Below are 56494 nucleotides of genomic sequence, written 5' to 3' on the forward strand. Positions count from 1 at the left end.
GCGGCCAGGACGCCCTGATCGTGTACGACGACCTTTCCAAGCAAGCTGTGGCCTACCGCCAAGTGTCGCTGCTGCTGCGTCGCCCACCAGGCCGCGAAGCCTACCCTGGCGACGTGTTCTATCTCCACAGCCGCCTGCTCGAACGCGCAGCCCGCGTGAACGCCGACTACGTCGAAGCCTTCACTAAGGGTGAAGTCAAGGGCAAGACCGGTTCGCTGACCGCACTGCCGATCATCGAAACGCAAGCTGGCGACGTGTCCGCCTTCGTGCCTACCAACGTGATCTCGATCACCGACGGCCAGATCTTCTTGGAAACCAGCCTGTTCAACGCCGGCATCCGCCCTGCCATCAACGCGGGTATCTCGGTGTCGCGCGTCGGTGGTGCTGCCCAGACCAAGCTGGTGAAGAACCTGTCCGGTGGTATCCGTACCGACCTGGCCCAGTACCGTGAGCTGGCTGCGTTCGCTCAGTTCGCTTCCGATCTGGACGAAGCCACCCGCAAGCAACTGGACCGCGGTGCCCGCGTGACCGAGCTGCTCAAGCAGGCACAGTACAGCCCGCTGTCCATCTCGCTGATGGCTGCCACGCTGTTCGCTGTGAACAAGGGCTTCATGGACGACATCGAAGTTAAGAAGGTGCTCGACTTCGAACACGGCCTGCACCAGTTCCTGAAGACCAGCCACGCAGCTCTGCTCGCCAAGCTGGAACAGGCCAAGGCCATGGACAAGGATGCAGAAGCCGAATTGACCGCAGCGATCGCCGCGTTCAAGAAGTCGTTCGCTTAAACCGGACGAGGAGCCATCATGGCAGCAGGCAAGGAAATACGCGGCAAGATCAAATCGGTGGAAAACACCAAGAAGATCACCAAAGCCATGGAAATGGTGGCCGCATCCAAAATGCGCAAGGCGCAGGACCGGATGCGGGCTGCCCGCCCATACAGCGAGAAGATCCGCAACATTGCAGCCAACCTCGGCAAGGCCAACCCGGAGTACGTGCACCCGTTCATGAAAGTGAACGATGCCAAGACCGCTGGCGTGATCGTGATCACCACGGACAAGGGCCTGTGCGGCGGCATGAACACCAACGTGTTGCGTGCTGTGACGACCAAGCTGCGTGAGCTGCAGGGTGCTGGCGTCTCGACCGAAGCCGTGGCGATTGGCAACAAGGGCCTGGGTTTCCTGAACCGTGTGGGCGCCAAGGTGGTTTCGCACGTGACGGGCCTGGGCGATACCCCTCATCTGGACAAGCTGATTGGCCCGGTGAAGGTGCTGCTCGATGCATACGCAGAAGGCAAGATCAACGCGGTGTACCTGAGCTACACCAAGTTCATCAACACCATGAAGCAGGAATCGGTGGTGGAGCAGCTGCTCCCCCTGTCCTCCGAGCAGATGCAGGCTGAGAAGACGGAACACGGCTGGGACTACATCTATGAGCCCGATGCGCAAAGCGTCATCGACGAGCTGCTGGTCCGTTATGTCGAGTCCCTGATTTACCAGGCGGTTGCGGAAAACATGGCGTCCGAGCAGTCGGCACGCATGGTGGCCATGAAGGCCGCCACCGACAACGCCGGCAGCGTCATTGGCGAGTTGAAGCTGGTCTACAACAAGACGCGCCAGGCAGCGATCACGAAAGAACTTTCGGAAATCGTGGCTGGCGCCGCTGCTGTGTAAGCAGCTCAACAAACTACTTTATTGGAGCGAAAAATGGCTCAAGTGCAAGGCAAGATTGTTCAATGTATCGGCGCTGTGGTGGACGTTGAGTTCCCGCGCGACCAGATGCCCAAGGTTTACGACGCCCTGAAGCTCGAAGGTTCGGCCCTGACGCTGGAAGTGCAGCAGCAGCTGGGCGACGGCGTGGTGCGTACCATCGCGCTGGGTTCGTCCGACGGCCTGCGCCGCGGCATCATGGTGACCAACACCGGCAACCCCATCACCGTGCCCGTGGGCAAGGCTACTCTGGGCCGCATCATGGACGTGCTGGGCACGCCCATTGATGAGCGCGGCCCAGTGGGTCAGGAACTGACGGCTTCTATCCACCGCAAGGCGCCTGCGTACGACGAGCTGTCGCCCTCGCAGGAGCTGCTGGAAACCGGTATCAAGGTGATTGACCTGGTATGCCCGTTCGCCAAGGGCGGTAAGGTGGGCCTGTTCGGCGGCGCCGGTGTGGGCAAGACCGTGAACATGATGGAACTCATCAACAACATCGCCAAGGCCCACTCGGGTCTGTCGGTGTTCGCTGGTGTGGGTGAGCGTACCCGCGAAGGGAACGACTTCTATCACGAAATGGCCGATTCCGGCGTGGTCAACCTGGAGAAGCTCGAAGAGTCCAAGGTGGCCATGGTGTACGGCCAGATGAACGAGCCCCCAGGCAACCGCCTGCGCGTGGCGCTGACCGGCCTGACCATCGCCGAGTCGTTCCGTGACGAAGGCCGTGACGTGCTGTTCTTCGTGGACAACATCTACCGCTACACGCTGGCCGGTACCGAAGTGTCCGCTCTGCTGGGCCGCATGCCTTCCGCCGTGGGCTACCAGCCTACGCTGGCCGAAGAAATGGGCCGTCTGCAAGAGCGTATTACGTCCACCAAGGTGGGCTCGATCACCTCGATCCAGGCCGTGTATGTGCCAGCGGATGACTTGACCGACCCATCGCCCGCCACGACCTTTGCCCACTTGGACTCCACCGTGGTGCTCTCGCGTGACATCGCTTCGCTGGGTATCTACCCTGCCGTGGATCCTCTGGACTCCACCAGCCGTCAGCTGGACCCGAATGTGGTGGGCGAAGACCACTACACCACGGCTCGCGCAGTGCAGGGTACGCTGCAGCGATACAAGGAACTGCGCGACATCATCGCCATTCTGGGCATGGACGAACTGGCTCCTGAAGACAAGCTGGCCGTGGCCCGCGCTCGCAAGATCCAGCGTTTCCTGTCGCAGCCTTTCCACGTGGCCGAAGTGTTCACGGGCTCCCCAGGCAAGTATGTGCCGCTGGCCGAAACGATCCGTGGTTTCAAGATGATCGTGAACGGCGAGTGCGACCACCTGCCAGAACAAGCGTTCTACATGGTCGGCACCATCGACGAAGCCTTCGAAAAGGCCAAGAAGGTGGCCTGATTGCCCGGCGGTTGAGCCGCAGCGGTCCCTCGCGGCAGCGGCTCAACCTTCAGCGATCGAGCAACCCACCTTTTCTTAGGAGCAATGATGAACACCATCCACGTTGATGTGGTCAGTGCCGAAGAGTCCATCTTCTCCGGTGAAGCGCGTTTTGTAGCGCTGCCTGGTGAAGCGGGCGAGTTGGGCATCTACCCCCGTCACACCCCGCTGATCACCCGCATCAAGCCGGGCTCGGTGCGCATCGAGATGGCCAACGGTGACGAAGAGTTTGTTTTCGTGGCCGGTGGCATTCTGGAAGTGCAGCCCAACTGCGTGACTGTGCTGTCCGACACCGCGATCCGCGGCAAGGATCTGGACGACGAAAAGGCCAATGCGGCCAAGGCATCGGCCGAAGAAGCGCTCAAGAACGCCAAGAGCGAGTTGGACCTGGCCAAGGCCCAGTCCGAGCTGGCTGTGATGGCTGCCCAGATTGCGGCGCTGCGCAAATACCGTCAGAAGAAGTGATCTGGAACCCGGTTTCGGTGAACGATAAAAACCCGGCCCTGCCGGGTTTTTTTACGCCTGCGCGCAAGACGTGGGCGGAGGATGGACGTAAAGCGTTTACCGAGGCGCGAGCAGCGCGTGGCTTGCGGAACTAGTCCACCGAATCCGACAAATCGGCGATGCGCCGAGGCTGCGGTGGGTGCGCGGCAAGGCGTCTGGCGCAGCCAAGGCTTGGCTGCCTTGGCAAGACAGGCAACACCGCCGGGCGCCCGCCGCCTAGATTGCGGCATTGCCAGACCCTCACGCACCGCCGATTTGTCGGATTCGGCGGACTCGAGGCATGTTTCTAAGCACTGAAGCCATTGGCGCTGGCATCGAGCGTCCACCCGGCCGGCGCGCTGGTCAAGACGCTGCTCGTTCCGCGTGGCACGGTCCTCGGGGCACTGACCCAAAGAAGCCCTACCCAACATATCTTGCAGGCCAATAAAAATAAGAAAGGCCGAGATCGCAACGACCTCGGCCTTCTTTGAAGAGATGCTGCGCTGGCGCAGCCCATCCATAAGATTTACATCGAACCGATTTCGCCCGAAGAGATCTGGCCTGTGCGCAGCGCGTCGGCTGCCTGGGCACGTACGGCGGCGCGGTCGGCGGTGGACTTGTAGGTCACGACGCGCGAACCAGCGGGCTCGATGCTGCGTGTTTGGGCCACGGTGGCGGCCTCGGCCTGCACTTCCGCACGGGTGCGGTTCGTCTCGAACTTCGTCGCGTACTGCGAAGCGTCGGCTTCATCAGCCTGAGCGCCAAAAGAAGCGAAAGCAGCCACAGCGGCGAGGGACAGGAAACGTGCGGTCTTGTTCATGGTGAAACTCCTGGAGAGATGATCAGAAAACGGAGAAAAAGAAAAGAAGCTTTAGGGAAGGGCGTGATGCTGGATTACATCGAGCCCAGTTCGCCGTGGGGGATCTGGCCGGTGCGCACGGCGTCGGCAGCCTGGGCGCTCACGGCAGCGCGGTCGGCGGTGCTCTTGTAGGTCACCACACGCGAACCGGCGGGTTCCTGGCTGCGGGCCTGGGCCACGGTGGAGGCTTCGGCTTGCACTTCGGCGCGGGTGCGGTTGGTTTCAAACTTAGTTGCGAACTGCGAAGCATCGGCTTCGTCAGCGTGGGCGCCAAAAGATGCGAAAGCGGCAACAGCGGCGATGGAGAGGAAGCGGGCAGTGGTGTTCATGATGATGAAGTCCTTCAGTTAAAAAAAGCGTCTCAAAAAAGCCGGGAAGAAGCAGTCAAGGCACGGGCGAAAAACTGGCTGCAACCCGGGTTCGGTGAGTCGCCTTGCGGGTTCGGCTCATCGATGGGATGAACTGTACGCCGCAGGTGTTCAGAGAAAAACTACCGAGTCGCAAACTAACTGTTCCGGTATTGGAAACAATAGGCGGAATCGGTGCGGCGGTGCGTAGTTGCCGCGGGATGAAACGGTCGCTCACCGGCAGGAACCGCCGATGACCCATCTAACGGGGGGGCACGTTGCGGCAGGCCGTCGCCACAGCGCGGCTGTGTACCGGCTCCACACGAACGGAAGAGAAAAAGGGCCGCTGCGGGTAAGCGCACGGCCCTTGGATGAATGTGGCGAGCACTGCTCCGAACAGCGCTCTGGCACTTAAAAATGATAGCTACCAGCGCTTGCTGTACGAGCGCTAGTGGCCAAAAACATCAAAAAATGTTGGGGAAAGCTGCCGGCGCTTTTTCTAGACCTTGGCCAGCCCCTCGTCCAGCGTGCCCGTAATGGCAAACAGGCTGAGGAAGCCGCTCATGTCGAACACCTCGCGCACCATGGTCTGCAAACCCACCAGCACCAGCCTGCCCTTGCTTGCACGCATCTTCTTGCCGGCCAGCAGCACCACGCGCAGGCCAGCCGAGCTGATGTAGTCGAGCTGGGACAGATCGAACACCAGCCGCTGCGTGCCGGCGTCCAGCTGTTCCGTGACAACGCGCTCCAGTTCGGGCGAACTGCTGCTGTCCAGGCGGCCACAAGGGCGCAGGATGAGGATGTCGCCGCGGTGCTCCTGTTCGAGATTCATGGGACGCGTTCCTTGGATGGGATGGGGGAGTCAGAGAAGGGGCGAAAAAGAAGGGCGCATTGTAAGAGCCGTGCGGATGCCTCCGGTGCGCACTACGCATTACTTGGCGGCTTGGTTCTCCACGTTGATGACTTCGGCCACGTTCAACAGCAGCATGGGCGGGTACAGGCCCAGCGCCTGCACGGTGCGCATGTTGATGAGCAACGAGAAGCGTTGCAGGGTGGAGGCCGGGATGTCCTGCGGGCGCTTCTTCTCCACCAGAATCTGGCGCGCCATGGAGGCGGCGTACCGGCCGATGTTGGACCCGTTGGAGAACAGGCCGAACATGCAGCCGGACTGGCGAACAATGCTTTCGGTGGCGCAGAAGGTGGGCAGCTTGTTGTCCAGGGCCGCCGAGGTGACCGCGTCGCGATGGGTGTAGGCCAGAAAGGTAATGGGCCCCACGTACAGCAGGTCGGCGCCCTGCTGGGCAATGCTCTGGATCTGGGGCGCGATCTGTGCCGGGTCGGGCGCGCCGCCCGCCAGAAGGGGCAGGCTGGCCTCCACGACTTCGAAGCTCTGGGCCCGCGCCAGTTCCTTGAGCCGGTCGCGGATCAGCGCCGAGTTCGGCTCCGCAGGGTTGTGCAAAAAGCCCAGCTTGGAGAACGGCCGGTAGGCGCGGATCGCGTTCAGCTGCACTGGCAAAGGCGCGACGTGGCTCACCCCGGTCACGTTGCGGTTGGGCTGCTCCAGCGTGGGAATCAGCCCGGCGCCGACGGGATCCGTCACCTCGGTGAACACGATGGGGATATCGCGGATCGAGGTACCTGCGGGTTGGTCGTGCCGCCCGGCAAGCGCGAGAGAGGTCGGCGTGCCCCACACGTAGATGAGATCGGGGTTGGCGGCACGCACGCGGCTGCGCAGGTCCTGTATGTCGTCGGCCTTGCCTGAGAAGCGGATATTCACGTAGCGCACCGGAACGTCCTGCCGCTGCAGATAGCTGGTGAAGCCGGCCTCGATGTTCTGGTCGTCGCGCACCAGCACCATGGCCACGGTGTAGCGCGCGGTGGCGGCCGAGGCAGCGGCCGCGGCGCCTGCGGCACTTCCCGCTGCACTGGCAGGCGCCTGCTGGGCGTGGCCAGCGCCTGCGGCCAGCACCATCAGGGCTGCGGCGCCGGCACGCAGCCAGACGGTTGGCGTGGTGAAAGACATCGGGAGGTGCATGGAGGTCTCCTGGTCGCGTGTTGGGGCGCTGGGCAGGGTGATCAAGGGAGTGTGATGCATCGGGCTGGCCTTTAGGCGGGCGTGGCGCTGCTTGCGCGCTGCACGCGCAGACCGGCCACCAAGCCCAAAGTGGCAAGCGTCAGCAGTGCGCCTACAGCCACCACAGCCCCCGCATATCCGAAGGCTGTGACGGCCACGGCAGTGACAAACGGCGCGACGATGCTGCCGCCGCGCTCAATGAGGCGGAAGGCTGCGAGGGCTTGCTCGGGTGTGGCCGCCGCTGCGCGGTCTGGCTGGTGCTCGAAGAATTCGGTGGTCAGGGCGATCTGCGGCGACGACTGCAGCGCCTGCCCAAAACCCAGCAGCGCACAGCACGCGGCCATGCCCCACACACCGCCCAGCAGTGGCAGCGACAGGCAGGCCGCCACACTCAGCACCCCGCCAAGCACGATGAACGGCTTGCGCTGCCCCAGCAAGTCCGACCAGTGCGCCACCAGGGTGGCGGTGGACGCAAAACACAGGAAGTACAACAGCAGCACGCGCCCTGCCACGGCCGGTTGCTGCTGCAGTTCATTCATGTACAGCGGCACTACCACCGACAGCACGGTGACGGCCACCAGCCGTGCCGGGAGGGCCGAACCGAGGATCACCCACACTGCGCGCGGCTCGCGCAGCACGGCCACGTAGCCGCGCCAGCCGCCGGTAGTGGCCAGGCCGCGCTGGGCCGCGGGGCCGGCGGGCATGGCCCGGTCCAGCGACAACCGCATGGCCACCACCAGCGCGGCCGCCATGCACAAGGCGCAGGCCACGAAGCCCGTCACATCGCCCGCGCGCGCGGCGATCATGCCGCCAAAGGGCGGGCCCACAATGCCCGCCGCCACAATGGCTGCGGCCACCTCCGCCAGGCCCCGCGCACGCTGCTTGGGTGGGGTGATGCGGACGATGGCGGTCTGCACCAGGATGAGGGCGAGGCCGTAGGCCGCGCCGCCCGTGGCACGCAGCACGATGAGCGTCCAAGCGTCCTTGGCCATTGACGTGGCCGCCAGCGCAAACATGCCCACGAGCGCGGCAAACACCAGGCTCCAGCGCAGGTCGAAACGCTTCGCCAATGCCGGGCCCAGCGGCTGTGCCAGCGCCAGGGTGGTCATGAAAGCCGCCACCGGCAGGCCGGCCATCATGGCGGGCGACAGCACCATGTCGAAGGGGCGCACCTCGCTGGCAAACACCGTGAAGAAGGGGCGCAATAGCTCTTCGGACAAGGCCACCAGAAACACCGTGAGCCGCAGCAAGGTGAGCTGCGAAGCCACGGCCGAGGGGACCACGGCCGATTCCTCCGGGGCGCTGTGGCGTTGGCCCACCGCTTCCAGCAGCTGGGCGCGGCACTCGGCGGCGTCGCGGTCGTGTGCGGCGGCCACGTCCTGGGCCACTACGTGGCGGCGCTGCCAGCGGCGCTGCACGTGCTGCCACGCCCGGGCCTGCGCATAGGCAGACAGCGGATACAGCAGCGACTTGCGCCACAGGCCGCGCGAGAGCTCGCGCACCAGCACCGCAGCAATCACCAGGGCCAGCACCAGGTCCAGCAGCATGCCGGCGAGCTGGCGGTTGACGTAGTCGGCTGGGTAGCCCACCACGACGGTGCCGCCCGCGTCTGTGACCGCCACCGCGCGGCGGTACACGTCGTCGCTATCGCTGCCGCCCGCACCATCGCCTGCGCTAACAGTCGCAGCGGGCATGGACTCACGCTGCGACGCGGCGGCTTGCGTCCCCCAGGTGGCGTGGGTGGCCGGCGCATCGCCCTTTCGCAGCGCCAGATAGCTCAGCTCCGGGGCTTCGGCCAGCTGCTTCTTGAACAGTTCGTCCACACCGCTCAGACCCTCCCAGGGCACACCAGCGGCCATGGCCCGCGCCACCTGTCCGGCCAGGGCTCGGCCCACGGCATCCGCGTTGCTCTGGATCTGCTGAGTGACGAAGGGGCGTGCCGCCTCGCGCGCAATCCACACCATGCTGAACGGCGCTGCCACCAGCGCCAGGGCCAGTGCCACCCACAGCGCCTTGCCGTATCCAGTGGGGCGCAGGCCGCTGCGGTCGGGCTGCACTGATCCCATGACCCGCGTGCTCCACCGCAGCAGCGCCCACCAAGTAAGGAACAGGGTAAAGGCGATCAGCGGCAGGGCCTTCAGCACCATGCTCAGCGCCGCATCGTGCGCCTGCTTGCGCACCTCCCCGGGGTCCATGGCCGCCCACAATGTCGCTGCGGGCACGCCGGTGGAATCAAACATGGCGGTGCCCACGTACACCGCCCGCGCCGTGGTGCGCACGCTGGGCGGGTGGTCGGGGCCGTTGCCCAGGAGGGGCGCGTTCCAGCGCAGGTCGATGCCGGTGCGCAGCGCTTCGTCACCGGCGCTCGCGATCACCTCGCCCCGGTCGGTGTCCACAAACACGGCGCGCACGGCCTTGTCTTCGGACTGCAGGCGCTGCAGCCGCTCGACCAGCGAGGTCTGGTCGGCCACTGCCACGCCAAACTGCATGCCGCGCTCGGCCTCGTCCGCCACTTGGTGCATCAGGCGCACCACACGGTCCTGCGACAGCTGTGTGAGCAACTGCTCAGTGCGCCATGCGATGAGGACCAGCGACAGACCAAACAGCGCCAGCGAGAAGATCGCCGCAAAAATCAGCGACTCGCGCCGCAGCCGGGGTTGCAGGGCTGCAAGGTCGGTGCGCGGGGGGACGAGGTCGGTTGCGGGAGCCTCGACCGGGCTGGGGGTGGGAGTGTCAGTCATGGTGGGGTCCCTCTGGCAAGCCGGCCTGTGCAACGCCGGTCGCTGCGTGTTTGTATTTCTTTGCAACATCAGCGACGTAGTGCACACTCGCACGTCCGCTGCTGGAGTCCCTGGTTTGCTGTCGCTGATCCACCATGCCCGCCCTTTTTTGCCACCGGATGTCGTGTTTCGGCAGCACCCGGAGCTGCGCGCGCGCCTGCTGCTGCCGGGCGATTTCGGTGCCTGGTTGGCATTGCGCGACACAGTAATCGCTGGCCTGCCTGACCCTGATCTCTATGTGCGCGAGGACGATGAGCGCGCTTTTTTCGATGCCCACACGGAACCCGCTGGCGAAACCATTGGCGTGTTCGCCCACGGCGAGCTGGTGGCCTATGCGATGGTGGGTTTTCCGGCTTGTGGGGGCGCGGCGCTGAATCTGGGCAGCACCATCGGCCTGTCGGCAGCGCAACAAGGCCGCGTCACGCATCTGTCGAGTTGCATGGTGGTTCCCGCATGGCGCGGCCACGGCCTGCAACGGGTGCTGCTGGCGGCGCGCCTGTCGCTGGCGCACGCCCGGGGCCGCCCTGTGTGCCTCGCCATGGTGTCCCTGCACAACCACTCCAGCCGCCACAACCTGCTGCGCCAGGGACTGCACATCGCGTGGACCGGCGCCATCGATGGGCTGCAGCGCCATGTCGCCATGATCGACCTGGAGCATGGCCTGCATTTCGACATGGCCGATGAAATACTGTTGCCCAGCAACGACTTCGGGGCGCTGCGCGATGCGGCGTCGTCGGGCTACGCCTGTATCGGCGAGGTGCGCGACGCATCGGGCGTGCGCTTGCGCTATGTGCGGCACCTGCATCACGACCGCGCTCCCTGGTAGGTGATTGCCACCACGGTGATGTCGTCGGCCTGCGCCGCACCGGCTTCGAAGGCACGCACCGCCTGCACCACCCGTTGCGGCACGCCGCCCGCGTGGCCCTTGTGCACCGGGTCGGCGGCCACTGCCTCCATGGCGGCCAGCAGCGCGGGCTCGCCAAACAGCGTGCCCTCCTGGTTATTGGCTTCGGTCACGCCATCGGTGTACAGCAGCAGCGTTTCACCGGGCGACAACACGATCTCGCCTTCGATGTAGTCCTGCCCTTCCATCACCGCCAGCGCCATGTTGGCGCCGCGCTCGAAGTATCGGGCCTTGCCGCCCTGCAGCCATACGGGAGGGTTGTGGCCCGCATTGACGTACGTGAGCCGGCCGCTGCGCAGGTGCAGAACGCCGTAGAACACGGTCACGAACATCATCTGGTCGTTTTCCGCGCAGAGCTGGTCGTTCAGCGCGGCAATGGTCGCGCCCGGCACGCGCAGGAAGAGTGCGTTGCTCTTGAGCAGAGTGCGAGAAATAGCCATGAAGAACGCCGCCGGCACGCCCTTGCCGGACACGTCGGCCACAACCACGGCCAGGTGCTCGTCGTCGATGGGGAAGTAGTCGTAGAAGTCGCCCCCCACTTCCTTGGCGGGAATCATGGTGGCGGCGATGTCCACCTCGCCCACGTCGGGCGCCGAGCGCGGCAGGATGGACAGTTGCATCTGGCGCGCAATCTCCAGCTCCTGCTGCAGGCTGGCCAGCATGGCCTGGGTCTGTACCGCGGCCTGCAGCTCGCGCAGCAGCTTGAGCAAACGGCTCTGCTGGGTGCTGACCAGCCCCGACATGCGGCCCAGGATACCGGCCAGCTCCGCCAACTGGTTGGGCGAGCTGTGGGGCAGAGTGTCTGCACTGGCCGATGACTGCGCCGGCGGCGTTGCCTGGGCCGCAGGGGCTTCGCCGCGACTGCCCAGCGCCGCCAGTATCTCGTCGCGCGAGGTCGGATCCAGGCTCTCGGCCAGAGACCGCAGCTGGTCGCGGATGAGGCGCTCCTGCTGGTGCCGTGTGCGAATGCGCTCCTGGCGCAGTGTCTCCAGGTTGAGCAGTTCGGAGCGGATGGCCACCACGCCCCGCGCAATGGCGCCGGATTCGTCCTCGGCCTCTTCTTCGCCGTCGTCGAGCGAGGCATCCGTGGCACCGCTGGCCAGGGCCTTGAGCACGCCCACCGAGCGCGTGAGCGGCTCCATTGCATGCTGCATGTAGGCCGCCAAGCCCATAACGATGAGCACCGCAAACAGCAGGGCTCCGCCAGCTGCTGCAATGTTGAAGAACTGGTCCGAGCGGTGCTGCGCGCTCACGTCCTGCATCCACACCAGCGCGCCCACCACGCGGTTGTCGGGGTTGAGCACAGGCTGGCTGATGAGCTGCAGGGCCGCCTTGCCGGCGCCATTGCCGTCACCCTGTGTGGGTGTCGACAGGATGATGGCCTGCGGCGACCGCACCGGCACCACGGCACCGGTGGCGGACAGCGCCCCGGGCTGGGTGCCCAGCGTCTCCTTGCCACGCATGTTCACCAAAAACATCTCTCCGCCCAGGTACGCGGCCAGCTCGGGCAGCCGCCGCGACACGTCCTGCCCCACAGCCAGGGCGCCGCCTTCAAAACCGTGCACCACCACCCATGCGTATTCGCGCGGCGCCACCTGGCTCAGCCCGCGCACGCCTCCGGCGGCCGTGCTCATGGCGGCCTTGACCCAGCCGTATTCAGCCAGGGGCTGCGGATCGAAGCCCGGCTCGGTGGTGGACACCAGGCCACCGCCCGGCGCCACGATGTCGATGCGCAGCCCGGGAGCCTGCCGCACGGCATTCGCCAGCAGGGTGTCGATGCGCTGGGCGGCACCTGGCGCCTGCGGGTTGCGAAACGCGGGGTCTTCCAGCAGCCGACGGGCCAGGGCGTCCTGCCGCTCCAGGCTTTCGTTCTGCAGCTTGTCCCAGGCAATGCGCTGTCCCTGCAACAATGCCTCGTTGTAGCGCTGCTCCCAACGCTGCTCCCCCAGCCAGCCCATGGTGCCAAGCGCTGCCACCAGCAAGGCCATGGCCAGCAGCAGAATGAGCATGATCCGACTTCTAAGCTGCATCACGGCCCCTTGGTAAGCCCTGGGGCGGCGCGCTCCGATGGCGCCACACGCTCCAGGCAAGGGCCCCGGTGGCCGCCAGGCTGGCACCGGCCGGAGTCCAGCCCACAGCCAGCAGCGCCCCGGCCAGCGCGGCGCCTGCGGCAGCGCCCAGCAGCCACAGCGCAGGCGGGCGGGACTCCATGCGCTGCACCGCGGCCAGGGTGTGGCCTAGCAGGGCGGCGGTGCACAGTCCCGCCGCGCCCAGCAGGGCCGGGTGCGCAACCCAGCTGGCTGGCACGGCCCAGGCCAGGCCGTTCAGTACGGCAGCCATCAGCAGCAGGACCCCGCCGCGGCCGCGCCGCACGCGCGCGGGCGCCAGCAGACCTGCCACCAGCCCCAGGCCCAACGCACAAGCCAGTACGGGGTTGTCCAGATGATTCGCAGGCGCGGTGGAGGCCGCCAGACCAAGCGCCGCCACCAGCCCGGAGGCCAGGGACACGCCCAGGCCGATGCCCCTGGGCTGTGCGCGAACCGTGGCGACAGCCTCCACCAGGCCGGCATGCGGGTCGCGCACGCGGTTGCGCCAGGGGCTGCGGGGTTCGTTCCAGCGCAGAAGCAGGAAGCCCGCGCACACCACGGGCAGCATGACGGCCAGCACACCGTACAGCGCGCCCAGGGCCGCCATTGCCACCGCGCCCAGCGCGGGCCCCAGCCAGACGGCGGCGCTCAGCCACGCGCCCAGCGCCGCGGCCGGCCACCGCGGCATGGCGTGCGCGTGGCCGTGCCGATAGGCGGACCGCTCCACAGCCGAGCAGGCGGCCAGCACCGCCCCGGCAGACAGCCCGCACCACGCGGCCGTGCCGTACAGGACGTCGTGTTCGCCCAGGTTGGCGAGGACCCCCGTGGCCAAGACCCCCGCCATGGCGACCAGCGCGGCGCAGGCCGAGAACAGCACCGACAGCGCAGGCCAGCGGCGCTGTTGTGTCACCCCGCCTGCCAGCGCGGCGGCGCCCAGCCAGGTGCTTGCTACGCCGGCTGCGTGCAATGCAACGCTGCCTGCCGACAGGGCCTGCGCCAGCAGCAGGCCGGGGAGGGCGGCGGCGCCCATGGCAAGCAGCAGGCTGGCCCAGAACGTCTGCGCCTCGGCCGCCACCACGCGGATCTGCACCAGGCCGTGCTCGGCAAAGCGGTTGTGGCCCTCGGCGTCGGCCAGCAGCTTGTCCAGGTAGTCGCGCCGGTGGGCCTGGGGTTCGGTCTGGCGCAGCGATGCGATCAGCCGCCGCACCCGCACCAGAGTCTCGTGCACGCCGCGCACTGCGTGGCTGAGCTGCTGGGCGCGCAGGTCAAAACCGCGCCGGTTGGGCAGTACCACCGACCGGTCGTAGCGCCCGCCCGCAATGGCCCGGGTGGCCAGTCGCACGGCATGGTTGCGCAGCAGGGGACCGTGGGCTTCCGAGAAGCGGGCCGCCAGAAAGGCCAGCGTGGCCAGCAGCAGGACGGTGGGGATCAGCAGTGCCGCAGCGCTGCGGGCAAAGGCGCCCGCACCCGTCTCCTGCAGCACAAGGCGCACCGTGCCCTGGGTGATGCCGCCCACCACCACCGGCGCATCGGCCACGGTGCCGGCGTTGGCACGGGCGGCGCGGTCCCGCTCCACGCGGTGCAAAACCTGGCCTGCGACCTTGAGCAGGGCGATGGAATGGATGTCGGCGTGGGCCACCAGGCGCTGGTTGAACAGCGCATCTACCCCCACCAGCGCGTCCATGGGGATGCCGATCTCCAGCGCATGCGCGATGCGCTGGCTCAGCGACTCGGCCATCAGCTGGGCGCGGGTGCGTTCGCTGTCCTGGCGCATGTCCCGGAGCTGGTGGTGGGTGAGCCCGGCCAGCAGGGCCGCAGCCAGCACCAGCAGCACCAGAGCCGCTGCACCCAGCCGCAGGGCCGACCCGGTGCGCGCGGCGCCTGCAGCGGCGGATGGTTTGTGGGGGGCGGCGTTGCCGGTCATTCCTGGCGCTCGCTTTCGTCCAGCCGGGCCAGGCACAGGTCCATGCGCTGGCGCACGGCCGCTGACTGGGCGAGCGCCCGGGCCAGCGGGCCTGCGCGCTCCTGCGCCAGGTGCCGGTAATGCGCCGCCAGCGCCCAGCGTGCCGCCAGGCCGCCCAGCAGAACCACCGCCACCAGCAGGCCGCAGGTGGCCAGCAGCAGCGGGCTCAGCAGTGTGTCGCGCAGCGGTTTGCCATTGGCCCACTGCAGCGCGGGGGCCGGGGCGGCATAGCTGGTTGTGATGTGACCGACCACCTCACCGAAGGCGTTGTGCAGGGGCAAGCCGGTGATGGCTTCGGTACCGATCTGCGCGGTCCAGGCACGGTCGGTGCGGTCGCCGGTTTCGGCCGCCGCTGCGGCGCGCGGATGCAGCGGCTCGCCCACGGCGCCGCGGTCGGTGCTGAACAGGGCCACGCCTGCGCGATCCACCACGTCGATGGCGTGCAGTTGCCGGTCGGCCGAAAGGGCTTTTTCCAGGCGGGGCTGCACGGCGCGGTGGTCCGGCAGGTCCAGGCCCAGGGCCAGGTCGCCCTCGATGGATTCCTGCAGCGCCGCGAGCGTGAGCGACAGCCGTGCGCGCTGAATGTTCTGCTCTTCGTGCGTGCGGACGTTGAGCAGCAAAAAGGCGATCAGCAGCACGCCCGCCAGCACGATGAGCAGCCACAGCCCGGCCACTTCCCACAGCGCAGCAAAGCCGGGCGAGGCCGCAGGCGCGCGGGCGCTGAGGCCGTCCGCGCCCGGCTGCACGGCTCTTTCAGCAGGAGAAACCGCCGCCCGGCTCATGCCACAATGCGCCGACGATTGCGCTGGCCCACCCGGGTGGGGAGGCGCGGATCAATGTCCATGGCCCCTTCCAGCGCTTGCTGCCTATGAACCACCCGGCTGAACTGCAATGCACCCTGTCCGGAACCGTCGCGGAGCTTCCAGCGTTCTTCGAGCGTCTGGAGGGCTGGGCTGAGGAACATGGCGTGCCCGTGCCGCTGGCATCGTCGTTCGGTCTCATGCTGGATGAGCTGCTGACCAATGTGGCCACCCACGGCTATGCCGGCCAGGGAGGCCCGGTGTCGGTGAAGGTGGTGTTTGACGAGCCTGCCACGCTGAGCGCCGTGCTGCGCGATCAGGCACCGCCGTTTGATCCCACCACGCTGGTGGCTGCCGATGTCGAGGCAGCGCTCGAAGACAGGCATGTCGGTGGACTGGGTGTGCATTTCGTCAAGAAGTTGGCGGAACGTTTTGTTTACCGCCGGGACGGCGCAGTGAACGAGGTCTCGATCTCCCGCACCTGGGCAACGCCCTGAGCGAGGCGGCCCTCTCTCGCGGAGGGCTGGCTCATCGACTGTTGCAAAGTGTACAGGTGCCACACGGCCCGTGACCAGCGGAATGGCGACAGGCGTTGCCGCCGCGCCGCGCTCTGCGGCTTGCCGCCCAGGGGTGCTCAGCCCGCGCGGCCGATGGTGGGATGGTCGGGCAGTTCGTTGGGGTGCGGCTCGCTGGCTGCAGTGCCCGCGTCTGCTGGGAAGTGCCGCACCAGCAGCGCCGACACTTCGGCCAGCGCAGCGGTCAGCCCTTCTTCATGGCGCCCCGCGCGAAAGGCCTCGCCCATCTGCGCCACCATGGCCTGCCAAGTGCCCGCCGGCACATGGCGCGCCAGCCCGCGGTCGGCCACGATCTCGATGGCGTGGTCGGCCTCCAGCAGGTAGATCAGCACGCCGTTGTTGGCTTCGGTGTCCCACACGCGCTGCTTGCCAAACAGGGTGAGTGCACGCTCCCGCGCGTTGGCGCCGCGCCACAGGTACGACAGGGGCAACCCGCCTTCCACGCAGATGCGGATCTGCCCCGTGTGCCGGCGTTCGCTGGCAGCCACGCGCTGCGCCAGACGCTCTACCATGTCGGGCGGAAAACTCCGGCGCAGCGCGCCTTCGGCCCAGCGGTGCCGCACCAGGCGAGCGATGCGTTGAAAGAGCCCGGTGGGCGCAGTGGAAGAGGGCGCTTGTGTCGCTGCCATGTGGTTCACCAATCTCCCGAGGCGCCACCGCCGCCAAAATCGCCGCCGCCGCCCGAGCTGAATCCGCCCCCGCTGCTGCTGCCGCCGCCGCCGCCGCCGCTCCAGCCTCCACCACCGCCCCAGCTGCCGTGGCTGTGATCGCCTCCACCATGGATCACGGGCCCGCCGCTGCGGCCGCTGAAGAACCAGGTGTAGACCAGGGCGAGAAGCCCCGCGCCCACTGCCACCGCCAGACTGGACGTGAGCCAGAACGCCACCGCGCCCACGCCGCCGCCCATGAGCAGACCGCCCGGCGCGCCCCCAAACAGGCTGCGCAGCAGCGGGCCCAGCACGATGACGCCGAAGAACAGGAAGAGCGCCAGGTCTGTCCAGTCAAAACCGCTGTCGCCCGCGCCGCTGCCAGCCTGGGCAGGCTCGGACTCGGGCGCGGGCAGGTTTTCGCCGGCAATGCGGGCGTCCAGTTGCGCGATGGCGGCGCGCAGGCCGCCCGCGTAGTCGTTCTGCTGAAAACGCGGCTTCATGGCCGTGTCGATGATGCGGGCGGCCGCGATGTCGGGGATGGCGCCTTCCAGCGCCTTGGCCACCTCGATGCGCATGCGCCGGTCGCCCTTGGCCACCACCACCAGCACGCCGTCGCCCACGCCGCGGCGCCCCACTTTCCACGCGTTGCCCACGCGGTTGGCAAAGGCGGCAATGTCCTCGGGCGCCGTGCTGTTCACCATCAGCACCACCACCTGCGAGCCGCGCGATTGCGCCAGCGCCTCTAGCTGCACCTGCAGCGCCTGCAGTTCGGCGGCGCTCAGGGTGCCCGTCTGGTCGATGACGGGGCTGGTGAGGGCGGGCACGGGTACCAGCGCCGCATCCGCCCGCGCCCACGGCAATGCAAAAACTATCAAAAAGATAGCTGCCAGCGCTTGATGGATAAGCGCTAGAGGCACTTTTGGCTCATATTTTGATGGAGCGCGGACCCGATGGGCGCTCAGGGCTTTGGCCGCGAGGCCGAGAAGTCCACCGTGGGCGGCGCAGTAATCTGCGCCTCGTTGGCCACCGTGAAGCTGGGCTTGGGTGCGTAACTGAACACCATGGCCGTGAGGTTGCTGGGGAAGCTGCGGGCCAGCACGTTGTACTCCTGCACGCTCTGGATGTAGCGGTTGCGCGCCACGGTGATGCGGTTCTCTGTCCCTTCCAGCGTCACCCGCAGGTCCCGAAAACCCTGGTTGGCCTGCAGCGTGGGGTAGCGCTCGGACACCGCCATCAGCCGCGACAGCGCGCCCGACAGTTCGCCCTGGGCCTGCTGGAAGCGGTTGAACGCCTCGGGGTTGTTCAGCGTCTCGGGCGTGACCTGGATGGCCGTGGCCTTGGCGCGCGCCTCGATCACGCGGGTGAGCGTCTCCTGCTCGAAGTCGGCCTCGCCCTTGACCGTGGCCACGATGTTGGGCACCAGGTCGGCACGGCGCTGGTACTGGTTGAGCACCTCGCTCCAGGCGGCCTTGGACTGCTCGTCCAACCGCTGAAAATCGTTGTAGCCGCACCCGCCGAGCGCCAGGGTGGCGGTCAGCAGGGCGATGAGGGCAAGAAGGCGTCGTGTCATGGCGGATGGCCGGCACGCGGGCCGGGGTGGCAGAAAACGCAGACTGTGCCAGAAACACCGGGCCGCCGAAAAGACCGGCGGCTGCGGGGCCCGGCGCTGTGACCGCACAATATCGGCAGTTTGCCTGCTTCCTCCTTTTTTCTTCCGAACCCCGCTTCACCATGCCCCGTTCCACGTCCCAAGCAGCCACGCTGGGCGGATCTTCTGACGAGACCGAATCCGCCTTTTACGAAGCCCTGCAGCGCGGCGACATCGAGTTGCTGATGTCGTGCTGGGCGGAAGATGACGACATCGTCTGCGTGCACCCCGGCGGGCCCCGGCTGCTGGGGCCGGGGGCCATCCGCGCCGCCTTCGAGGGCATGTTTGCCAACGGCACCGTGCGCGCGCGTCCCGTGCAGGTGCACCGCGTGGTGGCACTCACCGCCGCCGTGCACAGCGTGGCCGAGCAGGTGGAGGTGATGCTGCCGGACGGCCTGCACCAGGCCGTGGTGCTGGCGACCAACGTCTATCACAAGACCCCCGAAGGCTGGCGCATGGTGGCCCACCACGCCAGCCCCGGCACCGAGCCCGACGCCCAGGTCGTGCAGGCCCAGCGGCCGGTACTGCACTGATGTGCGATCTTCGAAGGCACGCCGTGTACGCCATGGATTCCCCACACGTTCAGTTTTTTAGCGTTTTTGCCACCCAGCGCTTGCTGGATAAGCGCTGAAAGCTATGAAATACGTAGCGCCTCGGTGGCTCCCTGGCGGGCAGTTGCAGACCATCTGGCCGGCCCTCGCGTCGCGCAGGGTGTTTGGCGCGCGGCCTGTGTACCGCCGCGAGCGCTGGGACACGCCTGACGGTGACTTTGTGGACGTCGATTTCCTGGACGACGGCGCGCAGCCGTCTGCCCGCGCCGAACCGCTGACACAGGCCGCGCGCCCCCTGTTGGTGGTGTTCCATGGCCTCGAAGGTTCATCACGCAGCCATTACTGCGAAGCCTTTGCCGACCTGGCGCGCGAGCAGGGCTGGGCCTGCGCCTTGCCCCATTTCCGCGGCTGCAGCGGCGAGATCAACCGCGCGCCGCGCGCCTACCATTCCGGCGACTACGCCGAAATCGGCTGGATGCTGCAGCGCCTGCGCGCCGCACACACCGGCCCGCTGATGGCGGTGGGCGTGTCGCTGGGGGGCAACGCCCTGCTGCGCTGGGCGGCCGAAGTAGGCTCTGACGCTGCGCGCAGCGCAGATGCTGTGGCCGCAGTCTGCTCCCCCATCGACCTGGCTGCGGGCGGGCATGCCATCGGTCGGGGGTTCAACCGGCAGATCTACACACGCATGTTCATGCGCACCCTGGTGCCCAAGGCGCTGGCCAAACTGGCGCAGCACCCCGGGTTGTTCGACCGCGATGCGCTGCTGTCCGCGCGCGACCTGTACGCGTTTGACAACGTCTTCACCGCACCGCTGCACGGCTACCGCAACACCGAGGACTATTGGCAGCGCGCCTCCGCCAAGCCGCTGCTGCGCAATATCCGCATCCCGGCGCTGGTGGTGAATGCCCGCAACGACCCGTTCGTGCCCGCCAGCAGCCTGCCCGGCGTGCATGAGGTGGGGCCCTGCGTCACCCTGTGGCAGCCCGCGCACGGCGGGCACGTGGGTTTTGCGCAGGGCCGGTTGCCCGGGCATGTGCGTGCCATGCCCGACGCGGTGGGCGCCTGGCTCGCGGCGCAGACTGACACCGCAGGCATGCCCGCGCCCGCACAATCGCGCCATGGATGACATCGTCAAACAGGCCATCGCCAAGTGGCCCCGCGTGCCGGCCGTCCACGGCTGGTTGGGCCTGGACATGCGGGGGCGCTGGTATCTGCGCGACGACGCCACGCAGGCCCAGGGGCCGTTTCCCCGGGCGCGGGGCTCGCTGCTGGAGCACGAGAAGCTGCTCGAATTCATCGCCCGCAACTACGAGGCCGACGCGCAAGGACGGTGGTTCTTCCAGAACGGCCCCCAGCGCGTGTTCGTCGAGCTGGAACTCACCCCCTGGATCTGGCGCGTGCAGCCGGATTTTTCGGTGATATCGCACACCGGGCTCGGCGCCACGGTGGAAGACTGTCTGCTGGACGAAGCGGGTCGCGTGTACCTGTCCACTCCCGTGGGGCTGGGCCTGGTCCACACGCAGGATGTGCCCCTTGCGGCCGAAGCCATCGACGCAGGACAGTGGGTGCCCGAGGACGTGCAAGCCGCCGACCTGCCCGCGCGCTACGGCTTTGTGGTCAGCCCCCACGCGGACGTGCTGGCCAGCAACTCGGCAACTGGCCGCCCATAAAAAAACCGGCAGCTTAATTGCGTGCCGGTTTTTTAACGCGCGCCCCTGCGGGCGGCGCTCATTACGCCTATTGCTTACTTGACGCTGGCCGTCATGTATTCCACTGCGGCGCGCAGGTCGGCATCCGAGGCCTGTGCGGCACCGCCGCGGGGCGGCATGGCGCCCTTGCCCTTGATCACGCTGGCGTGCAGGGCATCCAGCCCGGCAGGCAGCCGGGCCGACCAAGCGGCCTTGTCGCCCAGCTTGGGAGCGCCTGCCACGCCTGCGGCGTGACACACCTGGCAGGCCTGCTTGTACAGGGCTTCGCCGTTCGCCGCCGCTGCAGCCACGGGGGCTGCAGCCGTCGCCGCGGCCGGTGCGGTTTCTGCGGCAGGCGCTGGAGCAGCCGGCGCGGCCGCGGTGGTTGCAGCTTCGGCTGCCGCCGCAGGGGCGGCAGCGTCTGCCGTGGCGCCTGCAGCTGCGGCGGGGGCCGCAGGCTCGGCAAACTTGCCCCCGGCGGAATTGGCCAGGTAGGCCACGGCGCGGGCAATTTCGGTGTCGCTGAAGTCACCACCACCTTGGGGGGCCATCGCGCCCTTGCCCTTGAGTGCGGAAGTCACCAGGGCCTCAAAGCCGTTCTTCAGGCGCGCGGCCCAGGCATCGGCGTCGGCAAACTTGGGTGCCCCCGCCGCACCGGTGGCGTGGCAGGCGGCGCACTGCGCCTTGTAGACGGTTTCGCCATTGGCCAGGGGGCGGTTGGCGTCGCGGATTTCCACCATGCCGACCTTCTGGATACGCTCTGCAATTGCCTTTTCAGGGTTGGTGGAGCCAGGAGCGGACTTGTCTGCCGACGTGACATACAGGACCAGGCCAATGATGGCGAAGATCGGAACTACAAACGAGGCGAGTACCGCGACCAGCAGCTGTTTGGGGTTCTTGATCGGTCCGGTATGGGCTTCTTCGTGGTGGTTGTCGCTCATGTCGTCCTCAGTTTGTATCGGGGGGCTTTGATGATGAAATCAACCCTCAATTATATGTGCGGGCCCAGCACGCCCCAGGCGGGCGCACTGCGGGCCCGGCGCCCCGCAATTCAGGAGGACGGCCCGCTGGCTGGCACCGCGTCTGCCGGCACGCCCCCGCCCAGCGCCCGGTACAGCGCCACCTGGTTCTGCAGCTGCGCCAGCCGCACCTGCACCACGGCCTGCTGGGTGGCAAAGAGGGAGCGCTGCGCGTCCAGCAGGTCCAGGTAGCTGGCGACGCCGTTGCGGTAGCGCAGATCTGCCAGCTGCAGGCGAGCAGCCTCGGCCTCGGCCTGCAGTTGCTGGGCCTGCGCCTGCTCCTGCAGTGTGGCCTGGCCCGCCAGGGCGTCCGACACTTCGCGGAAGGCGGTCTGGATGGCCTTTTCGTACTGGGCCACGGCAATGGACCGGCCCGCTTGGGCGCTGTCCAGGTTGGCTTGGTTGCGACCCGCATCAAAGATCGGCAGCAGCAGCGACGGAGCGATGGTGAAGCCCCAAGAGCCACTCTTGAACAGGCCGGAGAGCTCGCCGCTGGCCGTGCCGGCCTGGGCGGTGAGCGCAATGCGCGGGAAGAACGCGGCGCGTGCCGCGCCGATGTTGGCGTTAGCGCCGATCAGCTGCTGCTCTGCCTGGCGGATGTCGGGGCGCCGGGTGAGCAGCTCGGAGGGCAGGCCCGCGGGCAGCGTCGCCATGGCCGGAGCGTCTGCCAGCCTGCTGCCAGCCAGGCTAGCGCGCACGCCGTCGGGCAGGGGCTGGCCGAGCAGCAGGGCCAAGGCGTTTTCATCCAGTGCGCGTTGGCGCTGTTGCTGCGCCAGCGTGGCGCGGGCCGCCTGCGTCAGCGATTGGGCCTGGCGATAGTCCAGCTCAGAAGCCACGCCCGAATCCAGGCGCAGCTTGGTCAGGCGCACGGATTCCTCGCGCGACGCCAGGGTCTGGCGTGACAGCTCCAGCAGCTCTTCGTCGGCGAGCAGGTTCAGCCAGCCATTGGCCACAGACGCGACCAGGCTTACCTGGGCGGCGTTGCGGCCTTCTTCGGTGGCCAGGTACTGCGCCAGCGCCTGCTCCTTGAGGCTGGCAATGCGGCCGAAGAAGTCGATCTCCCACGCCGAGACGGCCAGCCCCACGCTGAAGGAGTTGGTCAGGTCGCCCGTGCCCGCCGCCGGTGCGCGGCTGGCGTTGGCGGAAAGGCCCACGCCAGGGTACAGGTCTGCACGCCGCACCTGGAACGTGGCGCGCGCCTGCTCGATGTTGAGCACAGCGATGCGCAAGTCGCGGTTGTTGGCGAGCGCGATCTCGATCAGCTGGCGCAGCCGGGGCTCGGCAAAGTAGTCCTGCCACGCGGCGGGTGCGGTGGATTCCTGCGCGGCGCCGGTGGCGTAGGTATAGGGCACTGGCGCGGCAGGGCGCTCGTAGGTGGGGATGAACGAGCAGCCTGCCAGCAGCGCGCCGGCCGCCAGGGCCACAAGGGTGCTGCGGTGATTAGTCATGGATTCCAACTCCTGCTTCTTCGGCATGGCGCCGGTTCATTTCCTGCTGGCGGGCGCTGCCCTTGAACAGGGAGCGCACCACCACAAAGAACACGGGCACAAAGAACACGGCCAGCGCGGTTCCGGTGACCATGCCGCCCAGCACGCCGGTGCCGATGGCCCGCTGGCTGGCTGAGCCCGCTCCCGAAGCAATGGCCAGCGGCACCACCCCCAGGCCGAAGGCCATGGAAGTCATGATGATGGGGCGAAAGCGCAGGTGCGCTGCCTCCAGCGCCGACTGCACCACGCTGCGGCCCTGGGCCTGCAAGTCCTTGGCGAACTCGATGATCAGAATCGCGTTTTTGGCCGACAGGCCGATGATCGTGATCAGCCCCACCTGGAAGTACACGTCGTTGGCATAGCCGCGCAGCAGCGTGGCCAGCAGCACGCCCAGCACACCCAAGGGCACCACCAGGATCACCGCGAGCGGAATCGACCAGCTTTCATACAGCGCGGCAAGGCACAAAAACACTGCCAGGATGGCGAAGCTGTAGAGGATGAGCGACTGGGCGCCCGCGAGCTTTTCTTCGCGCGACTGGCCTGTCCATTCGTAGCCGAAACCCGCGGGCAGCTGGGCGGCCAGCTTCTCCATCTCGGCCATGGCGGCCCCCGTGCTCTGCCCCGGCGCAGGCGCGCCCGAGATGCGGATGGCGGGGTAGCCGTTGTAGCGCACCGTCTGCTGCGCGCCATTCACCCAGCGGGTGGTGGCGAAAGCGGACAGGGGCACGGGCTTGCCCTGGCTGTTGCTGGCGTTGATTTTGAGCAAGTCGTCTGGCTGCATGCGGGCGGGCGCATCAGCTTGCACCACCACGCGCTGCAGACGGCCCTGATTGGGAAAGTCGTTCACGTAGGTGGAGCCCAGTGCGGTGGACAGCGCGGAGTTGATCGCGTCGAACGGTACGCCCAAGGCGTTCGCTTTGTCCCGGTCGATGTCGATCTGCAACTGGGGCGCATCTTCCAAGCCGTCCGGGCGCACCTGGGCCAGCACCTTGCTCTGAGAGGCCATGCCCAGCAGCTGGTTGCGCGCGTTGATCAGGGCCTCGTGGCCTGCGCCGCTGCGGTCCTGCAGGCGGAAGGTGAAGCCGCTGGCGTTGCCCAGTTCAGGGATGGGCGGCGGGCTCAGCGGGAAGATGAAGGCATCGCGGATGCCCATCAGCCCGCCAAAGGCCCGGTTCGCCACGTCCTGCGCGGACTGGCCGGGGCCGTGGCGCTCACTCCAGTCTTTCAAGGTCACGAACGCGAGCGCTGCGTTCTGGCCCTGGCCCGAGAAGCTGAAGCCCAGCACGCCGACCATGCTCTGCACTTCGGGCTGCTTGAGGATGAAGTCTTCCACTTGCTGCATCACAGCCAGCGTGCGCTCCTGCGTTGCACCTGGCGGCAGCTGCACGTTCACGATGATGTTGCCTTGGTCTTCGCCGGGCAGGAACGAGGTGGGCAGTCGCATGTAGACCACCACCACCGCGCCGATGATGGCGGCGTAGATGATCAGGTAGCGTGCCGCACGCTTGAGCATGCGCGCCACCACGCCTTCGTAGCCCTTGGCCGTGCGCGTGAAACCGCGGTTGAACCAGCCAAAGAAGCCGGACTTTTCATGGTGGTGGCCCGCCGCGACCGGTTTGAGCAGCGTGGCGCACAGCGCAGGCGTGAGCGACAGCGCCATGAAGGCCGAGAAGCCGATGGAGGCCACCATCACCGCCGAAAACTGGCGGTAGATGTTGCCGGTGGAGCCCGCGAAGAACGCTAGGGGCACGAACACCGAGATCAGCACCACCGTCACGCCGATGATGGCGCCCGAGATCTGGCGCATGGCCTTGCGCGTGGCCTCCAGCGGGGGCAAGCCTTCCTCGCTCATGATGCGCTCGACGTTCTCCACCACAACGATGGCGTCGTCCACCACGATGCCGATGACCAGGACCATGCCGAACATTGTCAGCACGTTGATCGAGAACCCGAGCGCCAGCAGCGTGGCGAACGTGCCCAGCAGGGCGATGGGCACCACGATGGTGGGGATGATGGTGTAGCGCCAGTTCTGCAGGAACAGGAACATCACCAGGAACACCAGGGCCACTGCCTCCAGCAGCGTGATGGCCACTTGCGTGATGGAGATCTGCACGAAGCGTGAGCTGTCATAGGGGATGCTCCAGCTCGTCGCTTCGGGGAAATAACGCGACAGCTCGTCCATCTTGGCGCGCACGGCCTTCGCGGCCTCCAGCGCATTGCCGCTGGGCGACAACTGCACACCAATGCCCACCGCAGGCTTGCCGTTCAGGCGGGCCGAGGTGGCATAAGCCTGCCCGCCCAATTCCACACGCGCCACGTCCTTGATGCGCACCGTGGAGCCGTCCGTGTTTGCGCGCAGCACCACGTTGCCGAACTGCTCCACGCTGGAGAGTTGCCCGTTGACCACCACGGTCGCGGCAATGCCTTGCCCCGCCACATTGGGCAGGTCCCCGATGGTGCCACTGGCCACCTGCGCGTTCTGGGCGCGGATGGCGGCGGTGATCTCGGCGGACGAAAGGTTGAAGCTGACCATCTTCGCCGGATCAATCCAGATGCGCATGGCGCGTTCGGTGCCGAACAGCTGCGCCTGGCCGATGCCGGGAACACGCTGCAGCTCGGGCACGATGTTGCGCGATGCGTAGTCGCCCAGGGCGACCGTGTCCATCTTCGGGTTCTCCGAAGAGAGCATCGTGAACAGCAGGAAGTTGGAGCGCGACTTGTCCACGCGCACCCCTTGCTGGGTCACGGCTGAGGGCAGGCGGGGCGAGGCGCGCGACAGCCGGTTCTGCACGTCCACCTGGGCCAGTTCGGCGTTCGTGCCGGGCTGAAAGCTCAGCGTGATGCTGCCGGAGCCATCCGCTTGCGCCACCGACTCCATATAGATAAGGCCCGGTGAGCCATTCATCTCACGTTCGATGACGGACAGCACACTGTCCTCCAGCGTCTGCGCGGAAGCGCCGGGGTACGCTGCGTTGATGACGATGGCGGGCGGCGCCACCGGCGGGTATTGCGCGATGGGCAGCTGCGTGATTGCCACGCCGCCCATCACCATGATGAACAGGGCGATGACCCACGCAAAGATGGGTCGATCAATGAAAAATTTGGCCATCTGTGGTGCCCCTTATGGCTTGGACGCCGCGGCTGCGGGAGCTGTGGCGGCGGGGGCTTCGGCGGCCGGCGCAGCTGCTGCGCTTGGCGTGCCGGGGGCTTGCCAGGGAACTGGCTTCACCGGAGTGCCGGGGGGCAGCATCTGCAATTTCTGGAAGCCGTCCACCATCACCTTTTCTCCGGCCTTCAGTCCGTCCAGCACCACCCATCGGTTGTTCTGCGCGGCGCTGATCTTCACGGACCGCTGCGAGACCTTGCCGTCCTCGCCCACCACGCTCACGGTGTCGCCCTGCTGGGTGCGGGTCACAGCCTGCTGCGGCAGCGTGATGGCATTGCTCGCCTGCACCTGCTCGATGCGCACGCGCAGGTACAGGCCGGGGAGGAGTTCGCCCTTGGGATTGGGCACTTCGGCGCGCAGCGTCACCTGGCCCGTGGTGGAGTCCACCGAGAGGTCGGTGAACAGCAGCTTGCCTGGCAGGCCGTATTCAGATCCGTCGCCGAGGACCAGCCTGACGCTGGCTGCATCGCCGCTGGGGGCGCGCTTGAACTGGCCGCTTTCCATGGCACGCCGCAACTGGAACACGTCCGTGGCCGACTGGGTGAAGTTCACATACACCGGATCAATCTGCTGTACCACTGCCAGCGGCGTGGCTTCGCCCTGGCCGACCAGAGCGCCTTCGGTGACCAGCGCGCGGCCTATGCGCCCGGAAATGGGGGATGTCACGCTGGCATAGCCCAGGTTGATATCGGCCGTGCGCAGGGCGGCCTTGGCGGCTGCCACGTCGGCTTGCGCCTGCTTCTCTGCGGCTTCGGCATTGACGAAATCCTGCTTGCTGATCGCGTTGGCGCTCACGAGGGGGCGGTAGCGCTCCACCAGCGCGCTGGCTTGCGCCAGATTGGCCTGGGCTTTGGCGAGACTTGCGCGGGCACTTTCGGACGCGGCTGCGTAGGGCGCGGAATCGATGCGGAACAGAGCTTGTCCGGCCTTGACGTCACTCCCTTCCTTGAACAGGCGCTGTTGCAGGATGCCTGCGGCCCGTGCGCGCACCTGCGCCACTCGGGAGGCTTCCACACGCCCAGGAAGTTCAGTGACCAGCCCTACGTCGCCGGGTGTAGCTGTGACGACACCCACCTCCACAGGGGGCATTTGCGGGCCTCCACCCCCAGCGCCTGCCGGGGCGTCGGTTTTGCCACAGGCTGTCAGGAGCATGGCGGCTGTGACGAGGGTTGCCAGGGCGAGCGTTCGCGACGCGGTCGCAGCATGAATGGGCGGAACGGCGGAGGTTTCACGCAGTTGGGGCATGAGAGTCCTTTTGATGGGCATCAAGGAATGGGGTTGTAGGGGATGGGCGAAGGGCAAAAACAGCCTCTGGCCAGAGCCCGACTGGGGAAGCGGGTAATTATACATACAAGCATGAATGTATAATTATGAGATCGCCGTTCTGCATATGTTTTGGATGGTGGGCATTTCCGGCGTTTGAGGATGGAGGCACACGACATGGCGCGCAAGACAAAAGAAGATGCAATTGCCACACGCAACGGACTGATTGACGCGGCAGAAAAGGTGTTTTTGGAAAAAGGGGTGTCGCGGGCTTCGCTGAGCGATATTGCCCAGGCTGCAGGTGCTACCCGCGGTGCCATCTACTGGCACTTCAAGGACAAGGTGGATCTGTTCAACGCCATGATGGAACGTGCCTGCCTGCCGCTTGAGCAGGGGGCCAGTGCATTTGAGTCCAGCACCTGTCCTGATCCAGTGCAGCGCCTGCGGGCCGTGATGGCGCTGGTGTTGCAGATGGTGTCGTCGGATGAGCGCACACGGCGGGTTTTTGAGATTGCGCTTTACCGCGTGGAATATGTGACCGAGCTTGCTGGTGTTCGGGAGCGGCACATTGCGGCCTCGGACGCCTTCACTCGCCAGTTGGCGCGCGACTTCGAGGTGGCGGCGCAGAAGCAGGGCATTGCATTGCCGATGACTCCTATGGAGGCAGCGATGGGTCTGCATGCCTTGTTCGATGGGTTGATGCAGAACTGGATATTGAACGACGGCGGTTTCGATCTGCCGCGGGTGGGGCGCGTGAGCACGGATGCCTACCTTTCAGGCCTCGGGCTCGCTTTGCCCGCCGAGTCGATTGAGTTGCGCACGCTCCGCTGATCGTTTGGGCGGGCGTGCGATAATGCGCAGCTGTGCCGAAGCACGTGTGCGGCTGTAGCTCAGTGGATAGAGTATTGGCCTCCGAAGCCAAGGGTCGTGGGTTCGATCCCCGCCAGCCGCGCCACGTTGAATCAAGCAACTTTTCTTGCCCTGGCAAAAACGGTGCTATAATTCGAAATTCTCCGGAGGGGTGCCCGAGTGGCTAAAGGGGGCAGACTGTAAATCTGTTGGCTTACGCCTACACTGGTTCGAATCCAGTCCCCTCCACCAGAAAAGCAGTGTCGAGAGCTGGTGTTCAGTGCTTGCAGCGATGTGGGGCTGAATTCGCAAAGGTTGTTGCCGATGCGGGAGTAGTTCAATGGTAGAACCCTAGCCTTCCAAGCTAATGACGCGGGTTCGATTCCCGTCTCCCGCTCCATTGCTTGTGTGTGCTGGTTGTTGAGTTAGAGTTTTTGGTGTTGCGCAAGTGGCATCAAGCTGCCCATGTGGCTCAGTGGTAGAGCACTCCCTTGGTAAGGGAGAGGTCGCGGGTCCGATTCCCGCCATGGGCACCATTTTTAGGTGCGTCCGTTTCTGGTTGCGCCGAAATCCTGTTGAATTGGTATAGATTTTTTTCGGAGTCGGAAAAATGGCAAAAGGAAAGTTCGAGCGCACCAAGCCTCACGTCAACGTGGGCACCATCGGCCACGTGGACCATGGCAAGACGACGCTGACGGCGGCCATCGCCACCGTGCTGTCCGCCAAGTTCGGCGGCGAAGCCAAGGCATACGACCAGATCGACGCAGCCCCTGAAGAAAAGGCCCGCGGTATCACGATCAACACCGCTCACGTGGAATACGAAACGGCCAACCGCCACTACGCCCACGTGGACTGCCCCGGCCACGCCGACTACGTGAAGAACATGATCACCGGCGCTGCCCAGATGGACGGCGCTATCCTGGTGTGCTCGGCCGCTGACGGCCCCATGCCCCAGACCCGCGAGCACATCCTGCTGGCCCGCCAAGTGGGCGTGCCTTACATCATCGTGTTCCTGAACAAGTGCGACATGGTGGACGACGAAGAACTGCTCGAACTCGTCGAAATGGAAGTGCGCGAACTCCTGGACAAGTACGACTTCCCAGGCGACGACACCCCCATCGTGCGCGGCTCTGCCAAGCTCGCCCTGGAAGGCGACAAGGGCAAGCTGGGTGAAGAAGCCATCATGAAGCTGGCCGAAGCCCTGGACACCTACATCCCCACGCCTGAGCGCGCTGTGGACGGTGCCTTCCTGATGCCCGTGGAAGACGTGTTCTCCATCTCCGGCCGCGGCACCGTGGTGACCGGTCGCGTGGAACGCGGCATCATCAAGGTCGGCGAAGAAATCGAAATCGTGGGTATCCGCGACACGCAAAAGACCACCTGCACCGGCGTGGAAATGTTCCGCAAGCTGCTGGACCAGGGCCAGGCTGGCGACAACGTCGGCCTGCTGCTGCGCGGCACCAAGCGCGAAGATGTGGAGCGCGGCCAGGTGCTGTGCAAGCCCGGCTCGATCAAGCCCCACACCCACTTCACGGCTGAGGTGTATGTGCTGAGCAAGGACGAAGGCGGCCGCCACACTCCTTTCTTCAACAACTACCGTCCCCAGTTCTACTTCCGCACGACCGACGTGACGGGCGCCATCGAGCTGCCCGCCGACAAGGAAATGGTCATGCCTGGTGATAACGTGTCGATCACTGTGAAGCTGATCAACCCCATCGCCATGGAAGAAGGTCTGCGCTTCGCTATCCGCGAAGGCGGCCGTACGGTGGGCGCTGGCGTCGTGGCCAAGATCATTGCTTAACCAAGCAAGGTATACAGGGGTATAGCTCAATTGGCAGAGCGTCGGTCTCCAAAACCGAAGGTTGTAGGTTCGATTCCTACTGCCCCTGCCACTTGAAAGTGGCCTCCCAAAAGCCCGCCAGAATCTGGCGGGCTTCGGTGTCTTGTGCGACGCCGTGAATTGCAAGCAGGAACTACTCAAAAATGGCCACCTCACAGGTCGAAACAGTCAATACAGGCGCGGACAAGGCGAAGCTCGCTGCGGTGGCGGCTTTGGTTATTGCGTCGGTCGCAGGTTTTTATCTGCTGGCGAAGCAGGGCGTTTATGTGCAATGGGCTGTGCTCGTTGTGGGACTGCTGGCGGCTGCGGGTGTTTTCCTTGTGTCGGAATCGGGTCGTCAGTTCGTGGCCTTCGCCAAGGATGCCTGGCGTGAAGTCAAGAAGGTCGTCTGGCCCACGCGCAAGGAAACGCTGCAGATGACGGCCTACGTTTTCGCCTTTGTGGTGGTCATGGCGCTGTTCCTGTGGCTCACAGATAAAACGCTGGAATGGGTTCTGTACGACCTGATTCTGGGTTGGAGAAAATGATGACAACCACTGCAGACATCACCGGAGCCGAGGCTCCTGCAGGCGCTTCTGCTTCGGCCAACCCCGATCTGCGCTGGTACATCGTCCACGCCTACTCGGGCATGGAAAAAGCGGTGGAGCGCAATATCCAGGAGCGCATCGGCCGCGCTGGGATGCAGGACAAGTTTGGCCGCATTCTGGTGCCGACCGAAGAGGTGGTCGAAATGAAGAACGGCCAGCGCAAGACCACAGAGCGCCGCCTGTTTCCTGGCTACGTCTTCGTGGAAATGGTCATGGACGATGACACCTGGCACTTGGTGAAGCACACCAACAAGGTGACGGGCTTTGTGGGTGGTGCGAAGAACCGCCCGGCCCCCATCTCGGAAGACGAGGTGCAGAAGATCGTCAGCCAGATGCAGGAAGGCACGGACAAGCCGCGCCACAAGATTGAATTCATGGTGGGCGAGCTGGTCCGCGTGAAGGAAGGTCCTTTCACCGACTTCAATGGCTCGGTGGAAGAGGTGAACTACGAGAAGAGCCGTGTACGGGTGTCCGTGATGATCTTCGGCCGTTCCACCCCGGTGGAGCTCGAATTCGGACAGGTCGAGAAGACCTGACACCTGCCCCTGTTGTTTTTGGATGCCGCACCTTTCGGCTCGGTGCGGATGAAAGTGTTGTGAGTCGTTAACCCCGGGGAGCTGCGGCCGTCAGGCCAAGGCGTCATCACCCGCAAGGAGTAAAGCATGGCGAAGAAAATCGTCGGTTTTATCAAGCTGCAAGTTCCAGCTGGTAAGGCCAATCCATCCCCACCCATCGGTCCCGCACTGGGCCAGCGTGGTCTCAACATCATGGAGTTCTGCAAGGCATTCAATGCGCAGACTCAAGGTGTCGAGCCCGGTCTGCCACTGCCCGTGGTCATCACGGCATTTGCAGACAAGAGCTTCACCTTCATCATCAAGACGCCGCCTGCGACGACTCTGATCAAGAAGGCCATCAAGCTCGAAAAGGGTTCTTCCAACGCTCTGAAGACCAAGGTCGGCAAGATCACGCGCGAACAGCTTGAAGAAATCGCCAAGACCAAGCTGAAGGACATGAACGCTGCCAATGTTGACGCCGCCGTGCGTACGCTGGCTGGCTCTGCCCGTTCCATGGGCGTGACGGTGGAGGGTCTCTGATCATGGCAAAGCTGACGAAGAAGCAAAAGGCGCTGCAAGGCAAGGTTGACAGCACCAAGCTGTACGCTTTCGCCGAGGCCGTGGCCATCGTGAAGGAAGCTGCCACCGCCAAGTTCGATGAATCCATCGACGTGGCCGTGCAATTGGGCATTGATGCCAAGAAGTCCGACCAAGTGGTGCGTGGCGCCGTGGTGCTGCCTAACGGCACCGGCAAGACGACCCGCGTGGCCGTGTTCGCACAAGGTGCCAAGGCGGAAGAAGCCAAGGCTGCTGGCGCTGACGTGGTGGGCATGGACGACCTGGCCGCTCAGGTCAAGGCCGGTGACATGCCTTTCGACGTGGTGATCGCTGCCCCTGACGCGATGCGCGTTGTGGGTACGCTGGGTCAGATCCTGGGCCCGCGCGGCCTGATGCCCAACCCCAAGGTGGGCACTGTGACGCCTGACGTTGCTACGGCTGTGAAGAACGCCAAAGCAGGTCAAGTGCAGTTCCGCGTGGACAAGGCCGGTATCGTGCACAGCACGATCGGTCGCCGTTCGTTCGACAACGAAAAGCTGCAAGGCAACCTGGCTGCGCTGATCGAAGCCTTGAACAAGGCCAAGCCCGCAACCAGCAAGGGCCTGTACCTGCGCAAGGTGGCTGTGTCTTCCACGATGGGTCTGGGTGTCCGCGTGGACACGCAATCCATCTCGGCGTAATTGCAAGAAATCTTCAGCGCGGCCGTATGGCAGCGCTGATGTGGTGGGCCGCTGCTGTTTGGTCAGTGGCGGGCCATCCAAGACCGTTGGTGCGCGAGCCGGTCGCGCATAAACCCGGGCTGGGTGCCAACGCAGATGGCGATCCCGCTGCAGATGGAAATTTTCCTAAAACAGTTGGTCGCTGCAACAAGAGCGCGCACGAGGCGCCTGCCGAGTGCGCATTTTAAGGAGTAGACCTTGAGTCTTAATCGCAGTGAGAAAGAAGCGGTCATCAATGAAGTGACCAGCCTCGCCGCTAAAGCTCAAACGCTTGTGATCGCGGAATACCGCGGCATCACGGTCGCCGACATGACCAAACTGCGCGTTGACGCCCGCAGCAAGGGCGTGAGCCTGAGTGTTCTGAAGAACACCCTGGCCCGCCGTGCTGTGGCTGGCAGCCAGTTTGACGTGGTGGCCGATCAGATGACCGGTCCTCTGATCTATGGCTTCTCCGAAGACGCTGTGGCCGCCGCCAAGGTGGTGGCCGATTTCGCGAAGACCAACGACAAGCTGGTGATTCGCGGCGGTGCCTTCGCAGGGAAAGCCCTGGACGTGAACGGCGTGAAGCAACTGGCCAACATTCCTACCAAGGAAGTTCTGCTGGCTCAGCTGTGTGGCTTGCTGATGTCGCCAATGTCCCGTACCGCCGTGGTGCTGGGTGCTCTGGCGGCCAAAAAAGGCGAAGGCGAAGCCGCTGCTGCTTGAACACCAAGCGCCGGCAATAACCTGTTAACCAATTGTTAGGAAATCAAAATGGCATTCGATAAAGACGCATTCTTGACCGCGCTGGACAGCATGACGGTCCTGGAACTCAATGACCTGGTGAAGGCCATTGAAGAGAAGTTTGGCGTGAGCGCTGCAGCCATGGCTGCTCCTGCTGCCGCTGGTGGCGGCGGTGGCGCTGCTGCTGCTGAAGAAAAGACGGAATTCAACGTGGTGCTGACCGACGCTGGCGCCAACAAGGTGTCCGTCATCAAGGCGGTGCGCGAAATCACCGGCCTGGGCCTCAAGGAAGCCAAGGACCTGGTGGACGGCGCTCCCAAGAACGTCAAGGAAGGCATTGCAAAGGCCGACGCCGAAGCAGCCGTCAAGAAGCTGGTGGAAGCTGGCGCCAAGGCCGAACTCAAGTAATTCGGCTTTGCGCAAGGGCTGGAGGCTCCCAAAGGGCCTCCAGCCTTTGGCGCTTTCAGAGCACACCCGAAAACCCGCGCTGCCTGCGCCTGTTTTCGAGTGTCTTCTGTCAAACCCGACAGCAGAAGATGCCTTGGTTCGGGTGATGTGCAACGCATCACCGTCCGCCATGGTTGGTAGTGGCCAACCGCCAAGCCCGCAAGGATGACGCTCCTTGTGGGGCAGTCGTCGAAGACCCAGGACTCATGTCTTTGCCCGGAGATCTCATGGCCTATTCCTATACCGAACGCAAGCGAATCCGCAAAAGTTTCGGCACCCGCGACAGCGTGCTCGAAGTCCCTTATCTGCTGCAGATGCAGAAGGACGCGTACACCGCTTTCCTGCAGGCAGATAAAGCACCCCAGAAAAGAACCATCGAAGGCCTTCAGGCTGCATTCGACGCTGCTTTCCCCATCGTCTCCCACAACGGTTTTGTGGAGATGAAGTTCATTGAATACAACCTGGCCAAGCCCGCTTTCGACGTGCGCGAGTGCCAGACCCGTGGCCTGACCTTCGCCTCGGCCGTGCGCGCCAAGGTGCAGCTGATCATCTACGACCGCGAGTCTTCCACGTCGCAGTCCAAGGTAGTCAAGGAAGTGAAGGAGCAAGAGGTCTACATGGGCGAAGTGCCCCTGATGACCGACAAGGGCTCCTTCATCATCAACGGCACCGAGCGCGTGATCGTGTCTCAGCTGCACCGCTCGCCTGGCGTGTTCTTCGAGCACGACAAGGGCAAGACCCACAGCTCGGGCAAGTTGCTGTTCTCCGCGCGCATCATTCCCTACCGCGGGTCGTGGCTGGACTTCGAATTCGATCCGAAGGACATCCTGTACTTCCGCGTGGACCGTCGCCGCAAGATGCCGGTCACGATCCTTCTCAAAGCCATCGGCCTGAATCCAGAATCCATCCTGGCGAACTTCTTCGTCAACGACAACTTCCGCCTGATGGACAGCGGCGCGCAGATGGAGTTCGTGCCCGACCGCCTGAAGGGCGAAGTGGCGCGCTTTGACATCACCGACAAGAGCGGCAAGGTCGTCGTTGCCAAGGACAAGCGCATCACGGCCCGCCACACGCGCGAGCTGGAGCAGTCCGGCACCACGCACATCAGCGTGCCCGAAGACTTCCTGATCGGTCGCGTGGTCGCCCGCAACATTGTGGACGCGGACACCGGTGAAATCATTGCCAAGGCCAACGAAGAGCTGACCGAAGCGCTGCTCAAGAAGCTGCGTTCTGCTGGCGTGCAAGACCTGCAGGTCATCTACACCAACGAACTCGACCAAGGCGCCTACATCTCGCAGACCCTGCGCATCGATGAAACCGTGGACGAGTTCGCTGCCCGCGTGGCCATCTACCGCATGATGCGTCCCGGCGAGCCGCCAACGGAAGACGCCGTGCAGGCGCTGTTCCAACGCCTGTTCTACAACCCCGACACGTACGACCTGTCGCGCGTGGGCCGCATGAAGTTCAACGCCAAGATCGGCCGCGACGAATCTACCGGTCCCATGGTCCTGTCCAACGAAGACATCCTGGCCGTGGTCAAGATCCTTGTGGACCTGCGCAACGGCAACGGTGAAGTGGACGACATCGATCACCTGGGCAACCGCCGCGTGCGTTGCGTGGGCGAACTGGCCGAAAACCAGTACCGCACGGGCCTGGCGCGTATCGAAAAGGCGGTCAAGGAGCGTCTGGGTCAGGCCGAGCAAGAGCCGCTGATGCCCCACGACCTGATCAACAGCAAGCCGATCTCGGCCGCCCTGAAGGAATTCTTCGGCGCATCGCAGCTGTCGCAGTTCATGGACCAGACCAACCCCCTGGCCGAAATCACGCACAAGCGCCGTGTGTCCGCACTGGGCCCGGGCGGTCTGACCCGCGAACGTGCCGGCTTCGAAGTGCGTGACGTGCACGTGACCCACTACGGCCGCGTCTGCCCTATCGAAACGCCTGAAGGTCCGAACATCGGTCTGATCAATTCGCTGGCACTGTACGCCCGCCTGAACGAGTACGGCTTCATCGAGACGCCTTACCGTCGTGTGGTGGATGGCAAGGTCACGAACGAGATCGACTACCTGTCGGCCATTGAAGAAGGCAAGTACGTGATTGCCCAGGCCAATGCGGTGCTGGACAAGGACGGCCGCCTGACCGGCGAACTGGTGTCGGCCCGCGAAAAGGGTGAATCCATTCTGTGCGGCGCTGACCGCGTGCAGTACATGGACGTGTCGCCCGCGCAGATCGTGTCCGTGGCAGCCTCCCTGGTTCCGTTCCTGGAGCATGACGACGCGAACCGCGCGCTGATGGGCGCCAACATGTCGCGCCAGGCCGTGCCAGTGCTGCGTCCCGAGAAGCCCCTGGTGGGCACGGGCATTGAGCGCGTGGCCGCTGTCGACTCCGGCACCGTGGTCACCGCTACCCGCGGTGGTGTGGTGGACTACGTCGACGCGACCCGCATTGTGGTGCGCGTGAACGACGCCGAAGCGGTGGCCGGCGAAGTGGGTGTGGACATCTACAACCTCATCAAGTACCAGCGTTCCAACCAGAACACCAACATCCACCAGCGCCCCATCGTCAAAAAGGGCGACATGCTGGTCAAGGGTGACGTGATCGCCGACGGCGCATCGACGGACTTCGGCGAAATCGCCATCGGCCAGAACATGCTGATCGCCTTCATGCCCTGGAACGGCTACAACTTCGAAGACTCGATCCTGATCTCCGAGCGCGTGGTGGCCGAAGACCGCTACACCTCGATCCACATCGAGGAACTGGTGGTGATGGCCCGCGACACCAAGCTGGGCGCCGAAGAAATCACGCGCGACATTCCGAACCTGTCGGAACAGCAACTGAACCGCCTGGACGAGTCCGGCATCATCTACGTGGGTGCCGAAGTGCAGCCTGGCGATACGCTGGTCGGCAAGGTCACTCCCAAGGGTGAAACCACGCTCACGCCTGAAGAGAAGCTGCTGCGCGCCATCTTCGGCGAGAAGGCCTCGGACGTGAAGGACACCTCGCTGCGCGTGGACCAAGGCTCGTCGGGCACCGTGATCGACGTGCAGGTGTTCACCCGCGAAGGCATCCAGCGCGACAAGCGCGCCCAGCAGATCATCGACGATGAACTCAAGCGCTTCCGCCTGGACCTGAACGACCAGCTGCGCATCGTCGAGGCCGACGCGTTCGACCGTATCGAAAAGCTGCTGACAGGCCGCGTGGCCAACGGTGGCCCGCAGAAGCTGGCCAAGGGCACGAAGATCGACAAGGCCTACCTGGCCTCCGTCGAGAAGTTCCACTGGTTCGACATCCGCCCCGCGGAAGACGAAGTCGCCACCCAGCTCGAATCCATCAAGAACGCGCTGGAACAGACCCGCCACAGCTTCGACCTCGCCTTTGAAGAAAAGCGCAAGAAGCTCACGCAAGGCGACGAGCTGCCTGCGGGCGTGCTCAAGATGGTCAAGGTGTACCTGGCCGTCAAGCGCCGCCTGCAGCCTGGTGACAAGATGGCCGGCCGCCACGGTAACAAGGGTGTGGTGTCCAAGATCGTTCCGGTCGAAGACATGCCTTACATGGCCGACGGCACGCCTGCCGACATCGTTCTGAACCCGCTGGGCGTGCCCTCGCGGATGAACATCGGTCAGGTGCTGGAAGTCCACCTGGGCTGGGCTGGCAAGGGTATTGGTCAGCGCATCGGCGACATGCTGCGCGAGCAGGCCAAGGCTGCCGAAGTGCGCAAGTTCCTTGAAGAGGTCTACAACTCCCGTGGCCGCACCGAGGACCTGTCGCAACTGAGTGATGACGACCTGCTGGCCATGGCGCAGAACCTGTCCAACGGTGTGCCCTATGCCACCCCGGTGTTCGATGGTGCTTCGGAAGAAGAAATCAAGGACATGCTGAAGCTGGCCTACCCCGACGACATCAAGGACCGCAAGGGCCTGACCGAGTCGCGCACGCAGGCTTACCTGTACGACGGCCGCACGGGCGAACGCTTCGAGCGTCCCACGACCATCGGCTACATGCACTACCTCAAGCTGCACCATCTGGTGGACGACAAGATGCACGCCCGCTCGACGGGTCCGTACTCGCTGGTTACCCAGCAACCTCTGGGCGGCAAGGCCCAGTTCGGTGGCCAGCGTTTCGGGGAAATGGAAGTGTGGGCGCTGGAAGCTTACGGCGCCGCCTACGTGCTGCAGGAAATGCTGACTGTGAAGTCCGACGACGTGGTGGGCCGTACCAAGGTGTACGAGTCCATCGTCAAGGGCGAACACGCCATCGAAGCCGGCATGCCGGAATCGTTCAATGTGCTGGTCAAGGAAATCCGTTCCCTGGGCCTGGACATCGAACTCGAACGCTCCTGAACAGGATCGGGATTATTAAAAAAGTGAGCTGCTAGCGCTTGTTGTTAAAGGCTTTGCATGTGTTTTGGTGTGCAAAGTCCCATGTATCAAGCGCTGCCAGCTATGATTTTTGACGAAAAGGAAAGAGTCACATGAAATCGCTACTCGACCTGTTCAAGCAATTCACGCCGGATGAGCACTTCGATGCCATCCGCATCGGCATGGCTTCGCCCGAGAAGATCCGTTCGTGGTCTTTCGGTGAAGTGAAGAAGCCTGAAACCATCAACTACCGTACGTTCAAGCCCGAGCGCGACGGCCTGTTCTGCGCCAAGATTTTCGGTCCCATCAAGGACTACGAATGCCTGTGCGGCAAGTACAAGCGCCTCAAGCACCGCGGTGTGATCTGCGAGAAGTGCGGCGTTGAAGTCACGCAAACCAAAGTGCGCCGCGAGCGCATGGGCCACATCGATCTGGCCGCGCCTTGCGCCCACATCTGGTTCCTGAAGTCGCTGCCTTCACGCCTGGGCCTGGTGCTCGACATGACGCTGCGCGACATCGAACGCGTGCTGTACTTCGAAGCCTATGTGGTGACCGACCCGGGCATGACCCCGCTGAAGAAGTTCAGCATCATGTCCGAGGACGACTACGACGCGAAGCGCAAGGAATACGGCGACGAGTTCATCGCCAAGATGGGCGCTGAAGGCATCAAGGACCTGCTGGAATCCATCGACATCGACCTGTCGATCGAGAAGTTGCGCGGCGACCTGACCGGCTCCGAAGTCAAGGTCAAGAAGAACGCCAAGCGCCTGAAGGTGCTTGAGGCATTCAAGAAGTCCGGTATCAAGCCCGAGTGGATGGTGCTGGACGTGCTGCCCGTGCTGCCCCCAGACCTGCGTCCGCTGGTGCCGCTGGACGGCGGCCGTTTCGCCACGTCGGACCTGAACGACCTGTACCGCCGCGTCATCAACCGCAACTCGCGTCTGCGCCGCCTGCTGGAGCTGAAGGCCCCTGAAATCATCGCGCGCAACGAAAAGCGGATGCTGCAAGAGGCTGTTGACTCGCTGCTGGACAACGGCCGCCGCGGCAAGGCCATGACGGGCGCCAACAAGCGCGCGCTGAAGTCCCTGGCCGACATGATCAAGGGTAAGTCGGGCCGCTTCCGCCAGAACTTGCTGGGCAAGCGCGTGGACTACTCCGGTCGTTCCGTGATTACCGTGGGCCCGACGCTCAAGCTGCACCAGTGCGGTCTGCCCAAGCTGATGGCGCTGGAGCTGTTCAAGCCTTTCATCTTCTCGCGCCTCGAAGCCATGGGTATCGCGACGACGATCAAGGCTGCCAAGAAGGAAGTCGAATCCGGCACCCCCGTGGTGTGGGACATCCTGGAAGAGGTCATCAAGGAACACCCTGTGATGCTGAACCGTGCGCCTACGCTGCACCGTTTGGGCATCCAGGCCTTTGAGCCCATCCTGATCGAAGGCAAGGCCATCCAGCTGCACCCCCTCGTTTGCGCGGCCTTCAACGCCGACTTCGACGGTGACCAGATGGCTGTTCACGTGCCGCTGTCGGTGGAGGCGCAGATGGAAGCCCGCACGCTGATGCTGGCCTCCAACAACGTGCTGTTCCCGGCCTCGGGCGAACCCTCCATCGTGCCTTCGCAGGACGTGGTGCTGGGCCTGTACTACGCCACCCGTGACCGTATCAACGGCAAGGGTGAAGGCCTGGTGTTCGCCGACACAGGCGAAGTACAGCGCGCACTGGATGCGGGTGAAGTCGAACTGGCCGCCAAGATCACCGTGCGCATGACCGAGTGGACCAAGGACAAGGCCACGGGCGAATTCGTGCCATCGACCTCGCTGGTGGAAACCACCGTGGGCCGCGCGCTGCTGTCCGAGATCCTGCCCAAGGGACTGCCGTTCAGCAACATGAACAAGGCGCTCAAGAAGAAGGAAATCTCGCGCCTGATCAACGTGTCCTTCCGCAAGTGCGGCCTGAAGGAAACCGTGGTGTTCGCCGACAAGCTGCTGCAAAACGGCTTCCGCCTGGCTACGCGTGCCGGTATCTCCATCGCCATCGACGACATGCTGGTGCCGCCCCAGAAGGCCGGCATCATCGAGCGCTCGGAGAAGGAGGTCAAAGAGATCGAACAGCAGTACGTGTCCGGTCTGGTCACCTCTGGCGAGCGCTACAACAAGGTGGTGGACATCTGGGGCAAGGCCGGTGACGAAGTGTCCAAGGTGATGATGGCCCAGCTGTCCAAGCAGAAAGTGGTGGACCGCCACGGCAAGGAAGTGGACCAGGAGTCCTTCAACTCCATCTACATGATGGCCGACTCCGGCGCACGCGGCTCTGCCGCCCAGATCCGCCAGGTGGCCGGTATGCGGGGTCTGATGGCCAAGCCAGACGGCTCGATCATCGAAACGCCTATCACCGCGAACTTCCGCGAAGGTCTGAACGTGCTGGAGTACTTCATCTCCACCCACGGTGCCCGTAAGGGCCTGGCCGACACGGCGCTGAAGACGGCGAACTCGGGTTACCTCACCCGCCGTCTGGTGGACGTGACGCAGGACCTGGTGGTCACCGAGGAAGACTGCGAGACCGCCAACGGTTCGCTGATGCGCGCCATCGTCGAAGGCGGTGAGGTGATCGAATCGCTGCGCGAGCGTATCTTGGGCCGCACCGCTGCCGAAGACGTGCTGCACCCTGAAACGCGTGCGGTGCTGGTGCCGGCCGGCACGATGCTGGAAGAAGACCTCATCGAAGAGCTCGAAGCGGCTGGCGTGGATGAAGTGAAGGTGCGTACGGCCCTGACCTGCGAAACCCGCTACGGCCTGTGCGCCAAGTGCTATGGCCGCGACTTGGGCCGTGGCGGCCTGATCAACCTCGGCGAAGCCGTGGGTGTGATCGCTGCCCAGTCCATCGGCGAACCGGGCACGCAGCTGACCATGCGTACGTTCCACATCGGTGGTGCCGCTTCGCGTGCTGCCATTGCCTCCAGCGTGGAAGCCAAGTCCAACGGCGTGATCGGCTTCAACGCCACGATGCGCTATGTGAGCAACACCAAGGGCGAGCTGGTGGTGATTGCACGTTCGGGTGAAATCATCATTCACGACGAGCATGGCCGCGAGCGCGAGCGCCACAAGGTGCCTTACGGCGCCACGCTGACGGTCAAGGCCGACCAGCAGATCAAGGCCGGTACCATCCTGGCCAACTGGGATCCGCTGACGCGCCCCATCATCACCGAGTTTGCCGGTCAGATCAAGTTCGAGAATGTCGAAGAGGGCCTCACCGTCGCCAAGCAGGTGGACGATGTGACCGGCTTGTCCACGCTGGTGGTGATCGACCCCAAGCGCCGCGGCGCTGCCAAGGTCGTTCGTCCGCAAGTGAAACTGATTGACGCGCAAGGCAACGAAGTGAAGATCCCTGGCACCGACCACTCGGTGACCATCGGCTTCCAGGTCGGCGCGCTGATCCAGGTGCGCGACGGCCAGGACGTGGGCCCCGGCGAAGTGCTGGCGCGTATTCCGGTCGAAGGCCAGAAGACCCGCGACATTACCGGCGGTCTGCCCCGCGTGGCCGAGCTGTTCGAAGCCCGCACGCCCAAGGACAAGGGCACGCTGGCCGAGATGACCGGTACCGTGTCGTTCGGCAAGGAAACCAAGGGCAAGGTCCGCCTGCAGATCACCGACCCCGAAGGCCATGTGTTCGAAGAACTCGTGCCCAAGGAAAAGAACATCCTGGTGCACGAAGGCCAGGTGGTGAACAAGGGCGAATCGATTGTGGACGGCCCGGCCGACCCGCAAGACATCCTGCGCCTGTTGGGTATCGAAGAACTCTCGCGCTACATCGTCGATGAAGTGCAGGACGTGTACCGCTTGCAGGGCGTGAAGATCAACGACAAGCACATCGAGGTGATCGTTCGCCAGATGCTGCGCCGTGTCGTGGTCGAGAACGTCGGCGAGTCGAACTACATTGCCGGCGAACAGGTCGAGCGCTCCGAAATCCTCAACACCAACGAGGCACTGCAGGCCGAGGGCAAGATCCCCGCGACCTACAGCAACCTGCTGCTGGGTATCACGAAGGCATCGCTGTCCACCGACTCGTTCATCTCGGCCGCTTCCTTCCAGGAAACGACCCGCGTGCTCACCGAAGCTGCCATCATGGGCAAGCGCGACGAGTTGCGTGGCCTGAAGGAAAACGTCATCGTGGGTCGCCTGATTCCTGCCGGTACGGGCCTGGCCTACCACCAGGCACGCAAGGCCAAAGATGCCATGGACGACGCCGAGCGCCGTGCCATCGCCGAAGCCGAAGCCGCTGAGATGAATGCGCAGGCTGAGACAGCGGACGTCGCCGCTGGCTCCGACGCCGCAGGCTCTGCCGCCGACTGACGCGCCCCCGGGCTGTAGTGCTCGCTCAGCAAGGCGCCCCCGCCCTGTCCCTTGACAGGCGGGGGCGCCTTTTTTATGGAACGGACACGCGTTCCGCCGGTTTTCCAGCAACTTTTCGGGCCGGGGCGCAGCAGGCGCCCCGGCAGCATGTCATGTGGTCATCGCCCCTTTTCTGGATGGCATTCGCCATCGTGCTGTTCTGGGCCCTTGGCGCCTACAACCGGCTTATGCGCCTGCGCTCGGCCGTGGCGCAGGCCTTCGGCAGCTTTGACGCCCACATGGTGCGCATGGTGGCGCTGCTGGGCGAATTCAATGCCGCCCATACCGTGCAGCGCGCCCTGCTGGTGGACGGCGTCGACCAGGACCTGGCCGCGCTACAAGGCGCCACCACCCAACTCAGCGCCTGCCTGGCCGTGGTGCGCGCGCGCCCCCTGTCCGTGGACGGGGTGGCGGCCCTCACGGCTGCGCGCGTCGTGCTGCGCGACACCTGGCAGGTTGCCACTCGCGGCACCGATGCTGCACCGGGCGACGAGGCCCCGGCCGCCTCCAATGTGTGGCACTTGCGGTGGGACGAGCACGTGCAGCAAAACGAACAGGCCGCCCGCGTGTTCAACGATGCCGTGGGCCAGTACAACGAAGCCATCGCGCAGTTTCCTGCCAGCGTGCTGGCGCGTGTGTTTGGCTTCAAGCCGGCCCGCGCGCTGGAGGCTTTGCAATGACCACGAGGAGCCTGCGATGAACCGATCCTCTCACGGCGGCGCCCCTCGGCGTGGCCCCGCGCCCCAGCCGGCGGCGAGCGCCCGGCCCGCGGCTGCAGCGAGGCCAACCGCGTCAATGCCAGGCGACGGCTCTGCCGGGCGCGCCGGGCAGCCACATGCGCCGGCTCCCGCCCTGTGGCAGCAACTCATCGGGGTGGCGGGCGCGCTGCAGGCCATCCGTGCAGGCCAGTCGGGCACGGCGGCGGTGGCGGCAGTGCCGGAGCCGCTGCGCCCTGGGGTGCAGGCCCTGCTGTTCCATGTGCTGCGCCACGCGGGCCGCGCGCAGGCCCTGGCCCGCTGCCTGGTACAACGCCCCCCGCCACCGGCGGCGGACGCATTGCTCTGCAGCGCCCTGGCCTTGAGTTGGCATCCGGACGAGGCGCCTTACGAGCCTTTCACCCTGGTAAACCAAGCGGTGGAGGCGGCCAAGCACCATCCCCCTACGCGCCAGCAGTCGTCCTTCATCAACGCCTGCCTGCGCCGCTTTCTGCGGGAGCGCGACGCGCTGGTCGCCCGCACCGATGCAGATCCCGCTGCACGCTGGAACCACCCGGCGTGGTGGATCGCCCGCCTGCGCAAGGACCATCCAGAGCACTGGGAGCACATCCTGCAAGCCAACAACACCCAGGCGCCGATGACTCTGCGGGTTAACAAGCAAAAAGTGGCTCTGGCGCAATACCAGCAAGCGCTGAAAGCTATCAATTTGGAAGCGACTGCTGTCGAAGACTCGGGCCTGGTGCTGCGGCAGGCCGTGCCCGTAACCAGCCTGCCGGGCTTTGCAGAAGGGTGGGTGTCCGTGCAAGACGCCGCTGCGCAGAAGGCGGCCCCGCTGTTGTTGCACGGACTGGACCTGGCCCGCCCCCTGCGTGTGCTGGATGCCTGTGCCGCCCCGGGCGGCAAGACCGCCCACCTGCTGGAATACGCAGGTGCGGGGGCCCCGCTGGCCGTGACGGCGCTGGAAATCGATGCCACACGCGCGGCCCGCATTGGCGACACATTGCAGCGCCTCGGCCTGAGCGCCCAGGTGCTGGTGGCCGACGCGGCCCGCCCGCAGGACTGGTGGGCGGCGCACTGCGGTGGCGTGCCGTTCGACGCGATCCTGCTCGACGCACCATGCACCGCGTCTGGCATCGTGCGGCGCCACCCCGATGTGCGCTGGCTGCGGCGTGAATCGGACATTGCACAACTGGCGGTCCTGCAGGCGCGCCTGCTGGCCGCGCTGTGGCCGCTGCTGCGACCTGGCGGGCGCATGCTCTACTGCACTTGCTCGGTCTTCCGCGCCGAGGGTGACGAGCAGGTGCAATCGTTTCTTGTGCGCAACAGTGATGCGCAATTGCTGCCGTCACCCGGCCATTTAATTCCCGGCAAAGCGGACAAGGCTGAGGCTGTCCCGGACAATCTGTCGGGTGAGCACGACGGGTTCTTTTACGCACTGTTGCAAAAATCGCCTCAATGAGCCAGCGCGGGCCCGTTGGGCCCCGCTTTGGTGGCTTGTGATGCTATGGATCAGTGCCGTGCTCGCGGTATGGGCCGCTCCCGCCCGCGGCGCCGAGGCAGCTCCGCCCGAAGTGGACGAACTGCGGCTCAACCTTGCGGACGATGGGCTGTACCTCAGCACCACCATGCAGTTCAGTCTGCCGGCGTTGGCAGAAGATGCGCTCTACAAAGGCATCCCCATGTACTTCGTGGCAGAAGCCCAGGTCCTGCGTGACCGCTGGTACTGGTCAGACCGCCAAGTGGCGGCCACAAGCCGCTACCTGCGGCTCAGCTACCAGCCTCTCACCCGCCGCTGGCGGCTCATCATCTCTACTACGCCCATCACCAACGCCGGTCTGGGTGTGTCGCTGGGGCAGAATTTCGACGATTTTGATGACGCATTGGCGGCCATTCAGCGCATTTCCCGCTGGAAGATAGCTGAAGGCGACGCGGTAGAGGCCGACGCCATGCACACGGTCAATTTCCGCTTTCGGCTGGACATGTCCCAGCTGCCCCGGCCTTTCCAGATCGGCGCTGTGGGGCGGTCCGGCTGGAATCTGCTTGTATCGCGCAGCCAGCGCTTGGGCGGAGAACACACCAAATGAGCGAGCCGCAGTCCTCCGGGGGCTCCTCGCCGGCCTCCGCCACCGCGCATGCAGCGGCCCGCCAGTCGCGGGCCGTGCGCTGGGCCGTCGGGGTGGGGGCGGCCATCATGTCAGCCATTGGCCTGGTGCTGCTGTTTTTGTTGACCCTCGCCACCAACAACCGTGCGCTTTACGAGCGCAACTACGCCTGGCTGTTTGGCGTGAATGTGCTGGTGGCCGTGTTGCTGTTGGCCGTGCTGGTGTGGATTGCTGTGCGCTTGGCCGTGCGGCTGCGCAAAGGCCGGTTTGGCAGTCGGCTGCTGGTCAAGCTGGCGGCCATCTTCGGGCTGGTGGGGCTGGTGCCGGGGCTGCTCATCTACTTTGTGTCCTACCAGTTTGTCACCCGCTCCATCGAGAGCTGGTTTGACGTGAAGGTGGAGGGCGCGCTGTCGGCCGGGGTGAACCTCGCCCGCGTATCGCTGGACGCGCTGGCGGCTGACATGGCGGCCAAGACCCGCAATGCCAGTGCCCAGGTGGCCCAGGTGCCTGACGCCGCCGCAGGCCTGGTGCTGGAGCGCATCCGCGAACAGCTGGGCGCCACCGATGTGGTGCTGTGGAATGCCGGCGGGCAGGCCGTGGCCAGTGCGGGCCAGTCGCGCTTCAGCCTGAACCCCGAAAGGCCCGGCGTGCCCCTGCTGCGCACCGTGCGCCAGCAGCGCGCCACGGCGCAAATCGAAGGGCTGGACGATGTGTCGGACCCGGCTGCCGCACAGAACGCGCGCGTCAAGGTGCTTGCGCTGGTCAGCAGCCCGGCCGTTGGCCTGCTGGTGGAGCCCCGCTATCTGCAGGCGACGTTACCTCTGCCGCCCGCCCTGGTGGCCAACGCGATTGCCGTACAAGAGGCCAACCGCGAATACCAGGAGCGCGCTTTGGCGCGCGGCGGTTTGCGCCGCATGTACGTGGGCACGCTCACGCTCAGCCTGTTTCTGTCGGTGTTTGGCGCGGTGCTGCTGGCGGTGCTTTTGGGCAACCAACTGGCGCGCCCGCTGCTGGTGCTGGCCGAGGGCGTGCGCGAGGTGGCGGCAGGCAACCTCAGCCCCAAGGCCGCCTTGCAGGGCAAGGACGAAATGGGCGGGCTCACGCGCTCCTTCGCCCTGATGACCCAGCAGCTTGCCGACGCCCGCCAGGCCGTGGAGCAAAGCATGGGCGAGGTCGATGCCGCCCGTGCCAACCTGCAGACCATTTTGGACAACCTCACTGCAGGCGTCATCGTGCTGGACGCGCAGGGCATCATCCGCTCATCCAACCCCGGCGCCACCCGCATCCTCCGAGCCCCCATGGCCGCGTATGAAGGCAGGCATTTGTCGGAAGCGCCTGGGCTGGCGGACTTTGCGGCGGCTGTCCAAAAGCATTTCGACACCTTTCTGGGCGATCATGAGCGTCACGGTTTAGACCACTGGCAGCAGCCTTTTGAGCTGCATGCTTCTGCCGGTGGGGTAGGGCAGCACGCCACCAGCCTGGTGGCGCGGGGCGCAGAGCTGCCGGATGCGTCCCGATTGTTGGTTTTTGACGACATTTCGGAGATTGTTTCTGCTCAGCGCGCACAGGCCTGGGGCGAGGTGGCGCGTCGCCTCGCGCACGAAATCAAGAACCCGCTCACGCCCATCCAGCTGTCTGCCGAGCGGCTGGAGATGAAGTTGGCGGGCAAGTTGCCTGGTCCCGAACAGGCCATCCTTGCCAAGTCTGTCAAAACCATCGTCGAGCAGGTCGACGCGATGAAGCGGCTCGTCAACGAGTTTCGCGACTACGCCCGCCTTCCCGCAGCCGAGCTGCACGCGCTGGACCTCAACGGACTGGTCGCCGACGTGCTCCACCTGTATGGCGCCGAGAACGCTGCCGTGGCTGTGGAGGCCGATCTGGACCCCCGCTGTCCCCCCATTTCGGGCGACGCCCAGCAGCTCCGCCAGGTGGTGCACAACCTGCTGCAAAACGCGCAGGACGCGACCGAGCAGGCGCGCGCAGGCCAGGCCGAACCCCTTCCTCCTGTGCGTATCAGCACCCGTTGGAGCGAGTCCTCCCGTCGTGTGCGCCTCACCGTGTCGGACTGCGGCGGAGGCTTTCCCGCGCATATCCTGCAGCGGGCTTTCGAGCCGTATGTCACCACCAAACCCCGGGGTACGGGCCTGGGGCTGGCGGTGGTCAAGAAGATTGCCGACGAACACGGTGCCCGCATTGATCTGTCCAATCGCACAGAAGACGGCGTGGTGCGTGGAGCCCAAGTGTCGTTATCATTCGCCCCTGAACCCGCGGTGGCGTCATAACAACACCCCTGCGCAACCCTTCAGGTCTCCTTAGGCGTTTCAACACACATGGCAAACATTCTGGTGGTCGACGATGAGCTCGGCATTCGCGATCTGCTGTCGGAAATCCTGAACGACGAAGGTCACAGCGTGGACCTGGCAGAAAACGCGACCCAGGCGCGCGCCGCCCGCACCGGCAACAGCTATGACCTGGTTCTGCTGGACATCTGGATGCCGGACACCGATGGTGTCTCGCTGCTCAAGGAATGGGCCACCGCAGGCACCCTGACCATGCCAGTGATCATGATGAGCGGCCACGCCACCATCGACACCGCGGTTGAAGCCACCCGCATCGGCGCTTTCTCCTTCCTGGAGAAGCCCATCACCATGCAGAAGCTGCTGAAGGCCGTGGAGCAGGGCCTCGCGCGCAACGCTTCTTCCCACCCCGCAGCCGTGCCGGCCGCCGTGGCCGCAGCGCCGTCCGCACCTTCTGCCGATGCCACCTTTGCGCAGGTAGCGCCCGTCTCGGCAGCCCAGCCCCACACCGACGCCTCAGGCCCCCACGCCCACCAAGGCTTCGACCTGGACCGCCCGCTGCGCGAGGCGCGCGACGGTTTTGAGAAGGCCTACTTCGAATTCCACCTGGCCCGCGAGGGTGGCTCCATGACCCGCGTGGCCGAGAAAACCGGACTGGAACGCACCCACCTGTACCGTAAGCTGCGCCAACTGGGCGTGGACCTGGGCCGGGGCAAACGCAGCTGACCTGCAGGGTGGGCAATAAAATCTCGAGGTTGCCAGGAACGACCTGTTTTTCTGGTTATAATTTGAGGCTCAGGCCCGGTAGCTCAGTCGGTAGAGCAGAGGATTGAAAATCCTTGTGTCGGTGGTTCGATTCCGCCCCAGGCCACCAAATAAAAGCCCTTGATTTGCAAGAATCAAGGGCTTTTTCAATTTCGTACCGCCGAAGCAGGGCCACGGCCAGCTTGGCAGGTGCGCATGCCGAAATCCTGCGTTGCCTTGGTGCTGGTTGCCGCCCGTACCGCGCATTGCCTTCCTTGTTGTTTCTCCCCACGTTCCCCATGCCCCTTCTGCAGGACACCACCCTCGGCATCGACTTCGGCACCTCCAATTCCGCCATGGCGGTGCGGCAGGGCGCAGGGCCTGCGCGCATGGTGGCGCTGGAGGGCGAGGCGCACGCGCTGCCCACGGCGCTGTTCTTCAACACCGAGGACCACCGCACCCACTTCGGGCGCGACGCCGTGGCGCACTACCTGGCGGGCACCGAGGGGCGGCTGATGCGGTCGCTCAAGAGCCTGCTGGGCAGCGCGCTGCTGCAGGACCAGACTGCCGTGCACGACAAGCTGGTGAGCTACCAGGACATCATCAGCCTGTTCCTGCGCATGCTCGCGCGCAAGGCTGAGGACACGCTGGGCGGGCTGCCGCAGCGTGTGGTGCTGGGGCGCCCGGTGCATTTTGTGGACGACGACCCCGCCCGCGACCAGCAGGCCGAGGCAGCGCTGCGCCAGGCGGCGCTGGACGCGGGGTTCCAGAACATCAGCTTCCAGCTGGAGCCCATTGCCGCCGCGCTGGACTACGAGCAGCGCATCACGCAAGAGGCTTTGGTGCTGGTGGTGGACATTGGCGGGGGCACCTCGGACTTCACCGTGGTGCGCCTGGGTCCCGGGCGGCGCAGCCGGGCGGACCGCAGCAGCGACGTGCTGGCCACCACCGGCGTGCACGTCGGCGGCACGGACTTTGACCGGCGGCTCAGCCTGGACCTGCTGATGCCGCTGCTGGGCTTTCGGCATACGGGGCCCACGGGGCGCGAGGTGCCCAGCCGCGTGTTTTTTGACCTGTCCACCTGGCACCTGATCCAGTGGCTGTATTCACCCCGTGCGCTGCGCGACGCACACAACCTGCGCACCGACTACGCCGACCCCCGGCTGCATGCTCGGCTGATGCGGGTGTTGAACGAGCGTCTGGGCCACCGCCTGGCCGATACGGCGGAGCAGGCCAAGATCGCAGCATCGGTGTCGGACGCCGATGCGCCCATGTTGCTCGACTGGATCGAGCACGGCTTGCATGCGGCGGTCACGCCAGAAGGATTGGCGCGGTCGCTGGAGCAGCCGCTGCAGCAGGTGGTGGCGTGTGCGCAGGAGTGTGTGCAGCAGGCCGGCCTGCAGGGCCAGGGGCTGGAGGCGATCTATCTGACCGGGGGCTCCTCGGCGCTGCGGCCGCTGCGGCAGGCGCTGCAGGCGGCGTTTCCCCATACGCCGCAGCGCGAGGGCGACTTGTTTGGCGGGGTGGCTGCGGGGCTGGCGGTGACGGGTTGAGCGCCTGGGTGGCGCACGTGCAATGCCGCAAGAAAGAATAAAAGCTACTGATTTGATAGCTGTTGGCGCTTGATGGATAAGCGCTGGAGCGAATTTTCATTCAAATTTTTGTGGGAATTCGGAACCTGCGTTGCCCCTTGGCGGGCCGAGTTGCTGCGTCCCTCACTCAGCGTTTTCCGCGTCCTCCGCATCCCCCGCGTCTTGCGCCCGCTTCCAGCCCAGCGCCGTGTCGTAGAGCACGTTGCGGGGCGCACCGGTAATCTCGGCAGCCAGCCGCACGGCGGTCTTGAGCGGCAGCTCCCGCAGCAGCAGATGCAGCACCCGCTGGCTTTCTCCGCCGTCGTCGCCCGCCGCAGCCACGGGGTGCAGCAGCACCACAAACTCGCCGCGCGAGCGCTGCGGGGCGCCGTCCAGCCATGCGGTCAATTGGTGAGCAGGCTGGGTGGTGATTTCTTCAAACTGCTTCGTCAGCTCGCGCGCCAGGGTCACGGGGCGGTCGCCCAGCGCGGCCAGCGCCTGGGCCAGTTCGCCGATGCGGTGGGGCGCCTCCAGCAGCACCACGCAGCGTGCCTCGGGGGCCAGCTGCTGCGCAATTGCCGTGGCGCGCTCGGCGCTTTTGGTGGGCAGAAATCCGACAAACACAAAACCGCTGTGGTCATGGCCCGGGGCCACAGCGCCCGCCGCGCTGAGGGCGGTGGTGATGCTGCTGGCCCCCGGCAGCGGTACGGCCCGCAGGCCCGCCGCCCGCACGGCGGCCACCAGGCGCGCGCCGGGGTCGCTCACGCCGGGCGTGCCCGCGTCGCTGACATACGCCATGCGCTGGCCCTGCTGCAGCCGGTGCACCACGTGCTGCGCGGCCTCGGCCTCGTTGTGCTGGTGTACGGCCAGCAGCTGGGCGGGGCTTTTGTCGATGCCGTAGGCGCGCAGCATCGATTGTGTGTGGCGCGTGTCCTCGCAGGCCACGGTGTCGGCGCGCTGCAGCACATGCAGGGCGCGCAGCGTGATGTCCGCCAGGTTGCCGATGGGCGTGGCCACCACATACAAAGCCCCCTCGGGATAATGCTGCGAGGCCGCCGCTTCGCGCGCGGCATCGAGGGCTGAAGCGAAAGAGGCGCTCAATGACATTCCTTGGAAAAAGAAAACCCGCGGCGGTGGTGGGCTTGGCCGTCGCTGCCGCCACCACGCGCGAGCGCGGCAACGCAGCGGAAGACCAGGCCATGGCCTATCTGCAGGCCGCTGGCCTGAAACTGGTGGAGCGCAATTATCGGACGCCCGGGCGCGGCGGCGGCGAGATCGACCTGGTGATGCGCGACCGGGACGGCACGCTGGTTTTTGTGGAGGTGCGCAGCCGCGCCGGCAGCGGCTTTGGCGGCGCAGGGGGCAGCATCAGCGCCACCAAGCAGCAGCGCATCGTGTTTGCAGCGCGGCACTACCTGCTGCGCCTTCCGTCCCCACCGCCCTGCCGCTTTGACGTGGTGCTGGTGGAAGGGTCCATCGAGTGGTTGAAGGCGGCCTTTGATGCGCAGTAAACCCCGGGGTTCCGGGCCTGCGTTTTGAGGCCAAATTCCCCTCCAACGCAAACCCAGACGCTACGGTTTGCTACAAAAGCTGTAACACGTGGAAGGTATCATCGGGCCCTCATGCTTGAGCAACGCATCCAACAGCATTTCATCGACAGCGCCGACCTGAAGTACCAGGCCGCCCAGGCGCTGAGCCACCCCATCGCCGCCGCCGTGCAGGCCGTGCTGGCCTGTGTGACCAGCGGTGGCAAGGTGCTGGCCTGCGGCAACGGCCCGTCGGCCGCCGAGGCGCAGCAGTTCGCCGCGTTCTGCGTTGCGGGTTTTGAGCGCGACCGTCCTGAACTGGCCGCGCTGGCGCTCACCGCCGACAGCACCCTGCTCACCGCTCCAACCGGTACCACCGCGCAGGACGCCGCCCAGCAGTTTGCGCGCCAAGTGCGGGCCCTGGGCCAGGCCGGCGACGTGCTGCTGGCGCTGTCCGTGTCGGGCAACGACGCCAGCCTGTTGGCCGCCACCGAAGCCGCGCATGAGCGCGACATGACCGTGGTGGTGCTGACCGGCCGCACCGGCGGCAAGCTGGCCGCCCTGATGCGCGAGACCGATGTGCTGATCAGCGTGCCGCACGATCGCGCGGCACGCGTGCGCGAAGTCCATGCCCTGGTGCTGCACTGCCTGGCGGACGGAGTGGACGCCCAGTTACTTGGTGAACAGGAGAACCCGCTATGAACCACAACCCCCTTTCCAACCCCGCTTCCACCACCCTCGGCTCCCCGGCCCCCCAAGTCCGTGCGCTGCATGCCCCCCGGTTGGTTTGCTCGGTGCTGGCTGCTGCAGCGCTGGTGGCGGGCCTGTCGGCTTGCGCGCCACTCATCATCGGCGGCGCGGTGGTCGGCGGCGTGATGGCGGTGGACCGCCGCACCACAGGCACCCAGGTGGAAGACGAAGGCATCGAGTTGCGTGCCGGCAACCGCATCCGCGAGGCCCTGGGCGACCGCGTGCACGTCAACGTGACCAGCTACAACCGCCAGGTGCTGCTGACCGGCGAGGCGGGCAACGCGCAAGACCGCCAGACCGTCGAGCAGATCGTGGGCAGCGTGGAGAACGTGCGCTCGGTCGTCAACGACCTCGCCATCATGCCCAACACCAGCCTGAGCCAGCGCTCCAACGACACCTTCATCACCGGCAAGGTGCGCGCCAGCCTGGTGGACGCCAAGGACATCTCGGCCACCGCCTTCAAGGTGGTCACGGAGCGCAACATCGTCTACCTGATGGGCCGCGTGTCCCAGCGCGAGGCCAACCGCGCCACCGACATTGCACGCGGCGTGAGCGGCGTGAGCAAGGTGGTGCGCGTGTTCGAGATCGTCTCCGAAGAAGAACTCCGCCGCATCGCCCCGCAGCCCGCGCCGGTGACCACCGACGCCAAGCCTGCTGGTGGTTGATGTGCCTGGCGCTTTTGGGCGCTAACCATCGCAGCCGAGCTGCGCCCATCCCATGCAGGTCGGCGCAACTTGCGAGGGGCGAGACTTTGTTGGGTTGATGCGCGTTGAGACGGGCGGCGCCCCGCGAGGGATGCCGAGCAAGGGCCGCCCCGCCGCGAGGGCATCGTCCCCTTCCCACATTGCGCAGCAAGGCGAGAGAAGGGGGAGGCGGCGAAGCCGCTCAGGGGTTGTGCTTTATTTCAGCCGCTTGACCAAACTCGACGTATCCCAGCGGTTGCCACCCATCTTCTGTACGTCCGCATAGAACTGGTCCACCAGCGCTGTCACGGGCAAGCGTGAGCCGTTGCGCTTGGCTTCGTCCAGCACCAGGCCCAGGTCTTTGCGCATCCAGTCCACCGCAAAACCGAAATCGAATTTGTCTTCGACCATGGTCTTTCCCCGGTTGTCCATCTGCCAGCTTTGGGCTGCGCCCTTGCCGATCACGTCCAGCACCTGCTTCATGTCCAGGCCCGCGTTCTGACCAAAAGCCACGGCTTCGGACAAGCCTTGCACCAGCCCGGCAATGCAGATCTGATTCACCATCTTGGCCAACTGGCCTGAACCGCTGGCGCCCAGCAGCGTGAATGCACGCGAGAACGCCATGGCGACCGGCTGGGCCGCGTTGAAGGCATCGGCATCACCCCCGCACATCACCGTGAGCATGCCGTTCTGCGCGCCCGCCTGGCCGCCCGACACGGGCGCATCGACAAACTGCAGGTCCAGGGTCTTGGCGGTGGCATACAACTCCCGCGCTACCTCGGCCGAGGCTGTGGTGTGGTCCACAAAGATCGCTCCTGGCTTCATGCCCGCAAACGCGCCATCCGCTCCCAGCGTCACCGACCGCAGGTCCGCGTCATTGCCGACGCAGCAGAAAACGATGTCCGCCCCCGCAGCCGCCTCGCGCGGGGTTGCAGCATGTTTTGGGGCCTTGGCGCTTGCGTACTCTGCGCACCAAGCTACAGATTTGGTAGCGGTGCGGTTGTACACCGTCACTTCATGCCCCGCCAGCGCCAGGTGGCCGGCCATGGGGTAGCCCATCACACCCAGGCCGAGAAATGCGACTTTGCGGGAAGGGGTGGCGTCGTAGGTACGGGGATTGGTGCTTGGCATGGCGTGGAGGTGGCTTTGAGGGGTGAATGGGGGGTGAAAATGAAAACCCGCCCAAAAGGGCGGGCGAAGCGGTTGCAAGCGATGGGGAGGCGGCGTGCAACCGAAGCGGGCCCGAGCCGGTTACACAATCGCGAAGTGTTCGGTGCCCTGGGCCAGGTCCGGCGACTTGGCGCGCTGGCTGTTGAGCTTGATCTGCAGACGCAGGTCGTTCAGCGAATCGGCGTTGCGCAGCGCATCTTCGTACGTGATCATGTTGGCCTCGTACAGGTCGAACAGCGCCTGGTCGAAGGTCTGCATGCCCAGGTTGCGGCTCTTCTTCATGATTTCCTTGATCTCGGAGACATCGCCCTTGAAGATCAGGTCGGAGATCAGCGGGGTGTTGAGCATCACCTCCACCGCGGCGGCGCGGCCCTTGCCGTCCTGCTTGGGTATCAGCCGCTGCGAGACCATGGCGCGCAGGTTCAGCGACAGGTCCATCAGCAGCTGGGCGCGGCGCTCTTCGGGGAAGAAGTTGATGATGCGGTCCAGCGCCTGGTTGGCGCTGTTGGCGTGCAGTGTGGCCAGGCACAGGTGGCCGGTTTCGGCAAACGCCACCGCGTGTTCCATGGTTTCACGGTCGCGGATTTCGCCCATCAGGATCACGTCGGGTGCCTGACGCAGTGTGTTTTTCAGCGCGGCTTCCCAGGTGTCGGTGTCCAGCCCCACTTCGCGCTGTGTCACCACGCAGTTCTTGTGCGGGTGCACAAACTCGATAGGGTCTTCCACCGTGATGATGTGGCCGAAGGAGTTCTCGTTGCGCCAGTCCACCATGGCGGCGAGCGTGGTCGACTTGCCCGAGCCGGTGGCACCCACCAGGATGCACAGGCCGCGCTTGGTCATGGTCACTTCTTTAAGCACCTGGGGCACGCCCAGGCCATCGATGGTGGGCAGCGTGAGCGGAATGGTCCGCATCACCATGCCGACCTTGCCCTGCTGCACGAACGCGTTCACACGGAAGCGGCCGATGCCTGCGGGCGAAATGGCGAAGTTGCATTCCTTGGTGCGCTCGAAGTCTGCCACCTGCTTGTCGCTCATCACCGCGCGCGCGAGCGTGAGGGTGTGGTTGGGCGTGAGGGGCTGGGGCGAAACCTTGGTGACCTTGCCGTCCACTTTGATGGCGGGAGGAAACTCTGCGGTGATGAACAAGTCGCTGCCGTTGCGACTCACCATCAGCTTGAGCAGGTCATTGATGAATTTACTGGCCTGATCGCGTTCCATCAGAATTTCTCCCGTGCGTGTTCGGCGTGCGAACGGTCATTGCTTGCGTGGGTGCAGCGGCGCATCATTTCTGGTTGTCGCTCAGGCGCGCGCTCACCACGCGCAGGCGCAGCGACAGCTTGCGGGCCAGCAGCGCAATCAGGCTGGCGGCCAACTGCGGGTCCTTGGTCATCATGTCGTCCATGGCCTCGGCGGAGAGCACGGCGATCTCGCAGTCCGTGAGCGTCGTGCAGGCGGAAAACCGGATACCGCTGTCCAGAAGCGACATTTCACCCAGGATGTCGCCGGGCCGCGTTTCGGCCAGGCGCAGTTGCTCGCCCCAGGGCTGCACGCGGTCCACGGCAATGGTGCCGGTCAGCAGCACCACCATGAAATTGCCGTACTCGTCCTGGCGGATCACATCGCGGTTGGAGGGCACCGCCGCAAACTCGAAAAAGCGCTCCATGCGCTCCACGGCGTCCTTGTCCAGGTGCGCCATGTACTTGTCCTTGGCCCACAGGCCCTGCAGCAGTTTGCCGCCCCGGCTGGTGGGCAGGCGCTTGGCTCCCACTTCCACGGCGCGGGCCTCCCAGGGCACGAGCATGGAGTCATCCACGCCCTGGCCCGCAAATGCGGTGGAGAACAGCACGGAATCCGTGTGGTCGTCCGCAGGCTTGCCGCCGCGGGTCTTTGCTTTCAGAAGGCCAAGAATGCCTTTCATACGTTGCTCCGGTCTGCGGCGCTTGGGGCCGCAATGTCTGTCGGGTGTGTGCTGATGGTCGCTGCGGGCGATCAGCCGGGGAAGTTCTCGGGGATCTTCGCCTTGCCGCGGGCTTCCGCGGGGCTGATGATGTTGCGCCGCACGAGGTCGGTGAGGTTCTGGTCCAGCGTCTGCATGCCCACGCTGTTGCTGGTCTGTATGGTGGAGTACATCTGCGCCACCTTGGCCTCGCGGATCAGGTTGCGGATGGCACTGGTGCCCAGCATGATTTCGTGCGCGGCCACGCGGCCCGAGCCGTCCTTGGTCTTGCACAGCGTCTGCGAGATCACGGCCTGCAGCGATTCGGACAACATCGCGCGGACCATTTCCTTTTCTTCGGCCGGGAACACGTCAATGATCCGGTCGATGGTTTTGGCGGCACTGGATGTGTGCAGCGTGCCGAACACCAGGTGGCCCGTTTCCGCAGCCGTCATCGCCAGGCGGATGGTTTCCAGGTCGCGCATT

Annotated in this window: 48 protein-coding genes and 6 tRNA genes (2 of these 54 cut by a window edge); 34 read left to right on the forward strand and 20 right to left on the reverse strand. The window is 65.3% G+C overall.

The features are described from left to right. The 4 genes from atpA to ACK4HJ_RS14050 all read left to right on the forward strand — a co-directional run. Window positions 1–785 carry the 3' portion of a F0F1 ATP synthase subunit alpha gene (gene atpA / locus ACK4HJ_RS14035; protein WP_409832605.1) on the forward strand. Its footprint begins 769 nt before the window's first position, so 785 of the gene's 1554 nt are visible here — the last part of the coding sequence; its start codon lies off the left edge, out of view; the stop codon is at window positions 783–785. Between the two features lie 18 nt (window positions 786–803). Beyond that, window positions 804–1670 (forward strand): F0F1 ATP synthase subunit gamma, encoded by an 867-nt coding sequence (gene atpG, locus ACK4HJ_RS14040; RefSeq protein ID WP_056058853.1) that lies wholly within the window; start codon window positions 804–806, stop codon window positions 1668–1670. 33 nt (window positions 1671–1703) lie between these two features. Then, window positions 1704–3110 (forward strand): F0F1 ATP synthase subunit beta, encoded by a 1407-nt coding sequence (gene atpD, locus ACK4HJ_RS14045; protein ID WP_409832607.1) that lies wholly within the window; start codon window positions 1704–1706, stop codon window positions 3108–3110. Between the two features lie 87 nt (window positions 3111–3197). Further along, on the forward strand, window positions 3198–3614 hold the full coding sequence (locus tag ACK4HJ_RS14050) for a F0F1 ATP synthase subunit epsilon (protein ID WP_409832609.1): 417 nt from the start codon (window positions 3198–3200) through the stop codon (window positions 3612–3614). A 544-nt stretch (window positions 3615–4158) separates the two neighbouring features. Here the strand turns inward: ACK4HJ_RS14050 and ACK4HJ_RS14055 are convergent. The 5 genes from ACK4HJ_RS14055 to ACK4HJ_RS14075 all read right to left on the reverse strand — a co-directional run bounded on the left by ACK4HJ_RS14055 (window position 4159) and on the right by ACK4HJ_RS14075 (window position 9653). After that, entirely contained in the window at window positions 4159–4452 is a 294-nt protein-coding gene (locus ACK4HJ_RS14055) for a DUF4148 domain-containing protein (protein ID WP_409832610.1), read from the reverse strand. A gap of 74 nt (window positions 4453–4526) precedes the next feature. Next, window positions 4527–4820, reverse strand: a complete 294-nt coding sequence (locus tag ACK4HJ_RS14060) for a DUF4148 domain-containing protein (RefSeq protein ID WP_409832613.1) — start codon at window positions 4818–4820, stop codon at window positions 4527–4529. A 517-nt stretch (window positions 4821–5337) separates the two neighbouring features. Then, window positions 5338–5670 (reverse strand): STAS domain-containing protein, encoded by a 333-nt coding sequence (locus ACK4HJ_RS14065; RefSeq protein ID WP_409832615.1) that lies wholly within the window; start codon window positions 5668–5670, stop codon window positions 5338–5340. A 99-nt stretch (window positions 5671–5769) separates the two neighbouring features. Next, a complete protein-coding gene (locus ACK4HJ_RS14070) occupies window positions 5770–6873 on the reverse strand; it encodes an ABC transporter substrate-binding protein (RefSeq protein WP_409832617.1) in 1104 nt (367 codons plus the stop codon). Window positions 6874–6944: 71 nt separating this feature from the next. Next, entirely contained in the window at window positions 6945–9653 is a 2709-nt protein-coding gene (locus ACK4HJ_RS14075) for an MFS transporter (RefSeq protein ID WP_409832620.1), read from the reverse strand. 115 nt (window positions 9654–9768) lie between these two features. Between ACK4HJ_RS14075 and ACK4HJ_RS14080 the strand changes: the two genes are divergently transcribed. Next, the gene (locus ACK4HJ_RS14080) at window positions 9769–10518 is read left to right on the forward strand and encodes a GNAT family N-acetyltransferase (protein ID WP_409832623.1); all 750 of its coding nucleotides are present in this window, start codon (window positions 9769–9771) and stop codon (window positions 10516–10518) included. Here the strand turns inward: ACK4HJ_RS14080 and ACK4HJ_RS14085 are convergent. From ACK4HJ_RS14085 to ACK4HJ_RS14095, 3 genes are read right to left on the reverse strand one after another with little or no spacing between them, the layout of a single operon-like run. Beyond that, window positions 10497–12605: a PP2C family protein-serine/threonine phosphatase gene (locus ACK4HJ_RS14085; RefSeq protein WP_409832626.1), complete on the reverse strand. Its 2109-nt coding sequence runs from the start codon at window positions 12603–12605 to the stop codon at window positions 10497–10499. The genes ACK4HJ_RS14080 and ACK4HJ_RS14085 overlap by 22 nt on opposite strands. 10 nt (window positions 12606–12615) lie before the next feature. Further along, window positions 12616–14607: a hypothetical protein gene (locus ACK4HJ_RS14090; protein ID WP_409832628.1), complete on the reverse strand. Its 1992-nt coding sequence runs from the start codon at window positions 14605–14607 to the stop codon at window positions 12616–12618. Beyond that, the gene (locus ACK4HJ_RS14095) at window positions 14604–15392 is read right to left on the reverse strand and encodes a hypothetical protein (protein WP_409832631.1); all 789 of its coding nucleotides are present in this window, start codon (window positions 15390–15392) and stop codon (window positions 14604–14606) included. The genes ACK4HJ_RS14090 and ACK4HJ_RS14095 overlap by 4 nt, the downstream gene beginning before the upstream one ends. Window positions 15393–15514: 122 nt before the next feature. On the opposite strand from ACK4HJ_RS14095, the gene ACK4HJ_RS14100 reads away from it, so the two are divergent. Then, on the forward strand, window positions 15515–15943 hold the full coding sequence (locus ACK4HJ_RS14100) for an ATP-binding protein (RefSeq protein WP_409832633.1): 429 nt from the start codon (window positions 15515–15517) through the stop codon (window positions 15941–15943). Between the two features lie 137 nt (window positions 15944–16080). On the opposite strand, the gene ACK4HJ_RS14105 is transcribed toward ACK4HJ_RS14100, so the two are convergent. Genes ACK4HJ_RS14105 through ACK4HJ_RS14115 form a run of 3 tightly spaced genes read right to left on the reverse strand, consistent with a single transcriptional unit; the run spans window position 16081 to window position 18241 of the window. Further along, window positions 16081–16650 carry a TPM domain-containing protein gene (locus ACK4HJ_RS14105; RefSeq protein WP_409832636.1) on the reverse strand — a complete coding sequence of 190 codons (570 nt, stop codon included), beginning with the start codon at window positions 16648–16650 and terminating at the stop codon, window positions 16081–16083. A 5-nt stretch (window positions 16651–16655) separates the two neighbouring features. After that, the gene (locus ACK4HJ_RS14110) at window positions 16656–17588 is read right to left on the reverse strand and encodes a TPM domain-containing protein (protein WP_409832638.1); all 933 of its coding nucleotides are present in this window, start codon (window positions 17586–17588) and stop codon (window positions 16656–16658) included. A gap of 41 nt (window positions 17589–17629) precedes the next feature. After that, window positions 17630–18241: a LemA family protein gene (locus ACK4HJ_RS14115; protein ID WP_409832641.1), complete on the reverse strand. Its 612-nt coding sequence runs from the start codon at window positions 18239–18241 to the stop codon at window positions 17630–17632. A gap of 161 nt (window positions 18242–18402) precedes the next feature. Between ACK4HJ_RS14115 and ACK4HJ_RS14120 the strand changes: the two genes are divergently transcribed. The 3 genes from ACK4HJ_RS14120 (at window position 18403) to ACK4HJ_RS14130 (ending at window position 20540) form a co-directional block, all read left to right on the forward strand. Next, the gene (locus ACK4HJ_RS14120) at window positions 18403–18852 is read left to right on the forward strand and encodes a YybH family protein (RefSeq protein WP_409832644.1); all 450 of its coding nucleotides are present in this window, start codon (window positions 18403–18405) and stop codon (window positions 18850–18852) included. A gap of 103 nt (window positions 18853–18955) precedes the next feature. Further along, a complete protein-coding gene (locus ACK4HJ_RS14125) occupies window positions 18956–19996 on the forward strand; it encodes a YheT family hydrolase (protein ID WP_409832646.1) in 1041 nt (346 codons plus the stop codon). Next, on the forward strand, window positions 19989–20540 hold the full coding sequence (locus tag ACK4HJ_RS14130) for a DUF2946 family protein (RefSeq protein ID WP_409832648.1): 552 nt from the start codon (window positions 19989–19991) through the stop codon (window positions 20538–20540). The genes ACK4HJ_RS14125 and ACK4HJ_RS14130 overlap by 8 nt, the downstream gene beginning before the upstream one ends. Before the next feature lie 74 nt (window positions 20541–20614). On the opposite strand, the gene ACK4HJ_RS14135 is transcribed toward ACK4HJ_RS14130, so the two are convergent. The 4 genes from ACK4HJ_RS14135 to ACK4HJ_RS14150 form a co-directional block, all read right to left on the reverse strand. Further along, window positions 20615–21499, reverse strand: coding sequence for a c-type cytochrome (locus ACK4HJ_RS14135; protein ID WP_409832650.1), 885 nt, complete (start codon window positions 21497–21499; stop codon window positions 20615–20617). A 110-nt stretch (window positions 21500–21609) separates the two neighbouring features. Beyond that, window positions 21610–23025: an efflux transporter outer membrane subunit gene (locus ACK4HJ_RS14140; RefSeq protein ID WP_409832653.1), complete on the reverse strand. Its 1416-nt coding sequence runs from the start codon at window positions 23023–23025 to the stop codon at window positions 21610–21612. Beyond that, window positions 23018–26173: an efflux RND transporter permease subunit gene (locus ACK4HJ_RS14145; RefSeq protein ID WP_409832656.1), complete on the reverse strand. Its 3156-nt coding sequence runs from the start codon at window positions 26171–26173 to the stop codon at window positions 23018–23020. Before ACK4HJ_RS14145 ends, ACK4HJ_RS14140 begins: the two co-directional genes overlap by 8 nt. A gap of 12 nt (window positions 26174–26185) precedes the next feature. Next, the gene (locus ACK4HJ_RS14150; protein WP_409832658.1) at window positions 26186–27475 is read right to left on the reverse strand and encodes an efflux RND transporter periplasmic adaptor subunit; all 1290 of its coding nucleotides are present in this window, start codon (window positions 27473–27475) and stop codon (window positions 26186–26188) included. A gap of 195 nt (window positions 27476–27670) precedes the next feature. Here ACK4HJ_RS14150 and ACK4HJ_RS14155 point away from each other — a divergent pair, with 195 nt between their 5' ends. From ACK4HJ_RS14155 to ACK4HJ_RS14260, 22 genes are all read left to right on the forward strand, one after another. After that, window positions 27671–28324 carry a TetR family transcriptional regulator gene (locus tag ACK4HJ_RS14155; RefSeq protein WP_409832659.1) on the forward strand — a complete coding sequence of 218 codons (654 nt, stop codon included), beginning with the start codon at window positions 27671–27673 and terminating at the stop codon, window positions 28322–28324. A 48-nt stretch (window positions 28325–28372) separates the two neighbouring features. Beyond that, a tRNA-Arg gene (locus tag ACK4HJ_RS14160) sits at window positions 28373–28448 on the forward strand. 60 nt (window positions 28449–28508) lie between these two features. Further along, window positions 28509–28594, forward strand: a tRNA-Tyr gene (locus ACK4HJ_RS14165). A 74-nt stretch (window positions 28595–28668) separates the two neighbouring features. Further along, window positions 28669–28742, forward strand: a tRNA-Gly gene (locus tag ACK4HJ_RS14170). Between the two features lie 61 nt (window positions 28743–28803). Next, window positions 28804–28878 (forward strand) — tRNA-Thr (locus tag ACK4HJ_RS14175). A 74-nt stretch (window positions 28879–28952) separates the two neighbouring features. Continuing rightward, complete coding sequence (gene tuf / locus ACK4HJ_RS14180; protein ID WP_409832528.1) at window positions 28953–30143, forward strand: elongation factor Tu; 1191 nt, start codon at window positions 28953–28955, stop codon at window positions 30141–30143. Between the two features lie 15 nt (window positions 30144–30158). Beyond that, a tRNA-Trp gene (locus ACK4HJ_RS14185) sits at window positions 30159–30234 on the forward strand. 91 nt (window positions 30235–30325) lie between these two features. Next, the gene (gene secE / locus ACK4HJ_RS14190) at window positions 30326–30709 is read left to right on the forward strand and encodes a preprotein translocase subunit SecE (RefSeq protein ID WP_409832662.1); all 384 of its coding nucleotides are present in this window, start codon (window positions 30326–30328) and stop codon (window positions 30707–30709) included. Further along, window positions 30709–31305, forward strand: coding sequence for a transcription termination/antitermination protein NusG (gene nusG, locus ACK4HJ_RS14195; protein ID WP_409832665.1), 597 nt, complete (start codon window positions 30709–30711; stop codon window positions 31303–31305). Before secE ends, nusG begins: the two co-directional genes overlap by 1 nt. A 126-nt stretch (window positions 31306–31431) precedes the next feature. After that, window positions 31432–31863, forward strand: coding sequence for a 50S ribosomal protein L11 (gene rplK / locus ACK4HJ_RS14200; protein ID WP_142149034.1), 432 nt, complete (start codon window positions 31432–31434; stop codon window positions 31861–31863). A gap of 2 nt (window positions 31864–31865) precedes the next feature. After that, entirely contained in the window at window positions 31866–32561 is a 696-nt protein-coding gene (rplA, locus tag ACK4HJ_RS14205) for a 50S ribosomal protein L1 (protein WP_409832669.1), read from the forward strand. 237 nt (window positions 32562–32798) lie between these two features. Further along, window positions 32799–33305 carry a 50S ribosomal protein L10 gene (gene rplJ, locus ACK4HJ_RS14210; protein WP_409832672.1) on the forward strand — a complete coding sequence of 169 codons (507 nt, stop codon included), beginning with the start codon at window positions 32799–32801 and terminating at the stop codon, window positions 33303–33305. Window positions 33306–33353: 48 nt separating this feature from the next. Next, window positions 33354–33731, forward strand: a complete 378-nt coding sequence (gene rplL / locus ACK4HJ_RS14215; RefSeq protein WP_015012234.1) for a 50S ribosomal protein L7/L12 — start codon at window positions 33354–33356, stop codon at window positions 33729–33731. Between the two features lie 266 nt (window positions 33732–33997). Next, window positions 33998–38110 carry a DNA-directed RNA polymerase subunit beta gene (rpoB, locus tag ACK4HJ_RS14220; RefSeq protein ID WP_409832675.1) on the forward strand — a complete coding sequence of 1371 codons (4113 nt, stop codon included), beginning with the start codon at window positions 33998–34000 and terminating at the stop codon, window positions 38108–38110. 131 nt (window positions 38111–38241) lie between these two features. Next, on the forward strand, window positions 38242–42474 hold the full coding sequence (gene rpoC / locus ACK4HJ_RS14225; RefSeq protein ID WP_409832677.1) for a DNA-directed RNA polymerase subunit beta': 4233 nt from the start codon (window positions 38242–38244) through the stop codon (window positions 42472–42474). 176 nt (window positions 42475–42650) lie between these two features. Next, complete coding sequence (locus ACK4HJ_RS14230) at window positions 42651–43193, forward strand: LemA family protein (protein ID WP_409832680.1); 543 nt, start codon at window positions 42651–42653, stop codon at window positions 43191–43193. A gap of 115 nt (window positions 43194–43308) precedes the next feature. Next, on the forward strand, window positions 43309–44688 hold the full coding sequence (gene rsmB / locus ACK4HJ_RS14235) for a 16S rRNA (cytosine(967)-C(5))-methyltransferase RsmB (RefSeq protein ID WP_409832747.1): 1380 nt from the start codon (window positions 43309–43311) through the stop codon (window positions 44686–44688). A gap of 40 nt (window positions 44689–44728) precedes the next feature. Further along, window positions 44729–45313 carry a DUF4390 domain-containing protein gene (locus ACK4HJ_RS14240; protein ID WP_409832683.1) on the forward strand — a complete coding sequence of 195 codons (585 nt, stop codon included), beginning with the start codon at window positions 44729–44731 and terminating at the stop codon, window positions 45311–45313. Continuing rightward, window positions 45310–47613 carry an ATP-binding protein gene (locus ACK4HJ_RS14245; protein ID WP_409832685.1) on the forward strand — a complete coding sequence of 768 codons (2304 nt, stop codon included), beginning with the start codon at window positions 45310–45312 and terminating at the stop codon, window positions 47611–47613. Before ACK4HJ_RS14240 ends, ACK4HJ_RS14245 begins: the two co-directional genes overlap by 4 nt. A 48-nt stretch (window positions 47614–47661) precedes the next feature. Then, entirely contained in the window at window positions 47662–48354 is a 693-nt protein-coding gene (locus ACK4HJ_RS14250) for a response regulator (protein WP_409832688.1), read from the forward strand. A 72-nt stretch (window positions 48355–48426) separates the two neighbouring features. Continuing rightward, a tRNA-Phe gene (locus ACK4HJ_RS14255) sits at window positions 48427–48502 on the forward strand. Between the two features lie 169 nt (window positions 48503–48671). Continuing rightward, window positions 48672–49925, forward strand: coding sequence for an Hsp70 family protein (locus ACK4HJ_RS14260; RefSeq protein ID WP_409832692.1), 1254 nt, complete (start codon window positions 48672–48674; stop codon window positions 49923–49925). A gap of 162 nt (window positions 49926–50087) precedes the next feature. Here ACK4HJ_RS14260 and rsmI read toward each other — a convergent pair whose 3' ends face one another. Beyond that, window positions 50088–51044, reverse strand: a complete 957-nt coding sequence (rsmI, locus tag ACK4HJ_RS14265) for a 16S rRNA (cytidine(1402)-2'-O)-methyltransferase (RefSeq protein ID WP_409832693.1) — start codon at window positions 51042–51044, stop codon at window positions 50088–50090. Between rsmI and ACK4HJ_RS14270 the strand changes: the two genes are divergently transcribed. The 3 genes from ACK4HJ_RS14270 to ACK4HJ_RS14280 all read left to right on the forward strand — a co-directional run bounded on the left by ACK4HJ_RS14270 (window position 51044) and on the right by ACK4HJ_RS14280 (window position 52884). After that, on the forward strand, window positions 51044–51454 hold the full coding sequence (locus ACK4HJ_RS14270; protein ID WP_409832695.1) for a YraN family protein: 411 nt from the start codon (window positions 51044–51046) through the stop codon (window positions 51452–51454). The two genes, rsmI and ACK4HJ_RS14270, sit on opposite strands and share 1 nt — an antisense overlap. Window positions 51455–51565: 111 nt before the next feature. After that, window positions 51566–52171 (forward strand): SIS domain-containing protein, encoded by a 606-nt coding sequence (locus ACK4HJ_RS14275; protein WP_409832696.1) that lies wholly within the window; start codon window positions 51566–51568, stop codon window positions 52169–52171. Continuing rightward, window positions 52168–52884 (forward strand): BON domain-containing protein, encoded by a 717-nt coding sequence (locus tag ACK4HJ_RS14280; RefSeq protein WP_409832699.1) that lies wholly within the window; start codon window positions 52168–52170, stop codon window positions 52882–52884. The genes ACK4HJ_RS14275 and ACK4HJ_RS14280 overlap by 4 nt, the downstream gene beginning before the upstream one ends. Window positions 52885–53118: 234 nt before the next feature. Here ACK4HJ_RS14280 and ACK4HJ_RS14285 read toward each other — a convergent pair whose 3' ends face one another. From ACK4HJ_RS14285 to ACK4HJ_RS14300, 4 genes are all read right to left on the reverse strand, one after another. Further along, window positions 53119–54033, reverse strand: a complete 915-nt coding sequence (locus ACK4HJ_RS14285) for an NAD(P)-dependent oxidoreductase (protein ID WP_409832701.1) — start codon at window positions 54031–54033, stop codon at window positions 53119–53121. A gap of 120 nt (window positions 54034–54153) precedes the next feature. Beyond that, window positions 54154–55290, reverse strand: coding sequence for a PilT/PilU family type 4a pilus ATPase (locus ACK4HJ_RS14290; RefSeq protein ID WP_409832703.1), 1137 nt, complete (start codon window positions 55288–55290; stop codon window positions 54154–54156). Between the two features lie 64 nt (window positions 55291–55354). Further along, window positions 55355–55990 (reverse strand): Crp/Fnr family transcriptional regulator, encoded by a 636-nt coding sequence (locus ACK4HJ_RS14295; protein WP_409832706.1) that lies wholly within the window; start codon window positions 55988–55990, stop codon window positions 55355–55357. 71 nt (window positions 55991–56061) lie between these two features. Continuing rightward, window positions 56062–56494, reverse strand: the 3' portion of a protein-coding gene (locus ACK4HJ_RS14300) for a type IV pilus twitching motility protein PilT (protein ID WP_409832707.1). 611 nt of this gene lie beyond the right edge of the window; 433 of the gene's 1044 nt are visible here — the last part of the coding sequence; its start codon lies beyond the right edge, outside the window — the gene reads right to left on this strand; its stop codon occupies window positions 56062–56064.

Origin of the sequence: Acidovorax sp. (genome assembly GCF_046294525.1) — a bacterium.
Taxonomy (GTDB): Bacteria; Pseudomonadota; Gammaproteobacteria; order Burkholderiales; family Burkholderiaceae_C; genus Acidovorax.

Bases quoted from the DNA above. Each gene is read 5' to 3' on its own strand.
- atpG (WP_056058853.1), top strand. From the start codon at position 804: ATGGCAGCAGGCAAGGAAATACGCGGCAAGATCAAATCGGTGGAAAAC.
- atpD (WP_409832607.1), top strand. From the start codon at position 1,704: ATGGCTCAAGTGCAAGGCAAGATTGTTCAATGTATCGGCGCTGTGGTG.
- ACK4HJ_RS14050 (WP_409832609.1), top strand. From the start codon at position 3,198: ATGAACACCATCCACGTTGATGTGGTCAGTGCCGAAGAGTCCATCTTC.
- ACK4HJ_RS14055 (WP_409832610.1), bottom strand. From the start codon at position 4,452: ATGAACAAGACCGCACGTTTCCTGTCCCTCGCCGCTGTGGCTGCTTTC.
- ACK4HJ_RS14060 (WP_409832613.1), bottom strand. From the start codon at position 4,820: ATGAACACCACTGCCCGCTTCCTCTCCATCGCCGCTGTTGCCGCTTTC.
- ACK4HJ_RS14065 (WP_409832615.1), bottom strand. From the start codon at position 5,670: ATGAATCTCGAACAGGAGCACCGCGGCGACATCCTCATCCTGCGCCCT.
- ACK4HJ_RS14070 (WP_409832617.1), bottom strand. From the start codon at position 6,873: ATGCACCTCCCGATGTCTTTCACCACGCCAACCGTCTGGCTGCGTGCC.
- ACK4HJ_RS14075 (WP_409832620.1), bottom strand. From the start codon at position 9,653: ATGACTGACACTCCCACCCCCAGCCCGGTCGAGGCTCCCGCAACCGAC.
- ACK4HJ_RS14085 (WP_409832626.1), bottom strand. From the start codon at position 12,605: ATGCTCATTCTGCTGCTGGCCATGGCCTTGCTGGTGGCAGCGCTTGGC.
- ACK4HJ_RS14090 (WP_409832628.1), bottom strand. From the start codon at position 14,607: ATGACCGGCAACGCCGCCCCCCACAAACCATCCGCCGCTGCAGGCGCC.
- ACK4HJ_RS14100 (WP_409832633.1), top strand. From the start codon at position 15,515: ATGAACCACCCGGCTGAACTGCAATGCACCCTGTCCGGAACCGTCGCG.
- ACK4HJ_RS14105 (WP_409832636.1), bottom strand. From the start codon at position 16,650: ATGGCAGCGACACAAGCGCCCTCTTCCACTGCGCCCACCGGGCTCTTT.
- ACK4HJ_RS14115 (WP_409832641.1), bottom strand. From the start codon at position 18,241: ATGACACGACGCCTTCTTGCCCTCATCGCCCTGCTGACCGCCACCCTG.
- ACK4HJ_RS14120 (WP_409832644.1), top strand. From the start codon at position 18,403: ATGCCCCGTTCCACGTCCCAAGCAGCCACGCTGGGCGGATCTTCTGAC.
- ACK4HJ_RS14125 (WP_409832646.1), top strand. From the start codon at position 18,956: ATGAAATACGTAGCGCCTCGGTGGCTCCCTGGCGGGCAGTTGCAGACC.
- ACK4HJ_RS14130 (WP_409832648.1), top strand. From the start codon at position 19,989: ATGGATGACATCGTCAAACAGGCCATCGCCAAGTGGCCCCGCGTGCCG.
- ACK4HJ_RS14135 (WP_409832650.1), bottom strand. From the start codon at position 21,499: ATGAGCGACAACCACCACGAAGAAGCCCATACCGGACCGATCAAGAAC.
- ACK4HJ_RS14140 (WP_409832653.1), bottom strand. From the start codon at position 23,025: ATGACTAATCACCGCAGCACCCTTGTGGCCCTGGCGGCCGGCGCGCTG.
- ACK4HJ_RS14145 (WP_409832656.1), bottom strand. From the start codon at position 26,173: ATGGCCAAATTTTTCATTGATCGACCCATCTTTGCGTGGGTCATCGCC.
- ACK4HJ_RS14150 (WP_409832658.1), bottom strand. From the start codon at position 27,475: ATGCCCCAACTGCGTGAAACCTCCGCCGTTCCGCCCATTCATGCTGCG.
- ACK4HJ_RS14155 (WP_409832659.1), top strand. From the start codon at position 27,671: ATGGCGCGCAAGACAAAAGAAGATGCAATTGCCACACGCAACGGACTG.
- tuf (WP_409832528.1), top strand. From the start codon at position 28,953: ATGGCAAAAGGAAAGTTCGAGCGCACCAAGCCTCACGTCAACGTGGGC.
- secE (WP_409832662.1), top strand. From the start codon at position 30,326: ATGGCCACCTCACAGGTCGAAACAGTCAATACAGGCGCGGACAAGGCG.
- nusG (WP_409832665.1), top strand. From the start codon at position 30,709: ATGACAACCACTGCAGACATCACCGGAGCCGAGGCTCCTGCAGGCGCT.
- rplK (WP_142149034.1), top strand. From the start codon at position 31,432: ATGGCGAAGAAAATCGTCGGTTTTATCAAGCTGCAAGTTCCAGCTGGT.
- rplA (WP_409832669.1), top strand. From the start codon at position 31,866: ATGGCAAAGCTGACGAAGAAGCAAAAGGCGCTGCAAGGCAAGGTTGAC.
- rplL (WP_015012234.1), top strand. From the start codon at position 33,354: ATGGCATTCGATAAAGACGCATTCTTGACCGCGCTGGACAGCATGACG.
- rpoB (WP_409832675.1), top strand. From the start codon at position 33,998: ATGGCCTATTCCTATACCGAACGCAAGCGAATCCGCAAAAGTTTCGGC.
- rpoC (WP_409832677.1), top strand. From the start codon at position 38,242: ATGAAATCGCTACTCGACCTGTTCAAGCAATTCACGCCGGATGAGCAC.
- ACK4HJ_RS14230 (WP_409832680.1), top strand. From the start codon at position 42,651: ATGGCATTCGCCATCGTGCTGTTCTGGGCCCTTGGCGCCTACAACCGG.
- rsmB (WP_409832747.1), top strand. From the start codon at position 43,309: ATGCCAGGCGACGGCTCTGCCGGGCGCGCCGGGCAGCCACATGCGCCG.
- ACK4HJ_RS14240 (WP_409832683.1), top strand. From the start codon at position 44,729: ATGCTATGGATCAGTGCCGTGCTCGCGGTATGGGCCGCTCCCGCCCGC.
- ACK4HJ_RS14245 (WP_409832685.1), top strand. From the start codon at position 45,310: ATGAGCGAGCCGCAGTCCTCCGGGGGCTCCTCGCCGGCCTCCGCCACC.
- ACK4HJ_RS14250 (WP_409832688.1), top strand. From the start codon at position 47,662: ATGGCAAACATTCTGGTGGTCGACGATGAGCTCGGCATTCGCGATCTG.
- ACK4HJ_RS14260 (WP_409832692.1), top strand. From the start codon at position 48,672: ATGCCCCTTCTGCAGGACACCACCCTCGGCATCGACTTCGGCACCTCC.
- ACK4HJ_RS14270 (WP_409832695.1), top strand. From the start codon at position 51,044: ATGACATTCCTTGGAAAAAGAAAACCCGCGGCGGTGGTGGGCTTGGCC.
- ACK4HJ_RS14275 (WP_409832696.1), top strand. From the start codon at position 51,566: ATGCTTGAGCAACGCATCCAACAGCATTTCATCGACAGCGCCGACCTG.
- ACK4HJ_RS14280 (WP_409832699.1), top strand. From the start codon at position 52,168: ATGAACCACAACCCCCTTTCCAACCCCGCTTCCACCACCCTCGGCTCC.
- ACK4HJ_RS14285 (WP_409832701.1), bottom strand. From the start codon at position 54,033: ATGCCAAGCACCAATCCCCGTACCTACGACGCCACCCCTTCCCGCAAA.
- ACK4HJ_RS14290 (WP_409832703.1), bottom strand. From the start codon at position 55,290: ATGGAACGCGATCAGGCCAGTAAATTCATCAATGACCTGCTCAAGCTG.
- ACK4HJ_RS14295 (WP_409832706.1), bottom strand. From the start codon at position 55,990: ATGAAAGGCATTCTTGGCCTTCTGAAAGCAAAGACCCGCGGCGGCAAG.